The sequence below is a fragment of the Bacillus sp. AFS012607 genome (assembly GCF_002558005.1).
Taxonomy (GTDB): Bacteria; Bacillota; Bacilli; order Bacillales; family Bacillaceae_G; genus Bacillus_A; species Bacillus_A thuringiensis_S.
This window is the reverse complement of sequence record NZ_NTVM01000035.1, coordinates 1-53851: the sequence shown is the minus strand read 5'-3', so window position 1 is coordinate 53851 and position 53851 is coordinate 1. Positions and strand designations below refer to the sequence as shown.

Genomic DNA, 53851 nt, shown 5'->3' with positions numbered 1-53851 from the left:
GTTAAGTTTTGATCAGTAAACGTCGTTCCTTGTACCGTTTGAATCAATTGTCCATCGCGTAGTACCTGATATTCTTTTACACCTACATTATCTGTAGAAGGGTTCCATTTTAGCTCTACACTGTTAGAAGCAACGTTGCTTGCATATAATCCTTGTGGTTGTGTGGGAGCTTCTGTATCTGGTTTCGGATTAACAATTTTATCTACCTTCTTCAACCCTTCTTTTGTAATCTCATACACCACATTAAATCCAAAACTTTCCTGAATGTTTTTTTCCATATTTGTAATAATAGCTCTACCCGCACCTTCTAAATGTGTAAACTCAATAAAATCCCCTACTTTTACCGGGAATTTTGCTTGCTCAGCATTTTGTTGCTTATTTCCATAAATCTCTTTGTTATATACCACTTTACCTGATGTATTTTGCACTTTAATGCTTGCATATGTACTATCAAAGTAGTTGTGTGGTACACCTGCTTTTAAATCAATTTGCATTTCTTCTGTTGATTTATTTAAATTTACTTTCGCAAATTCAAAATCTCCAATCCCTTTTAGTGACCATGCAAACTGGCTTCCTTCTAAAGCATTCGAAGAATTCGGTGTATCTGGTTTAATCGGATTAGAATCTGTACTTTCCCAAATTTCAGCCGTTAAATTTGGATACCCTAGTGACGCTATCTTTTGGATTGTATCATTATTTGGACGTAATCCCCATTTCTCAAAAAACGGAATTAAATTTTGTTTTGCTGCCTTTGATGCTGAAATCATAAACAATTGTTTTTTCGTTTCATCAGTTTGTGGAATCTCATTTGAAGGCATGTCTCTATATAGCTGATGCAACTTCGGATAAAAGTCTCCTCCATACGCTAGATGTAATTGCCATAACATAGCAAGTTTAACAAAAACATCATTAATTTCATCATAATTCTTATTTTCTTGTGCTAAATATTTAGATACCTTAGGATAAACCCCTTCTTCTTCTAAACGAGACGGTTGCCCAAATGCTTTTTCTACGGCTAGGCTGTAAATATTATTTTGAACTTCGCCCATATTATAGAATCTCCAAGGAACCTGTTGTCTCAAATGTCCAGCTTCATGCCAAGGTCCCCATCCATCCTTAGTAAATTTATTGATATCTAATACATATTGAATGGCATCTCCTACATACGCTGTTCTATATTCAGTTGCGTACATAAAGCCAGATTTGTTATCTTTATCTTCTACATAATGAATATAATGTTTATCTACTTGTTCTTCCGTTAATCCAGACATTCGATCTTGAATCCTAGTAGCTTCATCCATTTTTTTTAATAATTGGGCCGGGTCTGTATTAGAACCTAGCAAGTATTTTTTTACACGTTCAGGAGTAGCAGTAATCAATACACGCTCTCCTTTTAATTCGACTGCAAATGAATTCGGATTTTGATTAAGCATATCAATTAAATCTTGTTTTGTATGTTTTCCAAGTTCAAAGTAAGGAACGGGGGTACCTCCCTTTTGAATAGTGGTTCGAATTGTCCCATTTTCTTGTTTGTTATAAAAATATATCATTCCTCCGCCTTCGTATCGAATCGTATTTGTACCAGGTTTTAGAGTAAATGATTTTACTAACTCTTCTCCTTGTGAATTTCTATTGTATGAAAATGCTCCAATATATGCGGTAATCTCATTATTTCCTTCTACATCAATAGTAATTTCTTCATTTGGTTTCGCATACAAACCAGTAGGTTCAAAAGGACTAAATGAAGCAGCTCTTCTATCCTGTTGCGACAGTGCTTTAACGTCACCTTTCCCTTGAACAGTAAACACCCGATTTTCCACTTTCACTGATCCCTCATTTTTTAACACGGATAATTTTTGTTGCTTCGCTTGCTCTTCCGCAAAGACTTCTAATGAGGGTGTTATTCCAGTAGCAAACATAGATAATGTGGCAGTTATCATCACTAAATTTTTTGTTTTTTGTTTTTGTCCCCTTTTCATAATATCCCTCCACTATATTTTTAGATACTTAAAATATGAATATACAAGTAATAGATATTACCTGTATATTCATATTATCTATTTACACATATTTATACAATTTAACATAAAGATGCTCATTTATATAAGAAAGTGGATGCATTTCAATTCACTTAATAAGATGAATAATCAAATAAATGTATAAAAAAAAAGATTTTAATATATTTATTATAAAAAAACGCATAAAACATAAAAAAATGTCGAAATATTAACACATTATATTCTGGTACAAAAACCTCCGGACAGTTATAACTAATCACCTAAACCCGGATATATCAGTACTTTAAAAAGAACGTGATTCTAATTGGGATCACCATATCATTTTAATAAATTTGTACGCTATGAAATTTATAGATGAAGAAATCAGTTGTGTAAAATTAAATGAATGTTTGTTTAATTATTTTAGTTATGAATCAATTTGTGAGATATGAGGGTAGTTGAGTTTCGGGTTTCAATTGTCTACTTTGTTAATTTCTCATTTATTATATAAATTTTATATAGCAAAGAAAAAAGCATCCGCTACGGATGCTTCCTCTAAAAATTAATAACTATAAGGTCTTCTAGTGTTGAATATAATATGTCTACTTCAGACACTCATGAAAAAAAGGAGAAAAGATCATTTACTGTTCCTTCAATAGAAGTCCCAGTTCCTGCCGGGAAAAAATACAAAGTTGATTATGTATTTGAAAAAGTTAAGGTTTCAGGTAAGAATAAAATTGATGTAAATCTCTACGGTGATGTTACTTATTATTACAATAATCAGCCGATGTCACCAGAACTTTTATATTCAGTACAAGGACTTGCAGCTGATAAGCAAGGATTTGAGAAAGTCATAAGAGATTCAGCTGTAGGAAACGATAGATTTGGAATTAAGACTACAGGTATTGGCCAGTTTAGCACTGAGTTTGGAACACGTCTAACTAGAACTCTTACAGACATTACTGATTCTAGAAATCCAGTAAAACTAGAGACGAAAAATGTTCCAGTTGAGTTCAAAACACTTTCGACTGACACTAGAGTAATTAAATAAAAGATAATGTCTAATTAATAATCTAATATAAGGGCTTAAAAAGGTTTAGTACCCCCCTTTATATTAAACACGTTATTTTATAAGAAAAAATTAAAATTAGATTTGAAATGTATCAGGTACATTATTTTTCTCTTCTTTATTAATACCAATGTATCTTAGGGCAATTTGCGGTGTACTATGATTCGATATTTCTTGTAACATAGCGATATCCTTTGTTTGTTTATAGAACCAATAGCCGAAGGTTTTGCGCATGGTGTGAGTACCAATGGATTCTACACCGGCAAAATCTCCGGCTTTCTGCAATTGTCGATAAGCCTGGCTCTTACTAATGGGTTGATCCCCTTTTCTTGAAGGGAATAACCAGGTACTTTTTAAATCTTCAGCGTATGGCAACACTTCCTCAAAAATGGATGTAATATTTATAATACGCTCCTTTTTTGTCTTGCCTTCTTTCACTTTAAATTCTTTTCGTTTTTTTCGCTTCAGTTTTAAAATTTCACTCTTTTCCATTTTAAGTAAATAATTTACACGTAACCCCGTATTAATACCAATTAGAAATAAAATGTAATCACAATCTGAACAATGACGTTTAAGAGACCATTTCATATCTTCGAGCTGTTCTTTGCTTCGAAGTGGTTGTACATCAATTAAATGTTTCTTTTTATTCATCTGCTTTTAAATCCCTTTTTTCAATGATTTGAATGTATACTTTTTTATCTATTTTAAGAATATCAATAAAAACAGATTAAAGTCACTGTTTAAAAGCAAATGAAAGTAAACTAATCGATAATAATTTACATTAGATATCTTTAAAAAGTGTTAAAAAAACGACCTTTAATCAATCCTTTTTTCTAAAACCACAGAAAAGATAAGTACTATAGTTAACACCATAATAAACCTTACTTCACTTCCATCACTTACAAAAAATGAATACAAAGTATAAATTAAAATTAATATTCCATAAATAATTTTGTGCAATGAACTTCCACCTTTTCCTATATATATTTTAGTATAAAAGTTTAATTCAAGTCCTAGATCAAAATAAAAATAAAAAGCACCTGTGATATACACAAAGTGCTTTTCTCTTGTCAATTTATCTATTTTCACTATACTTATCTATTTTCTTTTTATAACTCAAACTTCTTAGAACCGTACTTTTAGCTTGTTGCAATTCATTTTATTTATATGGAATATGTTTTTATCTGTCTGTACATCTTCAACATTTTCTCCATCTACTAATAATCTCCTGTACTTAAAAGAGTGCCCTGTTAATACTGTTGTAACCCCCTCCTTTTGTTTGATTACTTGTATCATAAAACAAGTATCTGAAGTTTATATGTAGTCTATCTAGAGTCTATATAAATTTAAAAAACCTCTAACAAAATGTTTGTATTGTAACGTTACCACCAAAACTAGTGCTCTAAACACCATAATTTGAAGAAACAGTACCCCATGTTCTAATCCTCATTTCCTCCTACAGCTCTATCTTGTGTAAAACTAGTTGATCCCTATAATATAAAAAGAGCACCCCTTTTGGATGCTCTTCGTTATAACTATATATTATTTAATTTTCTTCATTTGTTGGTACCATTTTTCCTTCTTGAGAATCCGTACCTGTACCTTCTGATTTTTCAACAGTTTTTGCATGTTTTCCAGGTTGTGATTCTGTACCTCCATTTGTTTCTACCATTTTTCCTTCTTGAGAATCTGTACCTGTACCTTCTGTTCTTTCAACAGTTTTTGCATGTTTTCCAGGTTGTGATTCTGTACCTTCTTTTGTTTCTACCATTTTTCTTTCTTGAGAATCTGTACCTGTACCTTCTGATTTTTCAACAGTTTTTACATCTCCTTTAGATGCTGGCACTGCATCTTTAGGTAAATCAAAGTTTTGTGAGGAAGACGTTGTTCCATCTGCACTCTGTGTAATTACTTGATTTGAATTTTCATTTGACTTTAAATTGTCCGTTTTCGCATCATCTGCACCAATTGCACCACCCGCTAATAATCCTGTACTTAAAAATGCTCCTGCTAATAATGTTTTAATCATTTTTCATTACCTCCTGTTTATTTGTAATATTCATCAAAAAAGTATCTAGAGTTAATGTTTTAGTCATTATCTTTATCTACTTGCTTTTTGATTACATTTAGCATAAGACAAGAATCTATAGTTGATATGGACTGTATCTGGAGATTATGTAAAGAAAAATAGATAATCAGTTGCATATCCTAATGGGTGTTTAGACAGGATTGAAACTTTATATGAGTTTGATAATTGAGTTACCCTTTGTTTTTGATCGTAAGGTTTATGGCTGGGGTGGAGCCTATCGAAGACCTAATCTTTTCTGATTTGAAAGTAAACTTTTGGCTAAAAGTTCACTTTGGAGACACCTTATTATTATGATTGGAATTTTACATCTGGAATGAAATTCCGAATACAAAAGTGAAAAATATGGAAATGAAAATTTTAAAAACTTAAAATAAACATTGCAATCTGAATATAAGGAGTGCGGCAACCATTCCTTATTTTTGGATTCACTTACAAATGATTAAGTCAACAGTGTCAAGAGAAATTGGAACAAACACAGATTAATCTTGGGATTTTTTTTAACATATTGAAGGTGCAGACTCAATCATATTTAGTGATTGAGTCTGCACCTTCAATTTTTTGTTTCTCTTTTTATGAATATATTTTTGTACATATGCGTTTTATATAGTGATTTCTAATAATAAGGAAGTAAATAATTTGCATACAAATAAAGCTTACTAATACAACAATTGAGCTTTGAATAACGGACAGTTCTCTACTTACTGTTTGTCCTAATTGGTGAAAAGTTATAAATGCAAAACTGCTGTGAACCATAGCTACTACAATCGGCAAGAAAAATAGAATCATCATTTGTCTTGTCACAATTTGCTTTAACTCTTTTTGTCTTAAACCTAATTTTGAAAGCATTTGATATTGCTCTTTATCACGTTCTAAATCAGTAAATAGACGGAAATATAGAAAGCTTAGTGTAAATACGAAAAATACAATCCCCACCAATACACTTGAAATAGAAAGTAATCCATTTTGTTGTTTCAGTTCAAGCCATTTTACATACAAAGATGAAAAGGCATAATAATCATCTTGACTCGTACCAATGAACTTCATAAGTTTTGTAGAAATTGCACTTGTTTCAGGCCAATTTTTTATGATAAAACCGTATATGGTGTAATCTCGGAGTACGCCTTCTTGTTGTACATTTAGAACTTTACTGTAAACAGCATCAGAGACAATAAAAGGGTTGTCAATCTCGGCGAATTCTGGGATATAAATTGTTTTTTGAACAGAAAGTGGTACTTCTAGTTCACCATGTTTTAATTCCAATGTTTTTTGATCCTCTGCACTTGTGGGATTTTTCTTTGGTAGTATAGCGATACTTTCAGTTTCATTTGTTAATTTTTCTATTTCATACCCTAATTTTTTAGCGTATTCATTATACGTAGAAAGATTAATTAACACCGGACCGTTTTGTGACCTTTTAAATTTTGTTGCTACAAGTTTATAAGAAAATCCAGATTCTTTTAATTGTTTCTTTATCTCTTCAATATGGGATTTTTCTTGTGTATTTCCATTATCCGATCGATAGGTAAATGCATATGGCGTCGCACTTTTTGCCAATTCAGGATTTGCGATTGCCGTACAAACTCCAATTGCTGTAAAAGATACAGCTGATATAATTGTAACGATAAAGAACGTTCTCGCATTATCTTTCATTCGGAACGCTAATTCTGAAATAACAAGGAGATTGGTTCTTTTAAAGAATGTAGTTTCTCTAATTTTTAAAGTGTATATTACATATACACACAATTGAGTAAAGAAAAAATAGGTTCCACATACAATTAATAAGACACCGACTCCTACGAGTAGAAGTAATTGTTTTAAACTCATGAAATCGACCGCGACGATACAGTAGTGGACGGCGGAGTAACCTGCTCCAATTAAGATTATTGCCAACAAGGATATCCAAACGGACGCTTTCGGCTCAGGTTTTGGTTTTTCCTCTGATTTTATGAGTTCTACAAGTTCATTCATTTTCACCATTTTTGATGTAAATAATGAAATGAGTAGGAATAAAACAAAAAAGGAAATAGCTGTTACTCCCATAGACTTTAATGGAAAGTACAATGATAACGTATGCTCTACTCCTAATAAAGACCCACTAACTAGTAAAAATAATTTAGAAAAAACCATCCCAAGTCCAATGCCTGCTAGTATAGAAGGGATTCCAATCAACATGTTTTCGAAAAAAATTAATTGATGAAGCTGTTGATGAGACATTCCATGTAACATTAATAATCCAAACTCTTTTTTTCTATTTTTTAAAAATGCGCTAACAGAATAGAAAATAAATAAGAAAGAGAAAACAAAGATTAAGTAATACGATAGTTGAAATCCTATTTTCCCAAATGTATTCATTATGGTACTTGCATGAGTCAGTTGGCCTTGTAGATTTGGATGAAAGACAAGTAGCCCATAAGTAAAGAAAATCATTACCGCAAATGTACTACTAAAAAAATGTCCAAGATATATTCGTTTATTCCGTATAACATTATTGAATGCGAGCTGTCGAAAAGTCATGTTTATTCCCTCCTAACATAGAAAGAATGTCCATAATATTTTGATAAAATAACGAACGATTGTCATTGTAGAAAATTTCATTATATAACTGTCCATCTTTAATAAAAATAACGCGGTCACAGTAACTTGCAGCAACTGGATCGTGCGTTACTAACATCATTGTTGCCTGTTCCTCTTTATTTAATTGTGTTAATATCTCCATTACATCTTGAGAAGCTTTAGAATCTAAGTTTCCTGTTGGCTCATCAGCAAGAACCAATTTAGGAGAATGAATGAGTGCACGGGCAATCGCTGTTCGCTGTGCTTGTCCTCCAGATATTTCATATGTTCGTTTATTCAAAATTTCACTTATTCCTAATTTTTTTGAAATAGATTCTACTCGTTTATTTATTCTCTTCACATTCATGCCATCTAATACGAGCGGAAGAACCATATTCTCTTTTACTGTTAAGGTATGCAAAAGGTTAAAGGATTGAAAGACGAATCCTAATTCCTGTCTGCGAAATACGGCCAAATCATTGGGTGATAGTTGATAAGGATTTTTACTATTAATGAATACACTGCCTGATGTTGGCGAGTCAATAGTAGAAATCATATTCAATAACGTTGTTTTTCCACTACCAGAAGGACCCATAATCCCAACAAATTCTCCTTCTGTAATTGTTAAATTAATATTTGAAAGTGCTGTATGTGAAACCTTGCCTGTGTATTCTTTACTAAGATCTTTTACTTTTACTATTTTCATATGAGAAATTCCCTCCAAATTTACACACTAAGAATGAGCGTTGATAGATGATGCCTGCCAACATTTTTATTTTTTTAAAATACGAGTAATTTACCATTAATTGTTGGTCTAGTTTCGTATTTCCTTATTTAAGCTGTAATACTCGGTCGAATGTTTTAAGCACTAAAATAACTTGATATTGCATCACAGGTATTTCATGAATGTTTCTGTTATTCATTGTAGTAGTAAGATTGTTTTTCTCATATTGAATTGCCTTACATTTTACTTACATGCTTGTCATGTTTCTGAAAATACAGTTTATAAGGGCCTCGGCAATGATTCTTTTTTGGGGAGGTAACAAAGAGGGATTTTTTATATGCACTTTACTATACCGAACTAGATTTCGGTATAGTTTTTATTTGCAATTCATTGTGTCTTCTTTACCAAACACTTATAAAAATCAATAGTATGAAAGTAAACTACTGGGTAAAAGTTTACTTTGGAGTTTTGAATCATTTTATAACTAATTTTGCAAAAAATTTCTCAATATAGATATAATTGTTAATTGTAGTTATAATATTCAAAATTAACAAAAAATAAATTATAATAAAAATATGATGGTTATTCCCTTTGTTTACTCCTTGTGCTAAAGATAAGATTGTGTTCCCGATCTTATCTTTTTTCTTTGTAGATTTTTGATACAAAAAAAGAATCCTTATAACAAGGATTCTGCAACAGGAAATAACAAAATATAAACGATTGTAGCATATATAAATTTAGTTCTTATTATAATGGTAATCCTTTGGCTACTCTATTTTGATATTCTTTAAGGGGTAGTGTAATAGATTTATTTGGTGCATCTATTGGAGTTGCTTTAACATATATCTCAGAATAATGACCACCTTCACCGCTAAACTCAGATTGAATATCTACTACTGGTATTTGTATATTTTTATTATCTGGTTGTACATAAGATTCAAAGTTTAAATATGATGGTGTTGGTTTTGAACCATTCGTAAGTAAATAATACACTTTTGAATTGTAAAAATTAGGACGTGATTCCTGCCACGTCCATCCATATCCATTTTGATCATAGTAGGATAGTTTCGGAACATGAACTTTTGATTTTGTTTTAAATGTTCCTGAGAAATTAGCGGCTTTCACTATACCAAAATATGTTGTGGTATAACCAGCCTTACAAATTACAGGCTGTGATTTAAATATAATTTGTTCTTCATGAGTAGATGTGTTAGAACTTGTATGAGTATAATTAAATTCAGATGAAAGTGTAATCTCTTGACCACCTTCAGCAACAAAAGGAATTTTAACTGCTAACGTTGATTTTGAAGATACTCCTAATTTAACCCCTTCTTGGTTTGAATAGGTAAAAGACTCTGTTGTTTTGATACTTTTTTCAGGAGAATACCATGTTTGGTCTACTAATCCATCATTTTTGTATGATAGTAGTTCTATTTGTTGTGTAGGTCCCCAACTATCAAAATGTGCTGTTATATCTAAGTTATTAACATCAGTATGATATTCGGGCTTAGATACATATTTAGTTGCAGTATTTGGATTAGCTGCAGTACCTTCTGGAGTCATTCTATCTTTTATATCTTGTATAAACTTATCTTCATTATAAACATTATCACTCTTTGTATTAACATTTAATATTGTACTTTTTGTAGCATCTGCAAAAGAAGTAGTAGGCATACTTACTACTCCTATACTTAACATACATGCGAATGGCATCATTACAGCCATTTTTTTATATGATTTCATCAATATTCCACCTCTCTTAATAGATTTAGCATTATGCTATTAATATATCTAATTGACGGAAAATACTCAATATTCCGTTTAATCAGTCACTATTGGATAAAATTAACTAGTTTTTTATGTTTTATTACATATATGCATCTAGAAATATGTTAATTTTTTTTGTTAATGTCATATTTAAGATAAAAAGATATATAGAAATTAAGAAATCTACTGTTAATTGTCATAAATTCTACAATGTTTTTAAATGTGTTTATCTTTCTGGCGTACCGCCAGCATTTCGGAAAAAAACCACGCTAAGCCAAAAATACAATAAGCTGTCCATATGGACAGCTTATTTACATAATTATCGTTATAAGAAGTTGCTTTTTTCTTTTACTTTGTCAGTAATCCAATAACAGTTATAACAATTAAGATGACTGCCCACATGATAAAATGTTTGTTTCTTTTTATAAATCTTATTGTTGTATCAGAGTCAGTTGTCTCTTCAAACCGTTCTATTTTTCTTTTTTGTACAACGAGTGTCAAAAAATATACTGCATTTCCTACTGATAAAATCAAAAAAGCATTTCCTAAATGACCATTTCTAAAGTTATCGTATAACGACCAAATGAGTAATAAAACAGTATAGACCATGAACGCATTTTTACTGGCTTTTGCTACATGATGTTGCTCCATTTCGTCTTGTTTTTGTATCCACATTGTTCTCTCGCTCCTTTATTTCAAGATTATTCAAGTGTAAAAATGTCCTCCATTTTCAGATTAAAGTAATGAGCTATTTTCATTGCTAATTCTAAACTTGGATTGTAGTGATTGTTTTCAATGGCTACAATCGTTTGTCTTGTAACCTGTAAGTCCTTTGCCATTTGAATTTGTGTAATTTTATTTTGTACTCGTAGTTCCTTAATTTTGTTTTTTACAGCCATCGTTTCACCTACAATGTAAAGATATCTTTACTAATAGATTATATAAAAACAGTATAAATGTAAAGATATATTTACATTCAGTCTTAAAAAAAACAAAATCCAAAGCATATTTTAATTACTTTGGGTTTATGAATATCGTATACATGTGAGGTTAACATAACGTCCCATTATCGATAGCAAAGAAAAAGACGTCCCCTTACTCTCACAAGGGATTCGCCTTTTTCTTTTTCTATGACCCTATGCATCTTTTTATACATTCCTATTCTGGAGTGCCTTTTGGCTTCCCTATGTCTCCCTATTTTTCGCATAAAATCTTGCATACTCTTAGCGTGGTTTTTTTCCGAAATGTTGGCGGTACCTCAGTATGTATTACATAGCAAGTGTAGAGATTGCTTGTTTGTAGATTAGTTGTTGTTTACCATTAACCATCATTAGGACGGTAAATTTATCTATTGCAAGGATCTTCCCACGTACTGGAACGCCATTCTTTAAAAATACTGTAACTGCCCCTTTTTTCTCTTTCAATTGTTCATACATATCTTCTTGTAAATTAAACATGAAATGCGCCCCCCTGGTTTGTTTGTATTTACTTTTCTTCTAATACCTGCTGCTTTTCACTGTTGGATATTTTTGATTCCCATTCACTTTCTATTTTTCTAAACCATTTTCCTATTTTGCTTAGATAATATCTTTTTACTTCACCATTAGGTATCCAAATTTCACGTTCCTGTATTTGATTCATCACTTCATGAAGAATCTCATCATGTTCATACCTTTTAGGTTTTCTATAATGTGTTTTTACAAATTGTGTATATTCTCTACGTAACCAATTAGAAATATGTTGTCTTTGTCTTTGCTTGAGATGTGACCATTTTTTATTTGTTTGAAGGATTTTTCCATTTACTTTTATGTGGTTTTTCATCGACACTCATCCCCTTTCACTAGCAAAACGAATATATCACTATCGTATCACATTTAAATTGAAATACTGCTCTAGGTACATATTTCGCAAGAAATCTATTCGAAATATACAATACATTCTCTATTTAGCTGATTAAGTCTACACAAGATTAAATGTAGACTATTATTGTAGTGTTTTAGTTTTTTAAATCATTACGGTACGTGAAATTATTTTGTTAACCATAAAAAAAGCCCCTTGAAAGGAGCACTTATTTGACAAGGTACTGTTCTATTTCTTTTATTAATAGTTCTGCACCTTCTGGACTCAATGAGATCTTACCCTTTGCTAATGCCATGTTACGATTTGACACTTCTCCTGTTAATACACAAACATGACCAGGCTGATACTTCTTTAAAATGATGTCTTCCCCTTCTACAAAAATCTCTAATGGTGATTTTTCTTTAATCCCAAGCGTATTTCTAAGTTCCTTTGGAATTACTATACGCCCTAATTCATCCACTTTTCTAGTTACTCCGGTTGCTTTCATCTAGCATATTTCCCCATTTCATTATCAATTTGTACCCATGTTATTCTTTACTATTGTAACAGGATTTCTCCATATATGAGAAACGTAATAACCCCAAAACTAACGATTATAACCAGAAATTCTTTAAATCTTTGCTGAAAGGAAATACGCCCTTCCTCCTCTTTTCGCAATACTGCGTAAAATAACTATTCTTTTATGGATTAAGGCATGAATTTCCTGTCAAGGAGTTACTTCAACTCGTTAATATTACTCGTAGTACGTACTATTATTGGATGAAACAGCTCAATCATCCTAATCCAAATGTGGAGGTAAAAGAACTGATACAAACTATTTATGATTAACACGATGGGTGTTATGGCTAGTAAAAATACAGCTTATTCTTTTGTTTTGAGGTATTTCAAAATGTTAACAGGATGGGTATGTACGGTGCCCTCTACTAAATTATCAGAAAAACATTAGCCTTTAATTGTATACACAATAATTACCATTATTTTCCGATGTTAGCATCATAATAAATCTTTCCTTTTCCTCTTTTTATCAGTATTGGTAGGTAAAGAGGGGCTAGGCACAAAAACAGGTTGTGGAGAAAGTCTTCTTCACAACCTGAGAGTAAGTTATATATCCAAATATGACCTGTTCTTTTAACTATTTAGTCTTTTATAATCTGTTATAGTCGATATAACTAGAGTCATAGTAAATCCACTGACCTGTTCCAATTCTTAGCCAACCATTCTTTTCTTCATATACTGTAACTTTTTCGCCTTTACTTGTCTTTCTAACAATAGAATAGTTTGTCCCTGATCCGCTTCGAACATTTACCCCAATCCCATTAATTTGAGCCGTTCCAATTACCTTTTCAACACTACCATTTTCAATTACTTGTAGCATATTTAGAATGAATGTTGCTGTTTCACCACGAGTTGTTGTTCCTTTAGGGTCGTATTGATTGTCACCCTTACCTCTTACAATACCTAGGCCATACAGTCTTTGTACGTCTTCTTTATAAATAATTTGGTCTGTGTCTGAGAATGGTAGGTTTACAACTGGCCCCCATATACCTTTATACTGTAAAGCCTTGTTTACAATAATTGCTGATTCTTCTCTTGTAATAGGTGTGTTTGGGTCAAAATAACCATCTCCTCTACCTTGAATGATACCTGCACTTGCAGTACGTTTAATACCATCTCGTAAAGTTGAATTTGCATCGTTTAGGTCTTTAAATGAAGCATCTCCAGCTGGCAGGTTTAGAGAGTTAGAGATTAATTGAGCAAATTCGGCTCTTGTTATCGCTCTATTGGGTGCGAAAACTCCGTTTCCTTCCCCTATCATAATACCCCTTCTATTCAACTCTCGAATAGCTTCTTCATACCAACCTCCTGTAATGTCATCTTTTGGTTGATAAAGATTATTATAATACCCACCAACACCATTTACGAATGCATCCCATTGTCCATTATTAATCATATTAGCAGGACAGATTTTACCGCTCCATCTTTGGTGTTTTACAATGTTATTTAACGGTACACCAGTTTCTTTCATTAAATAAGCTACAAGTTTCTTAGCATTATCTACCGCTTTACTATAGTTACCGTCACTGTTAACTGCGATTTCAATTGCAATAGATTCTCTATTACCTGGACCATCACCGTCTCCTGCGTGCCATCCGTTCTCGTTTAATGGTAGATGTTGATAAATCTCTTTATCGTCTACTGTAAAATGCCACGATGCAGCTCGGTCTGTGTTCCCTACTGCTTGGTTATATAGGTATTGGGCGTGGTTTCTAGCACCTGCTCCTACACTTGTATTATCAGTCTCATGAATTGTAATGTACTTTGGATTCATGTAGTTTTGAGGACGAATATTATCGTTACCTGCTGGAACAATCCATTCAGTGAATGGAACACCATTTATTGTACTAGAGGTGCTAGGTGATATGGGAGACAGACTACGTTTTGTTCTGTTTGAATTTTTAGGAACAGTTAGTGTACCTGTTTCTTCATGAATACCTTCTGAACGTTGAAGACTATCTGCTTTCTTATTGTCGACAGTACCTCCACCACGTCCGTCTACCTCTTCAAAACTAGCTTCAATACTTTTTAAAGCCTGTTCATCTGTTGTTTGAAGTTGGTCTGTGTTATCTTGCACTTGAAGGCTTGTAGATTGCTTATTGTTTACTGATTGTTGTTCCTCTGCAAACGATACCAATGGTGAAGATAATACAGTTAATCCTGCCGTGAATGCTACTACTTTTTTATTAAATTTAATATTCATTTTGAATTTGGTATATCTTACTACTTTAATAGATATACCTTCCTCCTTGTACTTCTTTTAGTCTAAATAATAGTGTGAATAATAGTTTAAATAATCATAGCCTGACCCTCAAAGATAATGGATTGATTTTCCAATTCGTATAATAAACCGAAACCTTTAAGTCCTACTAGATATATCAGTATTTCAGAATTATAACACAGCACGATTGCAAAAATATAATTAAATAACATGAATAATTTATAATGTATAAAACGATTCTGGTGCAAAAATCCCAAGGCTCTTTCAAGTAATATCCTAATCTTGAACACTGATATGTATGATTCTAAAAAAGGTGCGTGATTGGTATAGAAAAGGAAAATTTGTTTAAATGGAGGCATTATCAACCTGAATTAATCCAATTAATAGTAAGTTTGGTACCTACGGTACAATTTGAGCTTCCGTAACCTGATGGAATGCGACTTAAACAAAAAAAGTACATGAATAACATAGTAGAACAAGAGCATTGCCTAATTAAGAAGCAATGTTCTTGTTTTATACTACAAATATTTTGAAACAACTACATTAATTCTTTCTGAAGTAGAATCCGTGCATCTTCTTAAAAAGAACAGATTTATCTACTACTGAACCAGTCTGTCCAAAACTCAAACAATTAATATATCAATTGTTTGTATTTGCAGCAAAAAATCCCCCCTTCTTTTCATTATATTATTTCTTTTTACCTAGCGATTTAAGACCACGTTTAATAACATCATAGAAGCTTAGAGATTGTGCCATATGACCTGGATCTACATATTCTCGTATAGCCCGAAGAACTTTCTTAGGTTCCTTAGAAGAAAAGGTGAAGATCCCATTTCTCTTGGTTTCAATAGCATAACGTGGAATCCATTTCCCCTTAAACATTACAGAAGCTATAACGTAATCTACTTCCTCCCACGGAATTTGAATAAATTTATGCGTATCACGAGAATTATAAAATTCAAACCCTTTATCACCAATCATAATTTTTCCATAGTCTGTAAGTCCCGTAAAAGCGGTAGCATCTATTACTAAATCTACCTTTGTATTAATTGATTGAACCATCATATCCACTCCATTTCATTTATCCTATTTATAATTCGTAACTTCAAACAATTAAGTCAATACAAAAAGTGGCTGAAACGATAATTCCCAGCCACTTTTTGTATACGAACTATTATCGATTCACAGGCTACTAATCTACACTTCAATTCCAACAATTCCTAAATATTGAACTACCCCCACTTTCACTTCGTTTAGAAGTGAGGGATTCCTAAGTAAAGAGTTCTATCGAACTCTAATTTATTAGGCTAACCCCGCAGTCCTTGCGGTTAGAAGCCTTATAGCTTCATTCTTTAGATTGATACTTGCGTTAATATCCCTATCATGGTGTGTATGGCAAGAAGGGCAGTCCCATTTACGTAGGTTTAGATTTTTAACGTCTTTGTTTTGATATCCACAACAAGAACATAATTGACTGGAAGCAAATGTTTTTGATACGACAATGACTTGTTTACCGTACCATTTTGCTTTGTATTCTAACATGGTTCGAAACTGTGACCATGATACCTCACTAATTGCTTTTGCTAACTTATGATTCTTTAACATATTCGATACTTGCAAATCCTCTATACCAATAACATCGTGGTTTTTGATGATTTCAGTTGAGACTTTGTCCAAGTAATCTTTTCTAGCATTCGTCATGTATTCATGAATTCTAGCTACCTTTATTCGCTGTTTATTCCAGCCAGAAGATCCTTTCATTCTCCTAGAAAGAACACACTGTGCTTTTGCCAACTTCTCTTCTAACGATCTGAAAAACTTCGGATTTTCATAGGGGGTTCCATCTGACAAAATGGCGAAATCTTTTAGTCCTACATCTATTCCAATGTAAGAATGTGTTTTCGGAAGTTCTTGCACTTCTGTTTCAACTAACAATGAAACAAAGTATCTACCAGAAGGGTTCCGTCTAACCGTAGCATTTAAAATACGTCCCTTTACTTCACGACTTTTGGCAAATCGAACAAGACCTAGTTTTGGCAATTTTATTTTGCTTCCTACAACGGCAATGTTTTCATTTGTTTGTTTTGTGGTATAAGATTGTACGTTGTTCTTCTTAGATTTAAAGCGCGGTGCGCTGTTTTGTTTTTTGAAAAAGCGCGTATAAGCATCCGCAAGGTTGCGAACAGACGACTGAATCGCAATACTATCCACTTCTTTTAGCCAAACAAGCTCTTTCTTCATGGCAGGTAGTTTGGCAGAGCATATACCATAGGTCAAGCCTTTTCCTGTCTCTTTGTATACATGATCCCATAAGGATAGGAAATGATTGAATACAAAGCGAGAACACCCAATCGTTTTGTTGATTAAAATTGCTTGTGCTTGATTTGGATAGATACGAAACTTATAGGCTTTATTAATCATTATTTGATTCACCTCCATTTCGGTATATGACTATTATATGCCAAACGTACATTCGATAGGTAGTGGAGTAATACTTTCTATATGTCGAACAATTAAGATGGCTTTCTGCCATCTCTTGTTCGAAGCCAATTCATCTCCCACCAACTCACTGGACTGTGACCCTTCACGCTCCTTGAGGAAGGAGCCTTCTTGGCTAAAATGATAAATCTTAATAATTGAATACTTGAGCAACTTAAATTATAAAAGTCCGATTACGTGACCAACTACCCCAACTACGAATAATGAAAGAATAATAACAATTGGGCTGACTTTTTTCTTCAACAACCACATGCAGAAGAATGTCAGAAGTAATGCAGCTAAACCAGGAATCAATTGATCTAAGTTATCTTGCAAGGTAGTTACTTTCGTAGGTGACAGTGCCATTCCTGAGTTTACTTGTTCAAAAGATTGACGAATCCCTTCACCATTTCCAGGAAGTTTGTCCCACTCAACATACGCACCTTTATCTAACTGAACTTCAGATACAACTGGCTTGAATTTAATTGACACCCACCGTTCCACCAAGGCTGCAAGTACAAACATACCAAGGATTGATGCACCTTTTGTAATATCTTGTAATAACCCACCTGAAAGATCATCAGTAATTTTAGAACCGGCTTTATAACCAAATTCTTGTGTATACCACATAAACCCCCAACGAACCAGATTCCAAGATAAGAAGAAAAGGATTGGCCCAAGGATATTCCCCCCCATTGCTAATGATGCCCCTAAAGCACCTAACATTGGACGTAAAGTAAACCAGAATACCGGATCACCAACACCGGCTAAAGGACCCATCATCCCAACTTTGACCCCTTGAATTGCCACATCATCAACTTCTGCTCCATTAGCGCGTTCTTCTTCAAGTGCTAATGTAACTCCTAGAATTGGTGAAGCAATATAAGGGTGTGTATTAAAGAATTCCAAGTGACGTTTTAATGCTGCTTTTCGATCTTCTTTTGATTTATATAACTTTTTAATCGCTGGAATCATCGAGAAAGCCCAGCCACCATTCTGCATACGTTCATAGTTCCAAGAACCCTGAATAAATGTAGATCGCCATGCAACGACTAAACGATCTCTTTTTGTTAATTTAATTTTTTCTGCCATTTGTCTTCTCCTCCTGCTGAATTAATAATCGTTTAAGATATCGTCAAGCGGGTCACCAGAGTTACCTCCACCACCATTTGAAGAACCACCCATTTTAGAAAGACTCAAATAAATAAGAGCTAAAGCCACACCCAATGCACCAAGAGCAATAAGTGTTAATTGAGAAATCGCAGCTATTACGAAACCAATAATGAAGAATGGCCATACTTCTTTTGTTGCCATCATATTAATAACTAATGCATAACCAACAGCAACAACCATTCCGCCACCAATAGCCATTCCATCAGTTAACCATGCAGGCATTGATTCCAAGAATCCTTGAACGCTTTGTGCAGGGATAAATAAAAGTGCTCCGGCAGGAATTGCAATTCGGATACCTTGTAAACACACCGCAGCGATGTGTAACACTTCAATTTTTTTTATATTTCCTTCTTCAGCTGCCGTATCCATCATGTGTACAATAGGAACAGCAAGTGTACGAACAATCATTGTTAAGAAAAGTCCTGCTACTGCAAGTGGTACCGCTACTGCAATTGCTGATGCAACACCGCTAACACCTTGTCCGCCTAATACTAAAATGATCGCTGATGCAACTGATGCCAATGCAGCATCTGGCGCTACGGCTGCTCCAATATTTGCCCATCCAAGTGCAATCATTTGAAGTGTACCGCCAAGAACAATACCCGCCTCTAGGTTACCTGTTACTAAACCAATTAGTGTACATGCCACTAGTGGTTGATGGAATTGAAATTCATCTAATATTCCTTCCATACCGGCTAGAAATGCAATTAGTATCACTAAAATTATTTCTATAGTAGACATTATGATCCCCCATTTCATTAAATTTGCTATGTAACTACGATAATTCAACCTTCGCTTTTTTTAGAATATCATCCATATTTGCACGAGAATCATTAGGTACTTTACGTACATCAAAATGAATGCCTTTTGCTTTCATTTTCTCGAAAGCCTCTACATCTTCTCTTCCCATAGAAAGAACCTTATTAACAACAACCTTTCCAGTTGAATGAGCCATAGAACCAACGTTAACTTCTTTAATATCCACGCCACCCTCTATAACTCTCAGGACATCTAGTGGGTTTTCAAATAATACCAGTGCATTAGTATTACCAAAACGGGGATCTTTTTCAACTTCAATCATTTTGCTGATTGGAATAACATTGGCCTTAACCCCTGGTGGTGCCGCCTGTTCGATTAATTTTTTACGAAGGTCGTCTTTAGACACTGCATCTGAAACTACGATAATACGATTTGGTTGTGTAGACTTTGTCCATGCAGTCGCTACCTGACCATGCAATAAACGAGAATCCACACGGACTAAAACGAACTTGATTTTCCCATCACCAACTACTGTACCGGGAGCAAGTCTGCCATTTGCTTTTCCATCTTTTGCAACTGCGATATCAGTATTTTCTTTGGGTTCCAGCTCTTCAGGTTTAATTCTGACCCCTTCCTTCGCTGTTTTAATGATATGTGCTGCGATCTCTTGAGCAGACGTAATTGATAAACGGGATGCATAAGCTTCAATCACCATTGGTAAGTTCAAACCAGCAACAATTGCCCAATTGTCTTTGTGTTCTTCATACAAGCCATTAGCTTGATTGAATGGAGTACCGCCCCATAGATCGACTAAAAATAATACCTCATCTTGATTATCAAAAGATGTAACTGCTGCTTCCATTTTTGCTCTCAAATCGTCTGGCCCTTCGTTTGGCATTAAGGTAACAGCCTTAACATTCTCTTGCTCTCCAAAAATCATTGCGCCAGATTGTAAAATGCCTTCAGCAAATTGGCCATGGCTTGCTAGGATAATCCCTACCATCTCTCTACCTCCTAAATATTTCATCCTAATTTTTTCTGAATTGACGCAACCAACACAACTTTTCTTCTTCATTTCATCAATCTTTAACTATTAAAAACCAACTTTTTCTATCCTTGAGAAAACCACCTCCTAGGCTATTTAAATCTCACTTCTTTTATAAAATTTTGTTTACTACTAAAAATGAGTTTGTGAATCTCCAATTCATCATTTTTCAAATCATTACTTAAAATACATAATTTCTTAGGTAAAAGGTTCATAATCTTATAAAATAACCCACCGTAAGAAAACGCTTTCAAAATATAGAAAGAACATACCGTTGAAAATCGTTGTTTCAAATACACTTACTCTAAACCTAATCAACTATAAATAGACTGAGTTGCGTCAAACCAAAATAGGAGTAAAACTCCACTTGCGAATTGCCTCATTGATAAGGAAAGCGTTTATTTCGAAAAACATGATTATCAATGCAAACAAACATGACAGAAATCAATTTAAAGTTCTTTCAAATGATAAAAATACCATGTAAGTTTTTAATTACGCATATGTTACTCACCAAAAGTTCAATTGAATGACAGACTATACATATTTATCCTTTTCCCAAATAAAGAAAAGCACTGTTATTCGTATAATGAAATCGATTCCACTTACTAAAAACATTGCCGTTCTATCTGATAAGATGATTTATATCGCCTGCATACAAAATAACAAACAAAAAAACAATAACCCCCTCTTACGAGTCAGAAGTTTGCTAAAGATAGCTATCTAGAAAACAGTTTGTAGTTGGAGACAGAAATTTGATAAAAGAGTTGATTCGTCGCAAAAGAATATTTGGCATTGGTATTTTTGATCTTGCTTAGATTGGATATTTGCTCAACTTTAAAAAGAGTATATATCAAATAATAATAATATTTGTAAAAAAACACATGAATATAACAATATAAAATCTCGTTTATTAGTTCTCAAAAGAATAAAACCACTATCACCCTCTACAACGGTTATATATTCATTATATCCATTGTGATTTTTTTCACAATGGATATAAATTGAACATTTTATGAATAAAACAATTCCAAATTATAAGAAATATATAGTGATTTTTTTAGCATACATTTTTTACTTAAATACCCCTTTGCATTATATGATCGATAGTAAACGTGGTTAACTAATTGATTTCTAATTGAAGTTTAATATATTAATTGCTTAATAAATCAATTGAAAACATATAGCTCCTATGATTCCTCCTATGGTACTACCAATTATGGGAATCCATGCGTATCCCCAATCCGAAGAGCCTTTATTACATATTGGTAAGATTTGATGTGCTAGTCTTGGGCCAAAATCTCGTGCTGGATTTAAAGCAAATCCAGTTGTTCCACCAAGAGATAAACCTATAGATACTATTAACGCTCCTATTATTATTGGAAGTAGTCCATCTGTAACTTTATTATGACTCATAGCTAAAATTGAAAATACAAATACTGCAGTGCCAATAATTTCACTTAACAAATTGGACGGCCAACTTGTTATTGCAGGGCTTGTAGAAAACACCGACAATATAATTTCTTGATTTTTAGTTTCTTTCCAATGCGGAAAATACTGGAGCCAGACAAATATTGAACCTAAAAAAGCCCCCATCAACTGTGCACCAATATATGAAGGAACTTCACTCCAAGGAAATAACCCTATACAAGCAAAAGCAATTGTAACTGCAGGATTCAAATGCGCACCACTTATGTTATCTACTATATATATAGCGAATGTAACTGCTAATCCCCAGCCAAGAGTAATTGCAACCCATCCGGAATTTTGTGCTTTGGATTTTTTCAGCAAAGTACCTGCTACAACGCCGTTCCCTAATAAAATAAGAACCAAGGTTCCAATTAATTCTCCCATAAATGGAGACATATTTATGACCCCCTTTGTTATTTCAAAAACCATTGTATAAACACAAGGGCATCATCAGCATCTTCCCCATCAAGAATTACATGTATTTCTGCTCCTCTTTTTAGTGCTAAATCAATTAATTGAAGAGTACTTTTTGCATTAACTTTTTTATCTTTAAATGTAAACTGAACCGAACAATCATAATCCCTTAAGCCATCTACAATTTCACTTGCTGATTTTACATAAATTCCAGCCTTACGAGTTACAATTAATTTTCTTTCGATTCTCATAAGATTAGCTCCTTTTATATTTTTATAATGGTTTTCACTTCAAGTACAGCCTTAAATCTTATATATTTCTTCTAATGTTTTGCCAATCCCTAATTCAACAACTGCTACGTAGGACCCTCTATTAATAGTGAATCTGCTATTTTGATTTAATCACTCTTAATTAGAGTTCCTCCCAAATTTAGGAATACAATTACAACTCATTCATTATAAATAGCCTCTTGAATTTATCTAACGCTTCTACCTACTTCATCGTTATCTACTTCTCCTGCAGAAACTATTAAAACACTGGAACTTAATTGGACGAGTAAAGCTTGTAAATCTCTTAACTAGTAGATAACCATTAGAAACTAAAGCTATTCCTGCATTACTCATCATAATTGCTCCCTAAGTTCATTAACAATTTCTTTTTCACCTATAAGAGATAAACATAAAGTTTCAAAGATAATAAAAGATGAGACTGCTCCTGGATCTAAATGACCAATAGACCTTTCTCCTAGAAAAGAAGCACGCCCTTTTTTAGCTAATAATGGCTTAGTTTTTTCCATTTGTTCTCTTGCAAAAATGATAAGACCAATAGGTTTTATTTGTTCTCCATTTCTTTGGATATACTTCAAAACAGGATCCCAAACATCAAGCATTGTTTTATCTCCTATCTGAGTTTTTCCTCTTAGACAGATGCCATCTACAGATTCTTGAAAAGCAATCCCCAATTCATTGATTGTAATTCTATTTTTCCCTTTCAAAACACTACCAGCCCTTAAAAATGCTGTTCCATATAAAGGCCCTGATGCACCTCCAACCTTTGAAATAAGTATCATTCCAATATCATGAAATACATTTCCAATATCATCATAAGCTGTATATGATATCTTTCTTTCAACCTCTTTAAACCCTCTATTCATATTAATACCATGATCTCCATCACCTATGAATTGATCAAGTTGCGTTAGGTTTTTTTTTTGATACTCAAGTTGTTTTGCAGTGAGTTGCATCCAATTGATGATATGTCTTGGTGTAATATACATGTTGGCCCCTCCTATTGTACACGCCAGTTAGTCGTATTTGCTGGATCATTAAGCAAAGCAGTTAATTGTTCATCTAGTTTTAATAAAGTAATTGAAAAACCGGCCATATCAATTGCTGTCATGTATTCTCCAACATATGTTTTACAGATATCGATACCGATTTTGTTTAATATTGTGTTAATCATTTTATTTAAAACATATAATTCCATTAACGGCGTTCCCCCTAAGCCGTTTACCATTACTGCAACTTTGTCACCAATCTTCAATTGCATATCACTTAAAATATGCTCTAAAAGGAGTTCAGCCATTTTATTAGCTGCTATCATACTAATACGATGAGTTCCAGGTTCACCGTGGATACCTATACCAACCTCTACTTCATTTTCACCAATTTTATAACCAACTGTACCAGCTCCAGGTATAGTACACGTTTTTAATGCCATGCCCATACTACCTATATTAGCAATTACTTTATTTGCAACATCTTCAACTTCTTTAAGCGATGCCCCTTTCTCAGCCATTGCTCCAGCTATTTTATGTACAAATATTGTTCCAGAAATTCCTCTTCTTCTCATAGTGTGTGAACTATTGTCAATAGCAGTATCATCATTAACAATGACTGTAGCAATTGGGATTCCCTGTGCTTCAGCCATTTCAGCAGCCATTTCAAAATTCATTATGTCTCCTGAGTAGTTTTTTACAATTAATAAAACCCCACTTCCAGCATCCACCTTTTGAATCGCTTTCAAAATCTGGTCTGGTGTAGGAGAAGTAAAAATTTCGCCCATTACAGCAGCATCAAGCATTCCTTTACCAACAAATCCTATATGCGCTGGTTCATGACCACTCCCGCCTCCGCTGACAATTGCCACTTTTCCTGGAAATGGACTATTAGCTCGAATAATTATATTTGTTTCAGCCATATTTTGTAGTTTATCAGAATGTGCAAACAACATTCCGTCAATCATATCCCTAACTACTTTTTCTGGATTATTAATAAATTTTTTCATGGCATCTATTCCTTTCCATTAGTCGCCGCTAGTACCCTAACATTTAATTTTATTCCCTCCTACAATTCCCTTTTATTATAAAAACCTATAATGATTTCACTTGGACATTTAGCTTTAAGCCTCCAATTCCATCTAAAAAGATTCTTCCAATGTTTGCTTGCTCAAATTTCCCTTTCCTCATGTGAAGTGCTCCAGTGAATACTCCTTTTTCATGCTCAAATAGCTCACTTTCAATTAAATTAGGGGGGATAGCCGCACAATTTACTAGAATAAACGACTTATCCTTTCTGAAAACAGCTTTATGGATACCTTTACCTATAAGTTCTTTTCCTGTTTCACTCTCTCCAGTAATAAGAATCGTAGAATCTAATTCTGCCACTTCATTCGCAACAAAGAGCGTCTTCATTAAAGTGTCACTATAAATAATAATGTCTGGAAAAGAGTTGTTTAGTTTTTTATATTTCGACAATTCACATTCTAAATACTTTATTCTTTTCTTTTCAAGAGTCAATTGGTCTAATAATGATTGTGTTTCATGAATAGATTCATCGTTAAAAGTATTCCGCTCAATTTTGCTATAAGTGTAGCTATGGCTCGAGCATGTAGGCCATTTGTAGTATGAATATTACTTACAATCCTTTGTATCATAAGAACCCACTTCATAATAATACATGCATAAAAATACATAAAACTCAACCAGTGAATTTTATGTATTTTTATTTTTATTATTAAAACCCCAACTATTATATAATAAGATTATTTATACAAAACCTGATAATATAGGTTATTAATACTAATTTTCCCATTTCATCTTTCTTAAAAAATAGTATTTGATTTTTGATAATCATAACACTATCTTTTAATCCGTCATATAACAGACGAAAAATATACATAAAATATTCATAATTCTGCACTCAGAATTTTGATAACATTAGATTCAAGGCTAGATTTTCAGCTTACTTATAAAAATATCAAGGAGTGATCATCATGGAACGTATCCTAATTAGCCCGCAAAAATATATTCAGGGAAGAAATGTAATTGAAAAAATTGGAGAGTATGTAAAACCGCTAGGATCCAATTTATTAGTTATTGCAGATGAATGTGTTTGGCATCTTGTTGGTGAAAAAGTTATGGAAAGCTTTCATAAACAAAATCTAAGCTTTGAAAAAGTTGGTTTTAATGGTGAAAGTTCTGAAAATGAAATTGCAAGAATTGAGAAAATAGGAAAAGAATTTGGTGCTGATGTAATCATTGGTATTGGTGGTGGTAAATCAGTAGACACGGCAAAAGCGGTAGGAGAAATTCTTTCAGCCAAAGTTGTAAGCGTTCCCACTATTGCCTCAACAGATGCACCAACCAGTTCTCTTTCTGTTATTTACTCTGATGATGGAGTATTTGAGAAATACAAATTTTATTTAAAAAATCCGGATATTATTTTAGTAGATTCCCAAGTCATTGCGCAAGCTCCATCCAGATTTTTAGCTGCTGGGATTGGAGACGGAATGGCTACATGGATTGAGGCTAAAGCAAATTTAGAATCACGAAAACCTGCTATGGCTGGTGGACTATCTACCTTAGCGGCTGCTAAAATTGCAGAACTCTGCTGGGATACCTTATTTGAATATGGAGAAGCTGCGCTTTTAGCAGTTAAACAAAAAACTGTTACTCCAGCAGTTGAAGCCGTAATAGAGGCAAACACCTTACTTAGTGGACTTGGATTTGAAAGTGTCGGGTTGGCTGCAGCTCATGCCATCCATAATGGTTTTACTGTTTTACATGATAAGACTCATGATTTGATGCATGGAGAAAAGGTTGCATTTGGCACATTAGTACAAATGGCAATGGAATCTTGGACAACTGAAGAGCTATATAACTACATTGATTTCTGTATCAAACTCGGCCTACCTACTACACTTGAAGATTTGAACTTAGGTGATGCAAGTAAAGAAGAATTGATGAAAGTTGCAGAAGCTGCCTGTCAAGATGGTGAAACTATACATAATATGCCATTTGAAATTTCATCAGAAATGGTTTTTGATGCAATTATTGCCGCTGATGCTTATGCTACTGAGTATAAATTAAAAAAATCAATTTAAAATTACAATACAAAAATTAATAAACTTTAATTAAACGTATTTTAAAAATTTAATTAAATGTATATTACACATTATTAAATTTTGTATATGTCCTTTAAGCATTTAGCAAAATAACAATACAATATAATAAAAACTAAATAAACATTAAAATTTATATGTATCATGAAATAATTTGAAGACTTCATCCAACACATAAAAGCACAAAATATTTAAACAAAACATAGCATTATGTCAAAATTAATCTTGTAACTAAATTTTCACACCAAAGATAAATATAGAAATAAAAAAACCTCTTTATGAGGTTTTTTCTAGTCCTATACTTTTGATAATAAAATAAGCTGTTTTATTATAAACAATAGGTTAGCAACACCATCTTAACATATGAAAACAAAAAATCTATGTGTCAATTTTTCAAACACCCTATAGTTTTTATGAGAATACTAAAAGAAATAACTAATAAAAAATGTAGGAGAAGTAATGGACTTAATTTATGCTGTTTCCAGTTTACCTACTCAACTAAAGTAAGACAATTTTAGAAAACCTAAAAAGAATAATCTCATTTTATTATTAAAAAATACAACAAATTGTTTAGATTTAGTAATAGAAGTAGTTAGTCTTGTACTCAAGATAAAAATTTTTTAGCCAAACTAGATTATTAGAATCGACACTTTTGTGTACATTTATATTACTTCTAGCTCACTTTTCATCCCTACCTTACAAAAATGGTATATATATATACATTTTAATTCGATTTCCTGTAGTTTATGAGAAGAAATATATTGTTTTTGAATGAATATTATTATATTTCCCTCTAATTTGTTTCATTTTTTGTAAGTTGTTATCCTACTAAATAGGGGTAATCATCACGTATAAAAATATCAGTATCGGGAGTTACGGCAATAATTTTTCAAAATATATATTAAAAGAATTTTAATAATGCCAAATATAATTTCTTTTTTAAATTATAAATTAGAAGTGAGGAGATATTATTATGATTATAAAAAAACATCCATTTTGTACTCTAGCAAAAACAGCTGTTGCATTAACTATGATCATTCCTACATCCCAAGCCATTAGCCAACCGTTTGCCTACGCTCAAGAAAATATAGCGAAATCTCAACAACAAGTAGCACCATTTTGGAATAAAAACAAAGATTATCCAGGTGAATCTTACGTTACATATGAAGGTAAGATTTATCATTCTGTATATTGGGTAAATGCAGGTACACTACCTACCCAACAATTTAGCGGTTGGGAATTATATACTGGTTCAGAATATATACCTGATAATAGCGATCCAAATGATTTATTTGGTGAAGGAATCACTTGGCCAACTCATGTTTTTGCACCATATGTAGATAACGGCATGAATCCTCAAAATCTATTAAAATATGCCCAAGAAACAAATACTAGTTTCTTCACGCTTTCCTTTATAGTGGCTGATAAAAATGGAAATCCAGTATGGGGAGGAAGTCATACCCCTATTGGAGATGGTAACTTAGATGATCAAATTAAACAAATTAGAAAAATAGGTGGAGATGTTAAAGTATCTTTTGGTGGAGCAAATGCTGGTAATATCCCTGGATTAGGTGCAGATCTTGCCGCAGCTATTACAGATGTAAATAAATTAAAAGATGCTTATAAAAGTGTAATTAACACATTACATTTAACACACACGGATTTTGATATTGAAGGAGTCTTAGTCGCTCACCCAGAATCTATCGAAAGAAGATCAAAAGCAATTGCGTTATTACAAAAGGAATTAAAAGCTGAAGGTAAAGATGTAAAAATTGGTTATACCTTACCAGTAATGCCTTATGGCCTAACTAATGATGGGATAAATGTGATTCAAAGCGCTATAAAACATGATGTAGATTTAAATTCTGTTAATATTATGACTATGGATTACGGACAACAAAACCAACAAATGGGACAAGCTGCAATAGATGCTATTAATAGCCTGCATGGACAATTAACTAATTTATATAAAGGTACTATTAAAGATTCTGACATTTGGAAAATGATTGCTGTTACACCTATGATAGGAAAAAACGATACTCAAAATGAAACTTTCACATTAAATAATGCAAAAGAATTGTTCCAATTTGCCAAAGAAAAAGGTATTGGGGAAATTAGTATGTGGTCAGTGTATCGTGATAAAAAAGCTATTGAAAGTTGGCAAATCGGTCAGGCAACTGGAGATGCTTCTGGATTACCCGATGTAGACGACGGTGCCTTTTCTAAACTATTTTCTGCTTTTAATAGTAGTACTGAAATTGACGTAATCGCTCCAACAGCTCCTTCTAACCTACGTTCTGTTAGTAAAACAACAACAACTGTTGAGCTACAGTGGGAGGATTCCACAGATAATATTGGTGTGAAAGAATATGAAGTTTATCGTGATGGAAAAAAAGTAGGAACAACAAAAACAACACGTTATGAAGATGCGGGATTACAAGCCAATACAAAATATAATTATACAATTAAGGCTACAGATGCAGCGGGAAATAAGTCAAAAAGTAGCAATGAAGTTTCAGTTACAACAAAAGAAGAGAATCCAGAACAAATAGCTCCAACAGCTCCAACAGGATTACAAGCATCAGAAACTACTACAAACAGTGTTCATTTAATATGGGAAGAATCCATAAGTAATGTTGGTATAAAAGAATATGAGATTTATCGTAACGGTACGAAAATAGCTACAAGTCCTTCAACTTACTATACAGATGAAAATTTACTGGCTAGTACAGAATATAGATATATGGTAAAAGCTATAGATACTCAAGGAAAAGTTTCAGTTGCGAGTAATGAAATCAAAATCACAACAAAAGATACCCCCTCTTCTGAGTATAAGGCATGGGATTCGTATGCTGCATATAAAAAAGGAGATAGAGTAGAACATCAAGGTAAAATTTATGAAGCAGTTCAAAGTTATCAAGGATACGGTGATCCAAATTGGATTTTCTCATTAGCTTTATGGAAAGTAATTAAATAAACCGTAAAACTATTAAATAAAAGACATCTTTCTTCTCAGATTGATGTCTTTTATGAATTGAAAATTATATTTTACAAATCTATTCTTTCATTTGCCCTAGACTATATTTTTCTATAGGTAATTCTTATTTTACATTACTATAATTTGATTAAGCATCATATTTTCTAAGTTAAGATAGAGTTTACATTTTTAATAGTTCGGACGAAAGTCCTAACATTAAAATTTATTTAACTATATATACAACTAAAAGAAGGTTTTAAGATGCAGATGAACACTAATACTATAGAGGACATCTATCAGGAGATATTAGATGGAAAAAGAAATAGATTTCCACCAAACACTTGGAAATTAGATAGAAATAATCAATTGGCCAGAAGAGTAACGAAGTATTTAGTAACAAAAATTTTGAATTGGAATGAAGAAGAGATAAAACAGAATTGGAATAACAAATTGATTGCAAAGTATCGATTACGAGGGGTATTGAAGCACAAATATGATAATAGTCCATATGCAATGATTAATGATTTATATCCGAATCAATTTAAAGAATGGGAATTTAGAATGACACCATTAAATTTTTGGACAAAAGAAAAGGCCTTACAATTATTAAAATGGTTAATTGAAGAAGAGGAAAAATTACCACCACAAAAACTCTTGCAAATTTATGGACAAAAATGGTTAATTAAACATCGACTAAGTGCACCTTTAAGGGTGATTTGGAATGGAAGCCCGTATGCGATGATTAATGATTTATATCCAAATCGATTTAAAGAATGGGAATTTAATAAGGCCCCTAATAAGTTTTGGACGAAAGATAAAACATTACAAGCACTAAAATGGACAATTGAAAAAAAAGAAAAATTAAATGTGGATCAATTGAAGAATATATACGATAATAAATGGTTAGTTCAATCAGGATTGAGCGGAGCCTGTCAACTATATTGGAATGATAGTCCATATGCAATGATTAATGATTTATATCCAGGTCAATTTAAAGAATGGGAATTTAAAATGACACCAAATGGTTTTTGGACGAGAGAAAAAGCGCTAGATGCCTTACAGTGGACAATTGAAGAAAAAGAGAAGCTGACAGATAATCAATTATTACAGCAATACACAATGCAATGGCTTAAAAATCATAGATTATGGACACCTGTAGTAAGATACTGGAATGGGAGCCCATATGCAATGATTAATGATTTATATCCAAATAAATATATAAAAAGCTCATTCAGTGGATATATAAATAAATTTTGATATTATTAGACACAACATATTTACGTAAAAACTTTAATTGCTAAACAGCAAACTATATATGCACTACTAATTAAAATAGGTATGATGATATTATCTATATGCATATTTCTTATCACAGGTATAGTAAATAAGCTCTGAACAGGTCTGAATATCACCGTTGAAATAAAAATAAAGCTAACTTTAAAGTGCAATATCAAGTCTCCATAAGGTAACGAAAAAGGCGCTTTCCTGAACGAAAACGCCTTACTCAAGGTTCTGTATTTACATGTAAAAGATCTCCAAAACAAATGGAATGGCGGTGTAATTGGTTAATGGTGTTGAATCAACTTATGGTTAACTATAAATTCGCCAAACGTATTAAAAAAAATAGTATTTACCTACCGTAATTTAAATGCTTCATTTGTTCGATAAGATAATTTGATATATCTGTGTTATTGCCATTTCGCAAGAGGAATTCCACTAACTCTTGCTTTTGAAGAACAGGATTAATAACCGCTCCATCTAGCTGACTTAGAATCTCAACAATACTATGATGTGAAAAACTCTTGATTACTTTAAAAAGTTCTGCATCACGTTTCTTTCGTTCGGCGGATTCTTCAGGATACCCAGTATTGAACGGTTCTTCAAATAGTTTCTCAAGCGTGAAGCGAAGATTTAATTCGCCCGCCCAACCGAAATTCAATCCAAGTGGCAGTGATGCACAGTTTCCATTATTTATCCTACCGAATAGGAACGCATCTGTTGGAGTTGGCAGATAACCGCTAATGACATTCGGAAGTGTATTACAGGCAATCGACATACCAACACCGCTACTACATCCGGTGATCACAAAATCAACTGCACCTGAATTTAGAAGTAGCCCAACAGCTAAGGACACTTGGATATAGCTTAACTCGGATTCTTTAAATGTAACACCAAAATTGAGCACTTCATATCCATGCCTCGCCACAGCCCTTTTTGTCTCTTCAAAAATCAGTTCATTTTTGCTAATTTGGGTACTTGCTTGTATCACCGCTATCTTCATTCTTACACGACCTTTCGATTTAATTATCACACAAATCGAAATTCAAAAGAAGATAAAAAAAGACAGAAGCAATCTTGCCTTAATATTTGCTATTCTAAATATTCGTTTCAAAAACTTACACAGATTTCTTAACAATCCCGTTAACTTGTTTCGCCATGAACCTTCTTACCTCTTCTTTACATATTCTCTTGAACTACCCCCACTTTTACTTCGTTTAGAAGTGAGGAATTCCTAAGTAAAGAGTTCAATCGAACTCTAGTTGATTAGGCTGCCCCCGCAGTCCTTACGGTTAGAAGCCTTATTGCTTCATTTGATTACTTCTTTCATTTTCATACGTTTAATTTTAAAATAGTTTGTTCCTCGTAAAATCAATCTACGAGGAGTCGAATTGATTAACAAAATGAAAATTTAGATTTTTATTTTGTTAATTATTGTCCATACACATTAATACCTTGTTCTTAATGAGTAAATTGGTTATTAAAAAGTGGTATTATAACTAATTCTAAATGCAAACATATTGTACAAGAATAAAAAAAATATTTACTTCCAAAATCTATAGTATTGATTTATTTATCGATTAAAATACATCCCTTGTCAATTAATTGATGTATTTTAGATATTTATTTGATAAAAAAGAAGGATGAATGTTCAATCAACTGACACAACTACTTTTTAGGAAGTGTGTTATAGTTAATTCAGAATCAATACTGCTTAGCAGCATTAATTCTCACCTATCTTTTATTTATTTGTTTTTACACCAACTTAAAGGAAAGACCAACTATATTTTTAGTTGGTCTTTCCTTCTGTTATTAGAATACGATTAAGAATCACTTAGTTTATATACAAATTACTATTTATTTTACGATAATGTACATATACTTCCGTATAGAATTCTACCGTTCTCTTGATAAAATATGAAAAACATAACTAGTTTAGGTATCTTTCAAAAAAATCAAAACAAAAAGAACTTGTAATATATAATTACAAGTTCTTTTTATCGTAGCTTCAACACATTGGAACTATAAACTTGTAAACAACAACATTAGAGGAAGGGGTGAATTATCCCCTTAAAATAATTATATAACTAATATTCATATTTTGAGATTAAAACCTTGAACATTTCGTTAATTTTAACAATCACTTTAATATTATTCATTTTTAACTTACATGAACATTTATAATTCTGCACATTACAATAAAATCAAATAACCTAAAAATAAAAATATATGTGAAATTTTTTATATTTTTTTGATATTAATTGAATATTTTATGATTATCATTTCATTTTCACTCTAATATTGCCATGTTTCTAGATTGCTATTAGAGTTTTACCTTCTAAAACTTACTTAAAATTGGTTAGTATTGAATACATTGACTGAAAATTGAGAAATCAAATGCATATTGATACTATTATCATATAAATTATCTGTCAGTCTAACTTCCATTACCCACAATAATGTTTTTCTATATATGTATAGAAATAATTTATCTGTCAGTAATTTATAGTTTATTATCATACATTAAAAAGGAGGAAGTAAAATTATGAAAAAGAAAATCATTACAGCAACTGCTCTGGCTGCAACATTAGCTACAGGTGCATTACCTACAACATCAGTATTTGCTGCTGAGACAGTTGCTCCTATCCAACAACAGGAATCACAAGTTAGTATTCAACCGTTTGCACAAAGTAATCTAGAAACGGCTGTTCAAGCTGCATTAAATGGTCCCGAAGTAAAAAAAATAAAAGTATTTGAGCATGAATTTAATGTAAAAGAAATTGAAGTTGTGGATCGAGGTGCAGCTGGTAAAGATGTATACGGACAAATCTCTCATCATTTAAGCTTCCGTCCAGATGATCAACTTTACTATAAATTCACAAAAAAAGATGGTGAGGTAACCGGATTCGAATTTCATATTGATAGAGGCGGCTGGACACCAATTGTAGCTCCACTTTTATCAATTCTTGCTGCATATAACGGAATTCCTGTTAATCCAAATGATTTAAATTCACTCGGTCAACAACTTGGTAAAGTTATCGATGGTAGTTGGGAACATGCAGGACAATCTATTGCTACTGCAGTTAGTTTAAGCTTTAATGAGAAATAAGCTTATAGGCATTATTTAGGATTACAGAGAAGTATTATTCGTAAGTTTTTCTAAAATGATATTATATGTAACAAATATATTTCTAACTTTAATGCATTAATACAAGTGAGACTCTCCCCAAAAGTCTTTTGATCTCAGATATAGAATGCATATAATTTTGCCACATAGGTTCTTAACAAATAAAAATCTATGTTAATTAAAATTAAGAATCATGTAGATCTTACTAATTTCAGCGATTCATTGTAATTCGGAAAACAGACGTCTAGTTTAAGACTTCTGTTTTCTTTGTATAATATTAGATTTGAATTGTATGCCCTATAAAGTACATGAAGTATGATAATATACTTTGTCATCATTTCACTAAACTTGCACTTGATTATTTTGGCCTTCCCATCCTTGTATGATTACATTTCAAAACTTATGTTCCCAGTGTACGATGGCTTTTGAGCAAATCTAAATGAAAATATTCCTCTCTAAATTTTAAAGCTAACACAATATTTTAAGGTAAATGACAATAGTAACTCTGATGGTAGCTAATATATTACCTTATTTGACTTTATAAACCCATTGGTACCTATTATAAATTTGGAACTATTTATAAAAACTAAATCTTCAAATTAATAAGCTCTATTATTCTCATGCTGGACTTTATGCATATGGTAAAAGCACCTAAATTATTATATAAGACTAATCTGTTTAAAATCAGGAGAGATATAATGAAGAAAATAAAGATAAAAAAACATTTAAAATTCGGGATTCTTACTTGTTTTACACTAGCGAGTTTATGTACAGCTTCAATAGTATTTGCTGATAGACATCCAGGTTATTCCTATGAGTCTGATTTAGGTTATCGAAATCCAAACTGGATGTCAAAATTGGAAGATACAAAAAGAATAAGCGAATTATCTATTCCAGGTACTCATGGTTCAATGGCTTTACATGGAGCGAGTTTTATTGATGAGAATTTGACAAGAAATCAAACAATGCCCCTATCTCAGCAGTTCAATGCAGGAATACGTTATGTAGACATGCGTGTTAAACGTGTGAAAAATTCTTTTGCCATGCAGCATGGTATTGTAAATCAAAAAGCAATGTTTGAAGATGTATTAAAAGAAACAATCCAATTTTTAAGAGAAAACCCTCAAGAAACAATTTTAATGCGCTTAAAAGAGGAAACTGATCCAGAGAACGGCTCACTGTCATTCGAGGAGATATTTAAAAGTTATAAAGACCGTAATGTGTCCTATTTTTGGGAACCTAATTCTGTACCATTTTCAGAAAGAAATAACCCTAAGTTAGGAGATATCCGCGGAAAAATTGTAATACTACAAAACTTCGCAGCATCTGAAGAATACGGAATTAATTATGAATCATTAAATATCCAAGATAATTTTGAAATTAGCGCTGGACCGGATGGAATGTATGAGAAATGGAGTGCAGTAAAAAACCAGCTTCTAAAGGCAAATAACGACTCTAACAATAATCATATCTATCTCAACCATTTTAGTGGTACAGGTGGCGCTACAGCATTATGGAATAATTATTATCCTTGGTTTGTTGCAAGTGGAAAGGAAAATCGAGATACTGGTAGTAACCCACAGTTAATTCAAAAAAACACAACAAATGAATGGAAAGACTTCCCTCGTGATACAAATGGTCAAGTATTTTATGGTGGAATGAATACAATGGGGACAGATTTCATACTACAAGGTGGTATCAGACATTCTGGTATGATTGCAGCTGATTTTCCAGGTCCAGGTTTAATAGATAGTATCATTAAATTAAATGGGATAAACGTTAATGAAAAAGAGATATTAATTTCCCACATTTCTTCTGACTCTAAGCCATTGCCTGGAGAAAAGAACCGATCCAGCCAAAACTTTAGTATAAATAATTTACCCCCAGGGACAATCGGTTTAAAATGGATTATTGAGCCTACCCAGGGAGAGACTTCTGACAGTATCTCTTTCAATATTATGGTCGATGTTTCTCTGGGTCTAGATCGTGTTAGTTGGAGCAATATTTCAAATGAGTCCAGGACTGCAGCAGATACAAATTCTAAATATTATATCGCAAATCCAATTGGTGTGAATCACCCATTTACAGTAAAAGTATATGCTATTACCAATTAAATTTTTTAAAGGATTTCTTTATCCCTCCGTCGGCTTAAGAAGTTCAATTACCTTATGTATCAATATAGCATTCTCTCCAGGTATGCTATATTAAAGGCAACAATAAAAAAGAATCTAGAAATGCCACTAGATTCTTTTTTATTTTTAGAAACAATTCATATTAAGATAAAAATGCTTTTATTCTATTTAGTATAAAATTCTATGAGATATCTAACAAACGAAAGTAGAACCTGCCTTACTACGCCCATCAAGCCAATTTTTGGTATTCTATGAACTTGTGCCTATAAAATTAATATTTTGATACGCTTGCCAAATATTTCTTGATGGATAAATATATCTTTCCGAAGTTCTTTAGCAAACAAATGCTATTCATTTTTTAATAAAAGCGCCATCCTTTCTATAGATTTCTATAAAAAGAATGACGCTTTCTATTAATTATAATCATAAATTCATCTTAGAGTATTGGTAATATAACTAGACTTATTCCCATGCAGCGAATGCTACATAATCTTCTTTACCATATTTGTTTTTATATTCATCTTTGTGAATTATATCAACTTCTCCAACATGGTCTGGCTGAAATCCTGTTCCATCTCCATTATCAATAGGTTTCACTAGAGAAACTAACATAAGCCCCGTAACTTCAGATTCTTTAGAAGTTTGCTTCACTGGAAGTCCTTTAGATTTAAGATCTTGCTTTTGTTTTTCGGTAAGTTTAAGTACTGCTGCTTCAGAGATCTCTGTGTTCTTTTTACTTTGCTCAAGTTTGTCCATCTCTGATTGTTTTGCGGCTTCTTCTGCCTTACTCTTTTCAAGCTTAGTCATTTCTTCAGGTTTAGCGGCTTGTTCAATTTTATTTTTTGTAGCCTGTGATTCGCCCTTAAACTCCTCAGCATTTGCATTCATTAAAGAAAAAGTAGATATACCTAATACAGCTGTCAATCCTAAAGCTGACCAACGATACGATTTTTTATTAAATTTTTTTATCATAAGAATTCTCCTTTTTAATGCTTTTTTATTTTTACTTAGATTTGCTAAACTAGGCATTTGATAATAATTTGAATAGTGTTCTAATAATGTAATGATTGTATGCCCGTATTCGATTCTTTCTTCCGAATCAATAAAGGTAAGAGCCAATGCATCACATGCAATTTCTTGATCTTCGCGCATTGAATAATAGGCATACCAAAGGATTGGATTAAACCAATTTAGTATAAGCAGATGATGCATAAGCCAATTAACCCCAACATCTCTACGTTTAAAATGAGCTAATTCATGATAGAAAATAAACCGTATCTGATTATCATTTAATCGTTGTATATGCTGCTCACATAATAATATTCTAGGTTTTCTAAATCCAAGGAGTGTCGGACTAGCAATCTTGCCGGCTAATTGTAAAGGAATATCTTCTTTTATAGACATCGTTTCTTTACAACCCTCAAAAATATTTAAAATCCTTTCATCTGTTATAATTGATTGCTTTTGTATGTATAAATATAAACGTCTATTTGCAATTAGTGTTAAAGCCCCTAAACAAAAAACACCTAGTATCCATACATATAAACAGATTTCATACATAGATATGTGTTTGGCAACCTTTTCTTTTTCTTTGGAACTCGATTCAACCAATGGTTTATTGGAATCATTCGAATTAACAGCATACTTTGCAGGTTCATTCATTACTTTTAAACCAGAAACATTCGCTTCCTTCTGAATTAGAGAAGTAGAAGTTACATATCCATGTGAAAGTATGGAGTATAAGCTATAAGAACTATCGGGTGACCAAGGTAAAATTAATCTTACAATCAGAATTAGCCACAATGCGTAATGCCATCTTGCTGTTAATTGATTCCTTAGTAGAACTTTGACACATAAGATAAAACCTACCAATATACTGGCCATAATGGTAGTTTCTAGTAGCCAATCAAAAAGAGTAGAGAGATACGTATGTATTAACATATCCATTACAATTATTCTCCCTCCTTTTGATTATTTTTATTTTTATCATCTAGAATACGTTTGAGCTCATCGATCTCTTTGGAAGATAACTTTTCTTCTTGTAAAAAATTAACAAGTAAAGGTTTTAAAGCAGCACCATAAAAACGTTTAATAAAAGATTTAGTTTCTACTTGTAAATAATCATCTTGTGAGATTAAAGGGCCATACATATACGTTCTTCCTATTTTCTGCTGAGAAAAAATTACTTGTTTTTTCACTAACCTATTAATTAATGTTCTAACCGTTTTTGGATTCCAATCCATTTGTCCTTCAAGAGCTTGAATTATTTCATTAGCCGTTTGTGGAGATTTTGACCAAAGGACTTTCATTACTTCTAACTCAGCTTCAGATATCTTAGGTATTTTTTTCACGTTTCCAATTTCCTCCTTCCTTTGATTACAAATGTAATCCTAATATCGATACTACATTTGTAATCTTAAATTTTCAACCCCTATTTTAACATTGGAATAAATTACTTAAAATAGGTTTATTATTAAATAAATATAGACTACAAATGTANNTACATTTGTAGTCTATATTTGTCAATCTTATTTAATATCACCCTAATAAAACATCCCCATATGTTTTAAGTAAATCATTATACTTTAATTAGCTATGCCCATTCTTTCCTTTTTCTTTGCAAGATAACCTGTTCTAGTTAGTTGGATAAAAATATGGCGACAGCCGTTTGCCATCAAGTTAATAAAACTTAGATAGTCCTTAATTAAAAAATAGGAATAAGCCAGTTATATATATCAATCCAAAGTTCTTTTCATACAAGAAAGCCAAAATCTCTTCCCCATATTAATGAGAAATTTCTATTACTATCAAGCAAACCGAAATTAGGGGAATTTAGTTAATAGAAAGCGTTCTTCTTTTTCTAAAAAGCTAAATTATTAAATTAAAGAAAATATATACCTTTCAGTTCCCTCCTACAGATAAAGCAACTTACCCCGCTTCCTAATACCTACTGATTTGTTATACAAAATTGAATTCCTTAAAAATTTGAATTTAAAAATACCCAGGAATACAATAAATATAGTATATACCCTATTTTTTAGAAAGAAGGATTAAACATGAAAACCAAAGTAGTTAAATCAATTGAAGATTTGCAATTGAAATCATTTGAAATGATGACAAATTCTTTTTCTTTTAAATCTATTTTGCGTGGAACTGGTATGACTTTTGTAATTATTTTTGGATCATCTTTGATTAACGATTCTTCTTTATTTTCATTAAATTCTTTGATGGTGATATTGGGTTTCTTTTTAATCTTTACGCCATATATTTTTAATATTGCTGAGAAATCTAATATATGACTCAATTTCCGACGTTTAATCATTGACTTAAAAATTTTAAGAACCCAAAACAAAAAATTCTCATACTTTTAATTAAAAGGTGTGAATTTTTTCGTTTGAGTCTATTTACCTTTAAATTTATAGTAAGGTGATACTACTTCAATTAATTAATTTTTATTTCATTTTATAATTTTACAAATGGGTGCCTGTATCTTCTCTACAATACAATTCCCCTTATGTAACTATTTATATAGTATAGATTTCAAGGTAAAAACACCTAATACCCCTATACAAAACTGTAAGAGTATCTTCAACTTTTTAATATTATATTTATATAAAATTTGCCCTTTCTTGAAAACCTACTATACTATAAAATTAAATTAACAAATATTATTTAATGGAGGTTCATAATGAATAAAACCGAACTAATTAACCAAATATCTGAGAAAACATCACTTACTAAAAAAGAGGCTACTGCATCTGTACAAGCTATCCTAGATCAAATTACACAATCTCTTCAAAAAGAGGAATCCGTACAGTTAATTGGATTTGGTACATTTGAAGTACGTAAGCGTTCTGCACGTACTGGGCGCAATCCCCAAACGGGCGAAGAAATGCATATCCCAGGAGGAAAAGTACCTGGATTTAAAGCTGGAAAAGCTTTAAAAGAGGCTGTTAAATAAGGTTTAATTATCTATCTAAAAAGGAATGGAGATTTTTATCTCCATTCCTTTTTAAATTAATCATATATTTTTTCGGAAAATAATTAACTAGTTATTTATCATTTTCACGATTCCCATACCGTACACACTCTTCTAGTCGTGGTATTTCTTTTTTAGATGCTAGGTGCATCTTTCACTGCTAATTTTTTCTGACTTAAATAAACAGCTCGATCCGATTTTTTTGCAACTTCCTGTGAATGCGTTACAACAATTACACATTTATTTTCTTGATGAGCGAGCTCCTGGAACAAATCAATAATGTCATTTGCTGTTTCTTCATCAAGGTTTCCTGTCGGCTCATCCGCAATCAATAAATCAACATTACAAGATAATGCTCGGGCAATTGCTACACGTTGTTGTTGTCCACCGCTTAGTTGTAAGATATTTCGTTTCGCTTCTACTTCTGTGAGTCCTACCTTCTCTAATAATTCTAATGCTCTTGCTTTTTTATTTTTTACCTTTACACCTGTAATTTCCATTGCCGTTAGTACATTCTGAATGGCAGTCATATAGGTAATTAAATTATAGGATTGGAAAATTACGGATACATTTTGATTACGGTATCGATCCAAACCAATTTTTCTAATATCCTTGCCATTATACAGTACATAACCATTTTTAGGTATATCCAGCCCACAACCTAAGCTAAGCGTGGTGGTTTTACCAGATCCAGATGGTCCTAAAATCGTGTAGAAATGCCCTTTTTGAAAAGAAAAATTAACATTATCTAGTATCTTTACTTTTTTTCCGTTACTTTCATAATAATAATCTAAGTTTTTAAATTGTAAAATCGTCTCCATATCGAGCCTCCTTATTCATCTTTTAAAAGGATTTGTTTTGGATTTAAGCGTAGAATAGATAATGCCGGAAGAAGCGTTGCTAATATAGCAATAGCTAGTCCAATCCCTCCCATTTTTCCTACGTCTTCTCCTGTTACACTTACATTAATTTTATCTATTGGATCCTCTTTTTGATTTTGTACAGTTCCGCCTGGTCCAGCCACCATTACAGTTCCATTTTGTGAAGTGTCTGTTTCTTCTCCTGCTGTAGCAACTTCACTCGAAAGTAAATTATCCCCTACGAATTGAGAAACTTTAGCTCCTGTTGTTAGAGATAATCCAAATGCTAAAATAGCGATACATACTACTTCTACTACGAACTGCGCCATCAGTTTCCATTTTTTCTCTCCAATGGACAATAAAATTCCCATTTCCTTACGACGTGCTTTAATCGATAACATAATAATTAATCCTAAGATAATTGCACCTGCAATAGATACCATATAGATAATCATTTGAGAAGTAGAAGCGATATTTTCGATAGGACCAATCATTTGTTTGTACAATGAATCATGTGCATCTAACTTAAAATAATTAAAATCAATATCAGATTTTTTTGCTTCTTTTTTAAATGCATCAATGTATTGTGGGTCGTTCAATAAGTACACAACTTGAATACTACTCATACCTTCATCTACTTCTAACTTTTTTAAAGTAGAGTAAGGCATATATAGCTTATTAGCTGGATCCATCATAGGAGGGGCATGCTGACCCATTGGTTGCTCATTCGTTTCATAAATACCAATAATTTCAAATTCAAGAGTTTGCTTCTTATCCCCTGATTGAATTTTAATCTTATCTCCTACTTTCAAATTGTTTTGTTCCGCTAATCGTTTTTCCATTAAAGTTACATTCTGATCTTTCATCTTTTCTGTAATTGGTTTCCCATCAATGATTTTACTTTTTCCATTTTTAAAACTTTCTTGTAATACAGTTTTACGAACTCCTTCTATTATAAGGGAAGAATTCATATCTATTTCTGAGCCCGAACCTGATCCACCCGCTGCTGCCACCATTCCAACTCTACCTTTTCCTTCGTCTTCTCCTTCTGAAGCACCTACTAGTTTAAATCCATCCGAAATTCCGAAAGTATTGGTTATGTAATTATAATCTTTTACATACTTGGACTTCGCTAATTGATCTGCTTCTTTTGTGTTGAGCTTTGGTGGTTTAGGCATCTCTCCAGTTTCCCTAGCTTGTTGACCTAATTTATCAAAATCAAGACCTAAAGTGACATCTGCACCTAATTTTTTTCTTGCTGCATCCGCAGCTTTTTTTGATGCATTTTGGATTGCAAATCCTGCCAACACTAAATTTGTAACAATCAGAAAGACCGCCATCAAAATTAATGATGTTCCTATTCTTTTTTTCATACTGAGAATTGCGCGTTTTATAAAATTCATTTTTCCTAACCTCCTTGATAGTTGTTATTCTAAATACACTATCTGGAGTTTATATGAAGATATTCAGTAGATTATCTAAAGATATTAGGGCTTATCTGGAGTGCATATGTAGTGATTCGTTAATATAGTCAAGAAAAGCTGGAACACAAATTAAAATATGTAATCGATTTTGAACATTGGTAAAGAGTCAGTCCATTTAATGTGGAATGAGGACAAACGGAATAATAATAGGTATAAAATATTAGTCACCAACCAATTAACTTGAGGAAGGAATACAAACACGGGATAACTCCCTTTATTTATGACCCCTACAGTACAAGATGAGATACTATCGCTAGAAAAATTAGCCTCCTCCATGGAATACCAATGTAGACATTCTTTTTGCTTCATGACGTTTACCACCTCTGATATATCTAGTACCCACACAAAAAGCACATATAAAAAAACCACCGAAAGGTGGCTATATTTTTAAGCGGCACTTGTTTAATCCGCTAATTTCACGTTTTTTATTAGTTTTTCACCATTTCGATAAACTGTTACTTTAATTGTATTCCCCAATTTTTTCTTTTTATATAAATATTTTCGGAATTGAACGACATTTTCTATTTTTTGTCCATCTAATGCAATCACAACATCATATTGTTGCAATCCACCTTTTTCTGCTGGTGATTGGTATGAGATATTCCTCAATACTGCACCATTTGATATCTCTTTTGGTAATTTTAATTGATTGCGTGCAGAATCTGTCATTTTCTCCACATCTAATAACTGTACACCCATCATCGGACGTTTAACTGTTCCATCTTTCTCAAGAGACTCTAGGATCGTTTTGGCTATATGAATTGGAATTGCAAATCCAATTCCTTCAACAGCTTGTTGTGCAATTTTACTTGAATTAATTCCAATGACTTCACCCTGTTCATTAAACAAAGCTCCTCCACTATTCCCAGGATTAATAGCTGCATCTGTTTGAATTACCTGTGCTTGCCAATCAACTTGTTGATCTCCAAGAGTACTAACAGGTATTTCTCGTTCCTTACTACTAATAATCCCCTTTGTTACACTACCTTCTAACCCCAATGGATTCCCAATAGCTATTACCGTTTCCCCTGTACGAATTTTTTCTGAGTCTCCAAGTGTTGCAACTCTTTTTACATCTGCCCCGTCAATTTCTAATACTGCTAAATCTAATAATGGATCTGTCCCTACTACTTTAGCTTGAACCTTTTTACCATTATTCAATTTCACTTCTACTTTATTCGCACCGTCTATCACATGATTATTTGTAACAATGAAAGCCTTATTGCCGTTTTTTTTATATATGACCCCTGATCCCGAACCAGCTTCTTCTGATTGATTTTGCATATTAAATGAACCTGCATTTTGTTTATAGTTAATGACACCTACGACAACTTCTTTTGCAGATTCAATCATATTTTGAGGATTGCTCACATCTTCTGGTTTGTAAGAGATTGGCGTAGCCTGATTTACTTCGTTATGCTTAGAAGATTGACCTGCACTTCCTTTGATTTCATTTATATAAGGAGTGGTCAATCCAATGGTAATTGCACCAATCACTGCACTAATTATTCCTGTGAAAAAATACCCTGTTTTTTTATAGACTTTATTCCTATTGCTTTCTGTTTGATTTGTATCATAGTGTCCCATTGTGAACATCCCTTTCTCCTTTAATTTACAATTGAATGTTTTTATCTTAATATTTGAAATACGATGTATGAATGTAACATTTAAGAATCACCATTTCAAAAAAAGAAAATTTCACCTTTAGGCATGTTTAAACATAAATCAACTGTTTTTTCGTAGGGGTAACATTATATTTGAAATTTCCTATGAATATATGTATAACGATATTCAAACCCACTTCGAGCTTGTCTCTAAAAAAAGAGCCTATTCGGCTCTCAACAAATAGAGTATTCAATGTACAAAGTAGGATACATGTTTATACAGGTGTTTTGCAAAAAGTGGAAACAAGGGACAATAAACATCCATTAGCTTATTTATTCTTTTGTTATAAACTTAGATTCTAGCATTCTCGTGAGAATGGATGGTAATAGGTTTGTGTGTAAATAAGAAGGAAGGGATAAAATTTGATAGATTGTGTAAGTCGTCAACATCATGTATCATTCCTTTCTATTTGGTACATGTATCATACAAACTTAATCTGTATTCTATATGGAGCTAATCTAGAGTTATAGTAAAGATTTTCAGTACCTAATTATGGAATACAAAAATAGAGAGAATCAATTTAATCCTCCCTATTTTTGTTCACTAGACTTATATAGTTTTCTTTTATTTACACTTGTGTATTTGTTTAAGCCCGGTGCTGGTTTCAATTTTTGTTTTTTCTCTTTTATGCGTCTATTATTCGAATGAGGGGCCATCCACAGTTGTACATCTAATAAAGAAAGAATGATGTTTGCTTCTAGTGACATCTTGATTACCTCCCTCTGTCTTGCTATGTATATAAACTATCTCATGCATCTAGAGCTAATTTGAAATACATGTAGTTTTCTTATGAAGTTTTTATAGTATTTCTAATACGTCTCCACATCAACTCCAGTTTGGAAGGTTATAATGACTACAAGAGGTGATATTATGAAGAACTATCACATTCTGGTGGTAGAAGATGATCAAGAAATACAAGAATTAATCAAACAATTTTTAATGACACAACAGTATAAAGTTATAGTTGCATCAGATGGATTAGAGGGCATGAAACAATTTAATAAGCAGTCCTTCGATTTAATTCTTCTAGATGTGATGATGCCAAACCTGAATGGATTTGAAGTTGCCAAAATGATTCGAAGTCAGTCAAATATACCAATTATTATGCTAACTGCGCTAGAAGAAGAACAAGATCAAATGAAAGGATTTGATCTTGGAATCGATGATTATATTACGAAACCTTTTTCTTTCCATGTTTTGATGAGACGAGTCGAAGCAGTACTGAGAAGAAGTAATAATCAAAGTACGGATAATCATTTTGTATTTAGAGAACTACATGTCGATGGCGATGCATATAAAGTATATGTAAATAAAGTTGAAGTTCCCTTAACGACAAAAGAATTTGAAATTTTGCAACTACTACTTCAAAATGAAAAAAAGGTACTCACAAGAGATAATATCGTAGAAAAAATTTGGGGATATGAGTATGCCGGGGACACACGAATGATTGATACACATATGAAAAACATACGAAAAAAATTAGATATACCCTATATTAAAACAGTAAAGGGCATTGGTTATAAAATTGATGAATAAGATTGTAAAAATCATGAAGATGAAGAGAATTACCTATAAACTCTTTATGACTACATCCCTCATTTTGTTAGCCTTTGCAACCTTGATTTATGTAACTTTATACTTCTTTCTCCCTAAATTTTATGAGCAATACAAAACAGATCAGCTTCAAACGGGAATCGAAGAAATAATTGATAAATCTAAAAATCTTACGCTTCAAAATGCAATACCACTTGTTGATGAATACGCACAAAAAAATAATGCGGTGATCTACCTTCAAAATAATGAGGGAAGACTTATTTATTCTCCTTCTATTGCTTTTCTTCAAAGTACTATTCAAGAGGGTACTATTCAAGGCGGTACTCAAGCAAAAGGTTTTGTTAAAACAGTACCAGCAAGGAGTTTAGATAATCCTCGTAATTCATATGAGGTTAGCAAGCCAATACAATTCCAAGATGTTAACTTAACGCTTGTGGTGTTCGCAACATTTCAGCCGATTGATGAAGCTTCACAGGTCTTAGTACGTTTTCTACCCTATATTAGTATCATTGTACTGGTTATTGGTTTAGGAAGTGCTTATCTCTATTCAAGGTTTATTACTAAACCACTTATTTATATTAATAAAGGTGCACAAAAGATGGCAAAATTGGATTTCTCCGAAAAAATTGAAGTTCGTTCTATGGATGAATTAGGGGAATTGTCCAATAGCTTGAATGATATGTCTATAAATTTACAACAGGCAATTTTTGATTTACAAAAAGCGAATCAGCAATTAAAAAGTGATATTGAAAAAGAAAGAGAACTAGAAACAAAGCGAAGGGAATTCTTTGCTATTGTAGCACATGAATTAAAAACTCCTCTTACTGTTATGAAAGGATACTTAGAAGGGATGATATATAATATCGGCCCTTATCAAAATCGTGACCAGTATTTAAAGAAAAATTATCAAATAATTGAAAGTCTGGAACAACTGGTTCGCGAAATTTTAAGCATGTCAAAATTAGAACAACATACCTTTAAACTTCAAGTGGAAGAAGTAAATCTTTCGAGATCAATAGATACAATTGCCAAAAAACTCGAATTTTTTGCTTCTCAAAAAGGCATTCAAATAATAAAAGAAGTCGATTCTGATATTTTTGTTTATACGGATTATGTTCTTTTAGAAAAAGCATGTAAAAACATCATTCATAATGCGATTATGTATTCACCGTATAACGAAAAAGTCTATATAAAGTTAACAAAGGATTCTAAACAAAACAACGTCCAAATGCGAGTTATCAATACAGGTGTCAAAATAAAAGAAGAAGATATACAACATATTTTCAAACCATTTTATCGAATCGAAAAGTCAAGAAATCGAAATACGGGAGGGAGTGGCTTAGGTTTATATATTGTAAAACAAGTTTTCGAGTCCCTTTTTATCACATATTCTATAAATAATACCAAACAAGGCGTAGAATTTTTAGTTACCATTCCATTATCCAGCAAATAAACATCAAAAGAGTCTCAATCTCATTTCATCCTATAAAAATGAGATTGAGATTTTTCATATTATGTTGGGTATGGCAACCCAAACATAATATGGTGAAGAAAATTCAGATAAAAACATTATTCATTTGACACATAAAGATCCAAAATAATACACTTGCAAGTGTATTAACGGAAGAGAATTTATGAAACAAAAAAGTATTCATAGTGTTTGTAATATAAGTATGATCCCTGAATTGTATATTAATAAACCATTTGTAGACGGGATAGAAATATTTTTTGTTACACAAACTGGCCGACTGTACTTTTTTCACTACAAACTGATAACTTAACAGCTGGGTAGAAAGTGGTGAGTATACTGGACCAGATATGACTGATTTCAGATTTCACATTTTTTGTCAGTATTTCCTTTCATCATATCTAAAACAGATTTATATGCTTAGTGACAAGGTCGATCAAGCTATATAAGCAGATAATCCATTCTACTCATTCGCCATATTATGCATAATAATCTATAAAATACGTATCTATAAATTAAAGATCTAAAAAAGAAAAAATCTGAAAATCCTTCTGACGTAAGGAGTTTCAGATTTTTTTATTTTAGTAATACCCTTTGCAACAAGTTGCCATTAGGATAGTGTATCAGCAACTTGTAGCTATTACTATGAATGCTAGATTCCTCAAAATTATTCCATATTTTTTCATTTTATTTATATTATTCTATGCTTTATTCTAAATTATAATTCCATATTTATGGACAAAAGTTTAAATTTATGGAATTTTGTACAAGCTATTTATACATCATTCTTAATTAGGAGGGATTCTTTATGTTTGGTCTAGGAAAAAAAAGAACTCCATTTGGTGAGTATTTAGATCACAGAGGAATCAAACAACAATGGCTTGTACAAAGGACTGGATTAAGTAAATCTCTGATAAGTGATTTAGCAAATAAAAAGGATCGTATTCCCACTTTAACATCTGCAACTAAAATCATTAGAATACTAAAAAAATTTGATAAGCATATTGATTATCAAGATTTTTGGAATATTGATATTTAAAACTTCTAGAATGTACTACACATCTAATTGTCTCTAATCCAATCGTGTAGATTACTAAAAACATAGATTTTTTCCTTTACAACTATTGATTATTTAACACTTATAATACAAAAATTACTTTTATTAAAAAGCATATAAACTTCTATTTAGCTCTGTTCATATCCCCGCTTAAAATAATTAATGATTACATCCCACTTCATTTTTGACAAATCAATTATTTAATAACATTTTTTGTTAGAAAATCTAAATTTCGTTGTTTTTTATCCAGAAGCCTTAATATACATTTGATATTATTCTAAAATTTATAGCGCACTATTCGAACATTTTGTGAAAATCACCAAAAAACATCACAAACTACTAGTAGTAGGTATTAATTTCCTGTGTTTGTTCCAAACACCGTGTTAAACTGAAGGGGTTTAACAGATCTACTCTAATAACATTAATGAAATGGGGTATTTACTTGAACTTTCCACAATTAAAAATCGGGCATATGATGCCAAAGGTCCCAATTCTACAGGGAGGAATGGGCGTAGGCATTTCATTAAGTAAACTTGCATCTGCAGTTGCAAATGCTGGAGGAATTGGGATTATATCAGGAACTGGTATTTCCATAGATGAAATGAGAATGCATATTAGGAAGGCGAAAGAAAAGATTCGGAATACTGGTTATATTGGAGTAAATGTCCTTTTTGCAATGAATGATTTTGCTGAAAAAATGAAAGCAGCCATTGAGGAAAAAGTTGATTTCATCATATCTGGTGCTGGCATTTCACGAGATATGTATACTTGGGGGAAAAATGCCGGCATACCAGTTATTTCAATAGTATCCTCAGCCAAACTCGCTAGATTATCTGAACGCTTGGGTGCGGCCGCTGTTGTAGTAGAGGGGCATGAAGCAGGAGGACATCTGGGTACCGATCGACCTTTATTCGATATATTACCGGAAGTAGTTGCAGCAGTCGAAATTCCCGTAATTGCTGCTGGAGGAATTATGACTGGGAAAGATATTGCTCATGCCTTAAAAATGGGTGCATCTGGTGTGCAAATGGGTACAAGATTCGTTGCAAGTAATGAGTGTGACGCACCACTATCCTTTAAGGAAAAATATATAAATGCTCGATTAGAAGATACCATATTAGTCAAAACAACTGTCGGGCTCCAAGGTCGTGCGGTTAAAAATAACTTTACTAAATTAATAGCTGATAATAATAAAAAGATAAAAATAAAAAAGTGTATAAATTGCTTAAAAAACTGTTCTTATCGTTTCTGCACGCTAGATTCTTTGATAACCTCTATGGATGGTGATTGTGAAAATGGTCTTGTTTTCGCAGGTGCACGAGTAAATGAAGTCAAAGAGATATTGCCCGTCCAAACAATTATTAACAATATTATGATGGAATATAGAGCATGTATTTAAGGTAGAATCCATGTAAGTTTTTTAAAAGATATTTAATGTTGTAAATTCTTATTTTCCTGACGATACATCAACTAATAATTATACTCCGGACATTATTGGTCATAAAAAAGAACACCTACAAATGCTGTAGGTGTTCTTTTTTATTTATAATTGGATAATTTCTCTTATTTCTTCTATAGGTAACTTCGTAAATTTGGCAATATCCTCTACAGACATTCCGTTTTTATACATACCACATACCAATTGTATACGTTCGGCTTTTTTGCCTTCTTCAATACCCTTTTCAATACCTTTTTTGATTCCTTGCTCCTCTGCGTGAGCAAACTTTGCAGCTTCATCCATTAGGGTTTTTTCCCTCGCTTCATAGGCTTGTCGGAATGTCGAATCTTGACTCATTCGCTCCCACTTATTCATTGCTTTTTGTAAAATCGGATCTTGATTCATCGCAATGTCCTCCAATGTTTGAGTTAAGTGTTCATCTTCATTTGCCGGAAGTAATAACAGCCAACGAACAAATGAATCTTCCCACGGATTAACTTTCTCTTCCCGCCATTGTTCCATTAGTTTAGGAAGCTCTATAACATGAATCTCTATATCATCACTAAACTGCTTTTGCTGTTGTACATTCCATAGCTTTCCCGTTGTATGAAATTCCTCATATTCGGGAAAAAGTACGAAGTTTAACAAATTAATAGTAATTGTTTTACTAAGAGAGCTGTAAGGCATCCCTTTTTGTAACTGTGAAGTATATAATTTACCCCAGTAATACAAACTTCGTTTAATCATGTCGTGATTATTATTCAGCTGAATTTCTACGTTTACTTTAGTACCTGTGTCTAATGTGGCTGAGACATCTAAAATTGATAATTTATCATCCTCGTGTTCTCGATGTAAATGTGGATCCTCTAATTGTAGTGACATAATAGGTGATTCTAATGAATTCTTTAGCATGGCATTTAAAAATGTGATAAGAATATCCTCACTACCACTTGTCCCAAATAATTGCTTAAAAGCAAAATCAATTCGTAAATTTACTAATGACTTGGTCATGACTTTCCTCTTCCTGTCTAAGAAACTCTCTTTTCTTTATTGTACATAAAAATTAGGTAATCATGCAAATAGGAACATTCACAAAAGATAGCGCTATCATTCTTTTCAAAAATATATATTCACTAGAAAATAGAGGTAAAATTAATAGTTAATTTGGTGAATTATAACATATATTATCTTTAAATAATACCCATTTGAAAAAACAATGGATTATTTGTGACATAATTGTTAAATTTAGGGATATAAAAAGGCTTTCTATATAAAAAATAGAAAGGTGATGGTGTACGGATAAAATATAAGGGGGATTTATATTATGTTTTCAAAAAAACAAAAATTAGTAACAGTGGTTACCACTCTGACGCTAGGATGTGGATTAGTTTTCGGATTAACTCCTACTTCCGCAGATTCTATAAGTAATCCTACTCCTATTAAGGAAGAACAAGTAAGAATACAGATACCTTTTACTGGATATGTTATTTCAGCAGATGATAATTATTTAGTTGTAGCTGACACTAATACAAAAGAGGAGGCACTTTCTTATCAAAATAATTGGTGGGAATTAGCTTCTCAGAATAAAATTTTACGTGTTCCTATTACTAGCAAGGATAACTATAGCGTAGGTGAAAAACTAAATATATTTTCCGTAGGATGGACTCACTCTATTCCACCAATCGCTGTTATGCCTGTTATCGAAAAAATAATTGAATAAATTATATATTTTTTACAAAAGAAGACAGCCATTACAAATGGCTATCTTCTTTTAAACTCATTTATTCTAAATTGGACTAAAGAATTCTTGTTTGTAACTATCTTTATAAATTTATGCTATAACAACACTTGTGCACTTTTTTATTTACTGAACCATGCCTTGCTCTTCCTTCTTCATAGCTCTAATGGATTGAACTACTTTAACCATCATAGAACACTCTATTCTCTTTCGGAAGATTTTACAGCTGAACTCATGTGTTCCCTTAAGAGAACCCGTTGCATGTATTGTATTAGCTGGACAACCGCCACTACAGTAAAGCTGTGCCCAACATTCCTGACATTCCGGTTTTGAATAGCAATTACTTTCCTTAAACTGAGACTGTATCTCTGCTTTTGTAATGCCATCCCATATATTCCCCATACTATATTCTTCTTCTCCCACAAACTGATGACAAGGAAATATCTCCCCCCACGGGGTAATAGCTAGATATTCAGTCCCAGAACCGCAACCAGAAATTCTCTTTTGAACGCACGGACCTTCTGAAAGGTCGAGCATGTAATGATAAAATGTAAAACCATTTCCTTTTTCCTCACGGTTTAGCATTTCTTTCGAGAGAATTTCATACTGATTGTAAATTTCCAGCAGGTCTTCTTCACAGAGCGCATATGGTTCTTGGGGATTACAGATAACAGGTTCCATTGAGATTTTGTTAAAACCTAAGTCAGCGATGTGATAAATATCATTGGTAAAATCAACATTATTATGGGTATAGGTTCCACGTACATAGTATTCTTTATCTCCACGCTTCTCAACAAACTCCTGGAACTTTGGAACGATATGATTATAGCTACCTTTCCCATTGACAGTTTTACGAAGATAATCATGAACTTTTTTTCTTCCATCAAGGCTTAATACAACATTGTGCATTTCTTGATTTAAGAATTCAGTAATTTCATCATTAAGCAGCATACCATTTGTAGTAAAGGTAAAACGAAAAGTTTTTTTGTACTCTTTTTCTTTATTTCTTGCATAGGCGACAATCTGTTTGACAGTTTTCCACGCCATGAGTGGCTCCCCACCAAAAAAATCAACATCGAGATTTCGATGATTACCTGAGTTTTCTAATAGAAAATCTATGGCTCTTTTTCCAACTTCAAAACTCATTATGGCTCTATTTCCATTGTATTTTCCTTGGCTAGCAAAGCAGTATTCACACGACAGATTACATGTATGCGCTACATTAAGGCAAAGAGCTTTTACATAAGTGGGACGATTTATCAAATCAATTGAAAGGTCCCTATAATCATCTTCGGTAAAAAGCTTCCCATCTCTTTTTAGTTCTTCAATATCCGCAATTGTTTCTCGAATTTCCTTCTTGGAAACGTGGAAATCATATTTATACTTTTCCTGCATTATTGACAGGATTTCTTCCATAGGAGTATTCTGATATAGCATAATTATTTCATAAGCAAGATCGTCAACGACATGTACGGATCCGCTATAAGTATCTAACACGATATTGTATCCATTTAATTTATATTGATGAATCATACTGGATAACCAAACTCCTTTTTCATAAAGATTGCCACCTAAATAAAATATAATTGAATACTATACTTCTTGTTTCCTATTTATTGTATTTTCACACTTTTGATTTGCAACTCCACATGAGGTTTTACAAGCAGACTGACAAGATGTCTGACATGCACCACACCCACCATGTTTTATAGTATCTTGCAGTTTACAAGTGCTCAGTGTTATAATTCTTTTCATTGTTTATAACCTCCTTTTGAAATAATTTTGAAGAACTAAGGTATATGNNCATATACCTTAGTTCTTCAATTTCCCACAAATTATTATTAATATCCTTATATATTAACGAATTACTTTATTTTACGTTCCTTTCTTTTAACCTTAATTTAAAATATCACGAGAAGGTTAAATATTATCTATTTAACAGTTACATATCGCAAAGCTACATATAGAATAATATTTATTGTAATTATTTATACATTCATAAATGAGGTACGTGAAATTACAACATTTATCTTATAATAAATATGGGCGTCTATAACTTTGTGCTACAACTATAAAAAGTCAATCCCATTGGAATTGACCTTTTATAAACTGTGGCAACAGAAGGATGTCATAAAACTAGGATTTGATATTGTAGCATTTCATTTGTGAAAAGTATAACATGATTAACTAAGAATAGATGTGTCAATCCTTGGAACATTAGCTATAACTTGATTTTTTGAGTATATATAATAGTTAGTGGGGCTATAGAATTCATCCTACATCACTATTAATAATTAACGTTTTTTAATAATAAAAAAGGATGTCTAAAAAACACTATTTTTTTAGACATCCTTTTTATCTATTTTATTAATAATCCTGTAGGAGTAACTTGATATGTTTTTTTCTTGCCTACAAATTCCTGTTTACTATTCTCAAGATTAGTAAGTGTGGCACGGGTCTTTTCCTTCTGTGCTTCTCCCTCTATATGAGTAAACTCAATATAATCCCCTACTTTGACTGAA

The 53851-nt window shown here is 32.4% G+C and carries 46 protein-coding genes and 4 pseudogenes; 16 read left to right on the top strand and 34 right to left on the bottom strand.

Features of this window, described 5'->3' with window-relative positions:
- Positions 1–1979: M60 family metallopeptidase (locus tag CN409_RS27885; protein WP_097982095.1), on the bottom strand; the 1979-nt coding region annotated here is incomplete at its 3' end.
- Positions 1980–2562: 583 nt separating this feature from the next.
- Here CN409_RS27885 and CN409_RS27880 point away from each other — a divergent pair.
- Complete coding sequence (locus CN409_RS27880; protein ID WP_309523891.1) at positions 2563–3048, top strand: ETX/MTX2 family pore-forming toxin; 486 nt, start codon at positions 2563–2565, stop codon at positions 3046–3048.
- 96 nt (positions 3049–3144) lie between these two features.
- Here CN409_RS27880 and CN409_RS27875 read toward each other — a convergent pair whose 3' ends face one another.
- The 11 genes from CN409_RS27875 to CN409_RS27820 form a co-directional block, all read right to left on the bottom strand.
- Positions 3145–3717: a tyrosine-type recombinase/integrase gene (locus CN409_RS27875; protein ID WP_097982096.1), complete on the bottom strand. Its 573-nt coding sequence runs from the start codon at positions 3715–3717 to the stop codon at positions 3145–3147.
- 165 nt (positions 3718–3882) lie between these two features.
- Positions 3883–4155: a hypothetical protein gene (locus CN409_RS27870; RefSeq protein WP_141527747.1), complete on the bottom strand. Its 273-nt coding sequence runs from the start codon at positions 4153–4155 to the stop codon at positions 3883–3885.
- 457 nt (positions 4156–4612) lie between these two features.
- Positions 4613–5095 (bottom strand): hypothetical protein, encoded by a 483-nt coding sequence (locus tag CN409_RS27865; RefSeq protein WP_097982097.1) that lies wholly within the window; start codon positions 5093–5095, stop codon positions 4613–4615.
- Between the two features lie 630 nt (positions 5096–5725).
- Complete coding sequence (locus CN409_RS27860; RefSeq protein WP_090814512.1) at positions 5726–7669, bottom strand: FtsX-like permease family protein; 1944 nt, start codon at positions 7667–7669, stop codon at positions 5726–5728.
- A complete protein-coding gene (locus CN409_RS27855) occupies positions 7641–8414 on the bottom strand; it encodes an ABC transporter ATP-binding protein (RefSeq protein WP_097946287.1) in 774 nt (257 codons plus the stop codon). The genes CN409_RS27860 and CN409_RS27855 overlap by 29 nt, the downstream gene beginning before the upstream one ends.
- Positions 8415–9179: 765 nt before the next feature.
- Positions 9180–10175, bottom strand: a complete 996-nt coding sequence (locus tag CN409_RS27845; protein ID WP_097982098.1) for an ETX/MTX2 family pore-forming toxin — start codon at positions 10173–10175, stop codon at positions 9180–9182.
- A gap of 372 nt (positions 10176–10547) precedes the next feature.
- Positions 10548–10874, bottom strand: coding sequence for a hypothetical protein (locus CN409_RS27840; RefSeq protein WP_086397305.1), 327 nt, complete (start codon positions 10872–10874; stop codon positions 10548–10550).
- 26 nt (positions 10875–10900) lie between these two features.
- A complete protein-coding gene (locus CN409_RS27835) occupies positions 10901–11098 on the bottom strand; it encodes a helix-turn-helix transcriptional regulator (RefSeq protein WP_097947113.1) in 198 nt (65 codons plus the stop codon).
- A gap of 369 nt (positions 11099–11467) precedes the next feature.
- Positions 11468–11656, bottom strand: coding sequence for an RNA chaperone Hfq (gene hfq / locus CN409_RS27830; RefSeq protein ID WP_065845862.1), 189 nt, complete (start codon positions 11654–11656; stop codon positions 11468–11470).
- A gap of 28 nt (positions 11657–11684) precedes the next feature.
- Positions 11685–12020, bottom strand: coding sequence for a transposase (locus CN409_RS27825; protein ID WP_097982099.1), 336 nt, complete (start codon positions 12018–12020; stop codon positions 11685–11687).
- A 247-nt stretch (positions 12021–12267) separates the two neighbouring features.
- Positions 12268–12546 (bottom strand): AbrB/MazE/SpoVT family DNA-binding domain-containing protein, encoded by a 279-nt coding sequence (locus CN409_RS27820; RefSeq protein ID WP_097982101.1) that lies wholly within the window; start codon positions 12544–12546, stop codon positions 12268–12270.
- A gap of 194 nt (positions 12547–12740) precedes the next feature.
- Here CN409_RS27820 and CN409_RS27815 point away from each other — a divergent pair.
- Positions 12741–12884 (top strand): annotated as a pseudogene (locus tag CN409_RS27815) (IS3 family transposase); the annotation flags it as partial.
- Positions 12885–13203: 319 nt separating this feature from the next.
- On the opposite strand, the gene CN409_RS27810 reads toward CN409_RS27815, so the two are convergent.
- Complete coding sequence (locus CN409_RS27810) at positions 13204–14817, bottom strand: S-layer homology domain-containing protein (RefSeq protein WP_097982102.1); 1614 nt, start codon at positions 14815–14817, stop codon at positions 13204–13206.
- Positions 14818–15161: 344 nt separating this feature from the next.
- Here CN409_RS27810 and CN409_RS27805 point away from each other — a divergent pair.
- Positions 15162–15270: pseudogene (locus tag CN409_RS27805) on the top strand (IS6 family transposase); the annotation flags it as partial.
- Between the two features lie 252 nt (positions 15271–15522).
- Here the strand turns inward: CN409_RS27805 and CN409_RS27800 are convergent.
- From CN409_RS27800 to CN409_RS27750, 10 genes are all read right to left on the bottom strand, one after another.
- Positions 15523–15900 carry a DUF956 family protein gene (locus CN409_RS27800; protein ID WP_240518673.1) on the bottom strand — a complete coding sequence of 126 codons (378 nt, stop codon included), beginning with the start codon at positions 15898–15900 and terminating at the stop codon, positions 15523–15525.
- Positions 15901–16137: 237 nt separating this feature from the next.
- Complete coding sequence (tnpB, locus tag CN409_RS27795; RefSeq protein WP_170955813.1) at positions 16138–17256, bottom strand: IS200/IS605 family element RNA-guided endonuclease TnpB; 1119 nt, start codon at positions 17254–17256, stop codon at positions 16138–16140.
- Between the two features lie 237 nt (positions 17257–17493).
- Positions 17494–18405, bottom strand: a complete 912-nt coding sequence (locus tag CN409_RS27785) for a PTS system mannose/fructose/sorbose family transporter subunit IID (protein ID WP_097982105.1) — start codon at positions 18403–18405, stop codon at positions 17494–17496.
- 21 nt (positions 18406–18426) lie between these two features.
- Positions 18427–19227, bottom strand: a complete 801-nt coding sequence (locus CN409_RS27780; protein ID WP_000103758.1) for a PTS mannose/fructose/sorbose transporter subunit IIC — start codon at positions 19225–19227, stop codon at positions 18427–18429.
- A gap of 34 nt (positions 19228–19261) precedes the next feature.
- Positions 19262–20248 (bottom strand): mannose/fructose/sorbose PTS transporter subunit IIA, encoded by a 987-nt coding sequence (locus CN409_RS27775; protein ID WP_097982107.1) that lies wholly within the window; start codon positions 20246–20248, stop codon positions 19262–19264.
- 1200 nt (positions 20249–21448) lie between these two features.
- On the bottom strand, positions 21449–22153 hold the full coding sequence (locus CN409_RS27770; RefSeq protein ID WP_097982108.1) for an MIP/aquaporin family protein: 705 nt from the start codon (positions 22151–22153) through the stop codon (positions 21449–21451).
- Between the two features lie 17 nt (positions 22154–22170).
- The gene (locus CN409_RS27765) at positions 22171–22422 is read right to left on the bottom strand and encodes an HPr family phosphocarrier protein (protein ID WP_097982110.1); all 252 of its coding nucleotides are present in this window, start codon (positions 22420–22422) and stop codon (positions 22171–22173) included.
- Positions 22423–22793: 371 nt separating this feature from the next.
- Complete coding sequence (gene dhaL / locus CN409_RS27760; protein WP_097982111.1) at positions 22794–23447, bottom strand: dihydroxyacetone kinase subunit DhaL; 654 nt, start codon at positions 23445–23447, stop codon at positions 22794–22796.
- A gap of 11 nt (positions 23448–23458) precedes the next feature.
- Positions 23459–24457, bottom strand: coding sequence for a dihydroxyacetone kinase subunit DhaK (dhaK, locus tag CN409_RS27755; RefSeq protein ID WP_097982113.1), 999 nt, complete (start codon positions 24455–24457; stop codon positions 23459–23461).
- Positions 24458–24542: 85 nt separating this feature from the next.
- Positions 24543–24863 carry a sigma 54-interacting transcriptional regulator gene (locus tag CN409_RS27750; protein WP_240518672.1) on the bottom strand — a complete coding sequence of 107 codons (321 nt, stop codon included), beginning with the start codon at positions 24861–24863 and terminating at the stop codon, positions 24543–24545.
- A gap of 581 nt (positions 24864–25444) precedes the next feature.
- Here CN409_RS27750 and CN409_RS27745 point away from each other — a divergent pair.
- From CN409_RS27745 to CN409_RS32880, 4 genes and pseudogenes are all read left to right on the top strand, one after another.
- A complete protein-coding gene (locus CN409_RS27745; RefSeq protein WP_097982116.1) occupies positions 25445–26554 on the top strand; it encodes a glycerol dehydrogenase in 1110 nt (369 codons plus the stop codon).
- Positions 26555–27545: 991 nt separating this feature from the next.
- Positions 27546–29549 carry a fibronectin type III domain-containing protein gene (locus CN409_RS27740; protein ID WP_097982118.1) on the top strand — a complete coding sequence of 668 codons (2004 nt, stop codon included), beginning with the start codon at positions 27546–27548 and terminating at the stop codon, positions 29547–29549.
- A 261-nt stretch (positions 29550–29810) separates the two neighbouring features.
- Positions 29811–30806, top strand: coding sequence for a DUF4046 domain-containing protein (locus CN409_RS27735; protein ID WP_001178340.1), 996 nt, complete (start codon positions 29811–29813; stop codon positions 30804–30806).
- 213 nt (positions 30807–31019) lie between these two features.
- Positions 31020–31192, top strand: a pseudogene (locus tag CN409_RS32880) (IS256 family transposase); the annotation flags it as partial.
- Here CN409_RS32880 and CN409_RS27725 read toward each other — a convergent pair.
- On the bottom strand, positions 31180–31830 hold the full coding sequence (locus tag CN409_RS27725) for an RpiB/LacA/LacB family sugar-phosphate isomerase (protein WP_000686199.1): 651 nt from the start codon (positions 31828–31830) through the stop codon (positions 31180–31182). The pseudogene CN409_RS32880 and the gene CN409_RS27725 overlap by 13 nt on opposite strands.
- A gap of 1542 nt (positions 31831–33372) precedes the next feature.
- On the opposite strand from CN409_RS27725, the gene CN409_RS27720 reads away from it, so the two are divergent.
- Positions 33373–33936, top strand: a complete 564-nt coding sequence (locus CN409_RS27720) for a hypothetical protein (protein ID WP_000726947.1) — start codon at positions 33373–33375, stop codon at positions 33934–33936.
- 716 nt (positions 33937–34652) lie between these two features.
- A complete protein-coding gene (locus CN409_RS27715; RefSeq protein WP_097982119.1) occupies positions 34653–36068 on the top strand; it encodes a phosphatidylinositol-specific phospholipase C in 1416 nt (471 codons plus the stop codon).
- A 480-nt stretch (positions 36069–36548) separates the two neighbouring features.
- Here the strand turns inward: CN409_RS27715 and CN409_RS27710 are convergent, their stop codons facing one another.
- Both CN409_RS27710 and CN409_RS27705 read right to left on the bottom strand, forming a co-directional pair.
- Positions 36549–38027 (bottom strand): M56 family metallopeptidase, encoded by a 1479-nt coding sequence (locus CN409_RS27710; protein ID WP_097982127.1) that lies wholly within the window; start codon positions 38025–38027, stop codon positions 36549–36551.
- An 11-nt stretch (positions 38028–38038) separates the two neighbouring features.
- Positions 38039–38437, bottom strand: coding sequence for a BlaI/MecI/CopY family transcriptional regulator (locus CN409_RS27705; RefSeq protein WP_029443199.1), 399 nt, complete (start codon positions 38435–38437; stop codon positions 38039–38041).
- Between the two features lie 705 nt (positions 38438–39142).
- Between CN409_RS27705 and CN409_RS27700 the strand changes: the two genes are divergently transcribed.
- Both CN409_RS27700 and CN409_RS27695 read left to right on the top strand, forming a co-directional pair.
- Positions 39143–39385, top strand: a complete 243-nt coding sequence (locus CN409_RS27700) for a hypothetical protein (protein WP_000853266.1) — start codon at positions 39143–39145, stop codon at positions 39383–39385.
- A gap of 389 nt (positions 39386–39774) precedes the next feature.
- Positions 39775–40047: an HU family DNA-binding protein gene (locus tag CN409_RS27695; protein WP_097982121.1), complete on the top strand. Its 273-nt coding sequence runs from the start codon at positions 39775–39777 to the stop codon at positions 40045–40047.
- A 152-nt stretch (positions 40048–40199) separates the two neighbouring features.
- Here CN409_RS27695 and CN409_RS27690 read toward each other — a convergent pair whose 3' ends face one another.
- The 4 genes from CN409_RS27690 to CN409_RS32065 all read right to left on the bottom strand — a co-directional run bounded on the left by CN409_RS27690 (position 40200) and on the right by CN409_RS32065 (position 44781).
- The gene (locus CN409_RS27690; RefSeq protein ID WP_000447831.1) at positions 40200–40886 is read right to left on the bottom strand and encodes an ABC transporter ATP-binding protein; all 687 of its coding nucleotides are present in this window, start codon (positions 40884–40886) and stop codon (positions 40200–40202) included.
- A gap of 11 nt (positions 40887–40897) precedes the next feature.
- Entirely contained in the window at positions 40898–42328 is a 1431-nt protein-coding gene (locus CN409_RS27685; RefSeq protein WP_001009326.1) for an ABC transporter permease, read from the bottom strand.
- A gap of 483 nt (positions 42329–42811) precedes the next feature.
- Positions 42812–44005 (bottom strand): S1C family serine protease, encoded by a 1194-nt coding sequence (locus CN409_RS27675; RefSeq protein ID WP_097982122.1) that lies wholly within the window; start codon positions 44003–44005, stop codon positions 42812–42814.
- A 599-nt stretch (positions 44006–44604) separates the two neighbouring features.
- Positions 44605–44781: a hypothetical protein gene (locus CN409_RS32065; protein WP_000050958.1), complete on the bottom strand. Its 177-nt coding sequence runs from the start codon at positions 44779–44781 to the stop codon at positions 44605–44607.
- Between the two features lie 163 nt (positions 44782–44944).
- Between CN409_RS32065 and CN409_RS27670 the strand changes: the two genes are divergently transcribed.
- The 4 genes from CN409_RS27670 (at position 44945) to CN409_RS27655 (ending at position 49552) form a co-directional block, all read left to right on the top strand.
- On the top strand, positions 44945–45610 hold the full coding sequence (locus CN409_RS27670) for a response regulator transcription factor (RefSeq protein WP_000800734.1): 666 nt from the start codon (positions 44945–44947) through the stop codon (positions 45608–45610).
- A 13-nt stretch (positions 45611–45623) separates the two neighbouring features.
- Complete coding sequence (locus CN409_RS27665) at positions 45624–47081, top strand: sensor histidine kinase (protein ID WP_097982129.1); 1458 nt, start codon at positions 45624–45626, stop codon at positions 47079–47081.
- Between the two features lie 823 nt (positions 47082–47904).
- Positions 47905–48135 (top strand): helix-turn-helix domain-containing protein, encoded by a 231-nt coding sequence (locus CN409_RS27660; protein WP_000467334.1) that lies wholly within the window; start codon positions 47905–47907, stop codon positions 48133–48135.
- A 442-nt stretch (positions 48136–48577) separates the two neighbouring features.
- A complete protein-coding gene (locus tag CN409_RS27655) occupies positions 48578–49552 on the top strand; it encodes an NAD(P)H-dependent flavin oxidoreductase (protein WP_000871007.1) in 975 nt (324 codons plus the stop codon).
- Between the two features lie 144 nt (positions 49553–49696).
- Here the strand turns inward: CN409_RS27655 and CN409_RS27650 are convergent, their stop codons facing one another.
- Positions 49697–50602 carry an Rpn family recombination-promoting nuclease/putative transposase gene (locus CN409_RS27650; protein ID WP_000167466.1) on the bottom strand — a complete coding sequence of 302 codons (906 nt, stop codon included), beginning with the start codon at positions 50600–50602 and terminating at the stop codon, positions 49697–49699.
- Positions 50603–50915: 313 nt separating this feature from the next.
- On the opposite strand from CN409_RS27650, the gene CN409_RS27645 reads away from it, so the two are divergent.
- Complete coding sequence (locus CN409_RS27645) at positions 50916–51311, top strand: DUF3221 domain-containing protein (protein ID WP_000491774.1); 396 nt, start codon at positions 50916–50918, stop codon at positions 51309–51311.
- Between the two features lie 144 nt (positions 51312–51455).
- Here CN409_RS27645 and scfB read toward each other — a convergent pair whose 3' ends face one another.
- The 3 genes and pseudogenes from scfB to CN409_RS32875 form a co-directional block, all read right to left on the bottom strand.
- Positions 51456–52862, bottom strand: coding sequence for a thioether cross-link-forming SCIFF peptide maturase (gene scfB / locus CN409_RS27640; RefSeq protein ID WP_097982124.1), 1407 nt, complete (start codon positions 52860–52862; stop codon positions 51456–51458).
- Positions 52863–52922: 60 nt separating this feature from the next.
- Positions 52923–53084 (bottom strand): six-cysteine ranthipeptide SCIFF, encoded by a 162-nt coding sequence (gene scfA / locus CN409_RS27635; protein ID WP_000821353.1) that lies wholly within the window; start codon positions 53082–53084, stop codon positions 52923–52925.
- 604 nt (positions 53085–53688) lie between these two features.
- Positions 53689–53851 (bottom strand): annotated as a pseudogene (locus CN409_RS32875) (putative mucin/carbohydrate-binding domain-containing protein); the annotation flags it as partial.

What these genes read in the sequence shown, in the direction of transcription:
- CN409_RS27875 (WP_097982096.1), bottom strand. Translation starts at nt 3,717, where the DNA reads ATGAATAAAAAGAAACATTTAATTGATGTACAACCACTTCGAAGCAAA.
- CN409_RS27865 (WP_097982097.1), bottom strand. Translation starts at nt 5,095, where the DNA reads ATGATTAAAACATTATTAGCAGGAGCATTTTTAAGTACAGGATTATTA.
- CN409_RS27860 (WP_090814512.1), bottom strand. Translation starts at nt 7,669, where the DNA reads ATGACTTTTCGACAGCTCGCATTCAATAATGTTATACGGAATAAACGA.
- CN409_RS27855 (WP_097946287.1), bottom strand. Translation starts at nt 8,414, where the DNA reads ATGAAAATAGTAAAAGTAAAAGATCTTAGTAAAGAATACACAGGCAAG.
- CN409_RS27845 (WP_097982098.1), bottom strand. Translation starts at nt 10,175, where the DNA reads ATGAAATCATATAAAAAAATGGCTGTAATGATGCCATTCGCATGTATG.
- CN409_RS27840 (WP_086397305.1), bottom strand. Translation starts at nt 10,874, where the DNA reads ATGTGGATACAAAAACAAGACGAAATGGAGCAACATCATGTAGCAAAA.
- CN409_RS27835 (WP_097947113.1), bottom strand. Translation starts at nt 11,098, where the DNA reads ATGGCTGTAAAAAACAAAATTAAGGAACTACGAGTACAAAATAAAATT.
- hfq (WP_065845862.1), bottom strand. Translation starts at nt 11,656, where the DNA reads ATGTTTAATTTACAAGAAGATATGTATGAACAATTGAAAGAGAAAAAA.
- CN409_RS27825 (WP_097982099.1), bottom strand. Translation starts at nt 12,020, where the DNA reads ATGAAAAACCACATAAAAGTAAATGGAAAAATCCTTCAAACAAATAAA.
- CN409_RS27820 (WP_097982101.1), bottom strand. Translation starts at nt 12,546, where the DNA reads ATGAAAGCAACCGGAGTAACTAGAAAAGTGGATGAATTAGGGCGTATA.
- CN409_RS27810 (WP_097982102.1), bottom strand. Translation starts at nt 14,817, where the DNA reads ATGAATATTAAATTTAATAAAAAAGTAGTAGCATTCACGGCAGGATTA.
- CN409_RS27800 (WP_240518673.1), bottom strand. Translation starts at nt 15,900, where the DNA reads ATGATGGTTCAATCAATTAATACAAAGGTAGATTTAGTAATAGATGCT.
- tnpB (WP_170955813.1), bottom strand. Translation starts at nt 17,256, where the DNA reads ATGATTAATAAAGCCTATAAGTTTCGTATCTATCCAAATCAAGCACAA.
- CN409_RS27785 (WP_097982105.1), bottom strand. Translation starts at nt 18,405, where the DNA reads ATGGCAGAAAAAATTAAATTAACAAAAAGAGATCGTTTAGTCGTTGCA.
- CN409_RS27780 (WP_000103758.1), bottom strand. Translation starts at nt 19,227, where the DNA reads ATGTCTACTATAGAAATAATTTTAGTGATACTAATTGCATTTCTAGCC.
- CN409_RS27775 (WP_097982107.1), bottom strand. Translation starts at nt 20,248, where the DNA reads ATGGTAGGGATTATCCTAGCAAGCCATGGCCAATTTGCTGAAGGCATT.
- CN409_RS27770 (WP_097982108.1), bottom strand. Translation starts at nt 22,153, where the DNA reads ATGTCTCCATTTATGGGAGAATTAATTGGAACCTTGGTTCTTATTTTA.
- CN409_RS27765 (WP_097982110.1), bottom strand. Translation starts at nt 22,422, where the DNA reads ATGAGAATCGAAAGAAAATTAATTGTAACTCGTAAGGCTGGAATTTAT.
- dhaL (WP_097982111.1), bottom strand. Translation starts at nt 23,447, where the DNA reads ATGTATATTACACCAAGACATATCATCAATTGGATGCAACTCACTGCA.
- dhaK (WP_097982113.1), bottom strand. Translation starts at nt 24,457, where the DNA reads ATGAAAAAATTTATTAATAATCCAGAAAAAGTAGTTAGGGATATGATT.
- CN409_RS27750 (WP_240518672.1), bottom strand. Translation starts at nt 24,863, where the DNA reads ATGAAGACGCTCTTTGTTGCGAATGAAGTGGCAGAATTAGATTCTACG.
- CN409_RS27745 (WP_097982116.1), top strand. Translation starts at nt 25,445, where the DNA reads ATGGAACGTATCCTAATTAGCCCGCAAAAATATATTCAGGGAAGAAAT.
- CN409_RS27740 (WP_097982118.1), top strand. Translation starts at nt 27,546, where the DNA reads ATGATTATAAAAAAACATCCATTTTGTACTCTAGCAAAAACAGCTGTT.
- CN409_RS27735 (WP_001178340.1), top strand. Translation starts at nt 29,811, where the DNA reads ATGCAGATGAACACTAATACTATAGAGGACATCTATCAGGAGATATTA.
- CN409_RS27725 (WP_000686199.1), bottom strand. Translation starts at nt 31,830, where the DNA reads ATGAAGATAGCGGTGATACAAGCAAGTACCCAAATTAGCAAAAATGAA.
- CN409_RS27720 (WP_000726947.1), top strand. Translation starts at nt 33,373, where the DNA reads ATGAAAAAGAAAATCATTACAGCAACTGCTCTGGCTGCAACATTAGCT.
- CN409_RS27715 (WP_097982119.1), top strand. Translation starts at nt 34,653, where the DNA reads ATGAAGAAAATAAAGATAAAAAAACATTTAAAATTCGGGATTCTTACT.
- CN409_RS27710 (WP_097982127.1), bottom strand. Translation starts at nt 38,027, where the DNA reads ATGTTAATACATACGTATCTCTCTACTCTTTTTGATTGGCTACTAGAA.
- CN409_RS27700 (WP_000853266.1), top strand. Translation starts at nt 39,143, where the DNA reads ATGAAAACCAAAGTAGTTAAATCAATTGAAGATTTGCAATTGAAATCA.
- CN409_RS27695 (WP_097982121.1), top strand. Translation starts at nt 39,775, where the DNA reads ATGAATAAAACCGAACTAATTAACCAAATATCTGAGAAAACATCACTT.
- CN409_RS27690 (WP_000447831.1), bottom strand. Translation starts at nt 40,886, where the DNA reads ATGGAGACGATTTTACAATTTAAAAACTTAGATTATTATTATGAAAGT.
- CN409_RS27685 (WP_001009326.1), bottom strand. Translation starts at nt 42,328, where the DNA reads ATGAATTTTATAAAACGCGCAATTCTCAGTATGAAAAAAAGAATAGGA.
- CN409_RS27675 (WP_097982122.1), bottom strand. Translation starts at nt 44,005, where the DNA reads ATGTTCACAATGGGACACTATGATACAAATCAAACAGAAAGCAATAGG.
- CN409_RS32065 (WP_000050958.1), bottom strand. Translation starts at nt 44,781, where the DNA reads ATGTCACTAGAAGCAAACATCATTCTTTCTTTATTAGATGTACAACTG.
- CN409_RS27670 (WP_000800734.1), top strand. Translation starts at nt 44,945, where the DNA reads ATGAAGAACTATCACATTCTGGTGGTAGAAGATGATCAAGAAATACAA.
- CN409_RS27665 (WP_097982129.1), top strand. Translation starts at nt 45,624, where the DNA reads ATGAAGATGAAGAGAATTACCTATAAACTCTTTATGACTACATCCCTC.
- CN409_RS27660 (WP_000467334.1), top strand. Translation starts at nt 47,905, where the DNA reads ATGTTTGGTCTAGGAAAAAAAAGAACTCCATTTGGTGAGTATTTAGAT.
- CN409_RS27655 (WP_000871007.1), top strand. Translation starts at nt 48,578, where the DNA reads ATGAAATGGGGTATTTACTTGAACTTTCCACAATTAAAAATCGGGCAT.
- CN409_RS27650 (WP_000167466.1), bottom strand. Translation starts at nt 50,602, where the DNA reads ATGACCAAGTCATTAGTAAATTTACGAATTGATTTTGCTTTTAAGCAA.
- CN409_RS27645 (WP_000491774.1), top strand. Translation starts at nt 50,916, where the DNA reads ATGTTTTCAAAAAAACAAAAATTAGTAACAGTGGTTACCACTCTGACG.
- scfB (WP_097982124.1), bottom strand. Translation starts at nt 52,862, where the DNA reads ATGATTCATCAATATAAATTAAATGGATACAATATCGTGTTAGATACT.
- scfA (WP_000821353.1), bottom strand. Translation starts at nt 53,084, where the DNA reads ATGAAAAGAATTATAACACTGAGCACTTGTAAACTGCAAGATACTATA.